Below are 54,976 nucleotides of genomic sequence, written 5' to 3' on the forward strand. Positions count from 1 at the left end.
CGCCGCGAGCGGCGGCCTGGCGCGCCGGCGCGGCGCGCTGGCGGACGCGCTTGGGCGCGGCCATGCGCAAGGCCGCGCGCTGGAGCTTGCCCAGTTTTTTCGCGGCGTTGAAAAACAGACGGGTGAAACTGCGCGCCATGGGTCGGGCCTGTGAACGCTCCGCGCCCGGATACCGGGCGCGCTCCGGATCAGAACCGGCCGGTGGGAATCGCGGCGCTGCTGGTCAGCAAGTCCAGGCAGGATACCAGGGCGATCGCGATCGTGATGATGGAAAGCACTTTGACAACCTTGCTGGTCCCTGGCCGCGTCAGTGTCGCCGTCATGCGCGTGACGATGTATGCCCCAACCATCAGGCCGATTGCCGGAATCATAGAAGCGCTCCCCTTGAGAGTCTGTGCGGGCCCGCCGGATGCGTTGCCCTTCGATAACGCGTCGCGCCGCCTCTGCGGGCAGCTGATTGAGCGAGTGAAATGTATCACACAGTAACTTGTCGCCCCGCTTTTCGGGCCCTCACTCGGCCCTCCGGTTTGCCCCAGATCAAGCGGCCCCGCCCCGCGTTCCCTCCCGGCTTGAGGCGGTGGCGCAAAACCCTTATGGTAGGAAACCTTGATTTCAATTTCCCTTCCGCAGCAATCCATGTTCCCCAACGACCGCCGTCAGACCCTGGGCGAGGAAATCGCCAACACCATCAGCCACGGTCTCGGCGCCGCCGGCGCGCTGGCCGCCGCCCCCATCCTGATCGTCGCCGCCGCGCGCCAGGGCGACGCCGCCTTCATTGCCGGCGCGGCGGTGTTCGCGGCCAGCATGTGCCTGTTGTATCTAGCCTCGACCATCTACCACGCGCTGCCCGAGAACCGCGCCAAGCGCCTGTTCAACGTGCTCGACCATTCGGCCATCTACCTGCTGATCGCCGGCACCTATACGCCGTTCGCACTGGGCGCGCTGCGCGGCCCCTGGGGCTGGACGCTGTTCGGGCTGGTGTGGGGGCTGGCGTTGCTGGGCGTGGGGCTGAAGGCCAGCAAGCGGCTGAACCGGCCGGCGATCTCCACCGGGCTGTACCTGGCGATGGGCTGGCTGGTCATCATCGCCGTCAAGCCCCTGCTGGAGCGGGTGCCCGAGGGCGGGTTGTGGTGGCTGGTGGCGGGCGGACTCGCCTACACCGGCGGCGTGGTGTTCTTCGTGTTCGACAACCGCTGGCGCTATAGCCATTTCATCTGGCATTTGTTCGTGCTCGGCGGCACCGTCTGCCATTTCTTTGCCGTGCTGTGGTACGGCGCGGGTCCCGCCTGACCTGCGCTCACGCCGCATTCGCCGCGCCACGGGCGCGCCGCCGCGCGCCCGCCTTCACGCCGACGGTTGCAGATAGCCCGTGGGCGGACGGCCCAGCACGCGCCTGAACATGGTCGAGAATGCCGCCGGGCTCTGGTAGCCGAAGTCCAGCGCGATGGCCGTCACTGGCGCGCCGGCCGCCAGCCGCGCCAGCGCCAGCACCACGCAGGCGCGCTGGCGCCAGGCGGAGAACGCCATGCCGGTCTGCTGGCGGAAGTAGCGGCTGAAGGTGCGCGGGCTCATGTGCAGGCGCGCGGCCCAGGCCTCGGGCGACTGGCGCGCGTCGGGCGCGGCGATGAAGGCGCGGCATAGCGGCGCCAGGCGCTTGTCGCGCGGCAGCGGTATGTGCAGCGGCAGCACCGGCGCGCGCGTCACCTCGTGCAGCAACAGGGCCGCCAGGGCGCCATCGCGGCCAGCGCGGTCGTAGCGCGCCGGCATGTCGACCGCGGCCAGCAGCAGCTGGCGCAGCAGCGGCGAGACCTCGACCACTTCGCAGGCAATGCTGGCGGGGCGCGCGGCGCCCGGCTCGATGTAGGCGCTGCGCGTGCTGACGTCCTGCATCCGCACCTGGTGCGACAGACCCGCTGGAATCCAGACGGCGCGTTGCGGCGGCACCACCCAGTTGCCGTCGCGCGTGACCACGTGCATGACGCCGGTGGCGCCGTACAGCAGCTGGGCGCGGCGGTGCGTATGCGCGGGCAGCAGGTGGCCGGGCGGATAGTCGTTGCCGATGGCGACCACCGCGCGGTCCAGGCGGTCGTGCAGGTCGATGTGGGTGTTGCGCATGGCGGGATTTGGCCGAAACGCGAACATTATTGACCAATCCTCGAAAGCAAGCCACCGCCGGCCGCCCTATCGTGGCGTTTTGCCTCGATAGGATGGTTTCAAGATGCTGTATGTGACCCTGGCGCTGTTTGGCGCCCTGAGCGGCGTGACCACGGTGCTGTTCGGCTTTGGCGGCGGCTTCGTGGTGGTGCCGGTGCTGTATGGCGTGTTGACCGCCACCCACGGCGGGCAGGACGCCATCGGCCAGGCGGCGATGCACATCGCGGTGGCGACCTCGACCTGCGTGATGATCGTCAATTCGGTGGCCGCGACCCGCCGGCACCAGCGCGCCGGCAACATCGTGCGGGCCTATGTGTGGCCGCTGGCCGCCTTCATCGGCGCGGGCGCCCTGCTGGGGGCCTGGGCCGCCACCCGCGCCAGCGGCGACCTGGTGCGCTATGCCTTCATCGCCTACCTGGCCGTGACCATCATCGATTGCCTGCTGCGACAGGGCTTCCTGGCGCGCCACGAGGCGCAGGCGGCGCGGCCGCTGGGCCAGGGCGTGACGGTCGGCGGCGGCGTGGTGATCGGCGTGATCGCCACTTTCCTGGGCGTGGGCGGCAGCGTGATGACGGTGCCGCTGCTGCGCCGCCGCGGCCTGCCCATGGCCAAGGCCGCGGCCATGGCCAATCCGCTGACGCTGCCGGTGGCCATCGTCGGCACGCTGGCCTACATGGCGGCGGCGCGCGCGTTGCCGGCGCCGCTGGCGCCGTGGATCATCGGTTATGTCGACCTGCTGGCGTTCGCGGCGCTGGCGCTGGGTTCGCTGGCGGGGATCCGCCTGGCGGCGCCGCTGATCCCGCGCATCCCCGACCGGCTGCACGCGCGCGTCTATGTCGCGCTGCTGGCGCTGGTGCTGTTGAGCATGGTGCTGGCCTGACGGGCGCCGACATCCCGCGCTATGGCGCGACGAACGCCGTCACCTGCGCTACCAGGGCCGGGTCGCGCAGCGCGCGGGTGTGCCCCATTTTCTCGGTGGCCACCAATTCGGCGCCCGGCCAGGCCTGCGCCAGCACCGCCGCGTCCTCGAAGGGGCTTTCGCGGTCGCCGCGATCGTGGATGATCAGCAGCGGCGTCGTCATGGCCGGCGCCAGCCGCGCCGGCTCCATCTCGGGAAAGGTGATGCCGAGCCAGTCCTGGGCGCGCTTGAGCACCAGCGGCATGACCTTGGGCGGCAGGTTCATCATGCGCCGCGAATATTCCCAGACGCTGTCGTAGCGGCTGACCGGCCCCAGGAACACCGCGCGCTCGACCGGGAAGCCGCGCGACAGGGCGAAGGTGACGGCGGCCGCGCCCAGCGAATGCGCGATCACGCCGTGGAACGGCCCGTAAACTTGCGCGGCGTGGGCCACGCAGGGCTCGAAATGGCGCACCGACGCCTGCTTGCCGGTGGAACGGCCGTGGGCCGGCATGTCGATGGCGACGACCTGATAGCCGCGCTGGCGCAGCGGTTCGACATAGGCCGTCATCTGCGCGGCGTCGCCGCCCCAGCCATGCACCAGCAGCACGCGCGGACCGCTGTCGCCCCAGACGTAGTAGTAGACCGTCTGGCCGTCGATCTCGTGCGGCTCGGCGCGCGCCCGGGCCAGCACGCTGCGCCCGGGTTCCGAGGGCTTGAGGCGCGTCGGCGTGAACAGCAGCTTCTGCACCACCTTGGCGGTGACGCCCGGCGCCACGGTGCCGGCAAAGCCGAACACGGCGCCGATGGCGCTGGCGAGGAAGGGTTTCTTGCGAGGCTTGCGCGCGGCGCCCGTATCGGCGGCGGCAACGGCGGAGAGCTTGTTTTCAGTCGTCATACGTCGTTTTATCCTGGTAGCAGAGACAAGCGAACGGCGGACCCAACAATCGATACAGAGAATACCCCGATTACCAGCGCGGCGGTGCGCTGCAATCTTTCGGGATTGATGAAGCCGATGCGCTGCCCGGCGAGCACGGCGCCGAACTTGATCCAGACGAACGCGATCGGCACCAGCAGGCCGATGAACTGCGCCATCGCCGCCAGGTAGCCCGGCAGATGCTCGAACGCGTGCGCCGGGAACAGCGTCGAGGCGAACACCAGCCCTTTGGGGTTGAGCAGGGTCGCGACGAACAGCGCGTAGGGCCCGATCGGCTCCTTGCGATTGGCCACGTCCTCGCCCGCCGCGCACCAGATCCTGACCGCGACATAGGCCAGGTAGACACTGCTGGCGATCCTCACCACGATGCCGATCCAGGGGTAGACGGCCTGGGCCGACACCAGGAACAGTCCCCACGCCGTGATGCCGGTCAGGTAGCCCGCCAGTTCGAAGCCCACCAGGGGCGCGGCCCGCCGGAAGCCGCGCGCCAGCCCCGCCGCGGCCAGCAAGGTGTTGGTGGGGCCCGGTGTCAGCAGGATGGCGGCGGTGCCGAGGAGGAAGACCCAATCGATGCCGGTCATATCGGGTTCCCCTTCAGGCGGTCACGCGATCGATGTTGTGCTGGAACATGCCCAGCAGCCCCTCTTCGAGCCCCAGCGTGTGCTGCGGGTTGGCGCCACAGCGCAGGCCGGCCTGCACGCCTTCGACGATGCCGAAGTCCTCGCGATGGAACACCGCGTCGATGTTGCCGAAACGCTGGGCCAGCGTCGCCTGTCCTTCCTCGCCCGCATAATCGGCCTCGCGGTACAGCATGTCGTGGGTCCAGATGGTCTTGTCGGGCGCGATCGGATAGAAGGAATTGAGCGACACGATGTTGGCGTGGTTGATCAGGAACGTATTGGGGAAGAGAGTGTAGAACACCGATGCGTAGTCCAGGATGCGCCAGGATTGCGGATCGGCGGCGGCCGCGTCCATCAGATTGGTCTTGGCCGCGGCGATGCGAATGTGCAGACCATGTTCGAAGTGTGCGATCACCCCTTTCTCGAACACCGGGCCGATGGTGTGCTTGTGCAGGATGGGCACGTGGTAGCGCTCCAGGTAGGTCTTGAGCAGCAGCTTCCAGTTGGCGTTCAGGGTGCTGACCTTGCGGCTGTGCAGGGAGAGATCGTCGAGCTTGAAGCCGGCGATCTCGTCGCTCATGGCGGCGCCCAGGCTGGCGTCCAGGTCGATGCTGGCGCCCGGCACGGGATGCAGCCAGACCAGCCCCGAGCGCTCGGTCACCGCCAGTTCCACCAGCTTGTGCTTGGCGCAATCCAGGTCGGGGAAGTTATGGGGCTTGGTCACGCCCTTCAATTCGCCGTCCAGGCCGTAGACCCAGCCATGGAAGGGACAGGTGAAGAACTTCAGTTCCTGTTCGTTGCCCGACACCAGGCGCGCCCCGCGATGGCGGCACACGTTCAGGAAGGCGCGCAGTTCGCCGCCCTTGTCGCGCACCACCACGAACGGCAGCCGGTCCCACGGGCTGAGCAGGTACGAGCCCGGCGCGCGCACCTGGGTCGAGGCGCCCACCACCAAGGGATAGTCCCGAAAAGCCGTGTCCAGTTCGCGCTCCAGCACGGCGTTGTCCATATAGACGCTGGCCGGCACTTGCACCACCCGGCCCAGCATGTCCTCGTCGCGGTCCACTTCGCGCAGCTTGAACATTTTCCGCAGGGTTTCTACTTGCGTCGCGTGTTTCATCTGAGATCCCGAGTCCTGTCAAAAGCGTGTTATGGAAAAAAGCGCCCCGGCCCCGCCGGCGCCGGGGCGGACCGGTCATGCCGCGGCGGCCACCGGCACCTCCCGCAGATAGGCGCCGACCCGCTTGCCCACGCCGGCCAGGCCCAGGATCTCGAAGTGGCCCGCGCCATCGACGATCTCCAGCGTGGCGCCGGGCCACGCGTCATACAGTTCCTGCGCATGCGCCGGCGGCACGAAGTCGTCGTTGGCGCCGTGGATCACCAGTCCGGGCACATCCAGCGCGCCGACGATGTGACGGGGCGCGTAGTCGGTCCACAGCGTGGCGCCGTAACGGCGCTCCAGCTCGGCGCAGAGCCGGGTCTCGACCTCGCCGTCCAGCTGGTTGAGCTGGACGAACTTCTCCACCAGAAAGCGCGTGGTGGACGGCGTCGAGATCGAGACGAAGGCATCGGCGCGAAACCCCTGGTGCATGGCCGACAGCGCCCACAGCCCGCCCAGCGAATGGCTCACCACCGCGTGGACCTCGCCCAGCCGGGCGCAGACCTTGCGGATGAAGTCGCGCACCTGCACCGGGTCGGTGCCGCTGCCGGCCGCCTCGCCATGCGCCGGCATGTCGAACAGCACCACCTCGTAACCCAGCTCCAGCAACTGCTCGGCAATCGGCACTATGCTGCCCAGGTGGCTGTGGATACCGTGCGCCAGCACCACGGTGGGGCCGGCGCCGCGCCGGTAGTACTTGTAGACGGCGCCATTGGCCTTCACCGAGAACGACTGGCAGCGCCCCAGGAACGCGCGGGTGAAGGCGTCATACGGCACCCGCGTGATGGCGAAGTACTTGTCGAGGATGGCGGCGAAGGCCGGATCTTGCGCGGTTTCCGCCATCATCAACTCCCCGCCATCGCCGCCAGGCATTGGCGCGCGCGCTCGGGCAGCACGTATTCGCCATCGCGCTCGATCCGCTCGTACAGGCGTTCGACCCGCTCGTAGTGCGCGTCCAGGTTCTGGTCGAGCAGATGATGGCGGGTCTTGTTGTAGACGCCGAACTGCAGGTCGGTCAGCAGCTCGAACGGGTTGATGTGGCCATAGGGCGTGCCGAAAATCATCTTCAGGAACTCGTCGATGTCGTGATAGCCCAGGGCGGTCAGCAGGAATTCGATGCCGGCGCGCTTGCGCTTGGTCTGGTAGGCGCGCTCCTTGGGGTCGACGATGAAGTCCAGGCCGCTGGTCATGCCGGCCGGATACTCCACCTTCGAGAAGCAGCGGAAATCGATGGTGACGCGGTCCTCGGTGGCCTGCGGCAAGGTGCTGTCGGCGTGGGCGCGGTAGTTGTCGAAGAACAGCGCCTGGCCCACCTTGGAATCGCAGAACCAGCCGGACGAGGGCTTGTCGGCGTATTTCTTTTCCCAGTACTTGGCCATCAGGAAGTCGCGCACCGTGGGCAGGTCGATCTCGGACAGCAGCCCTTCGGTGTACAGGTACAGGGCCTTGTCGATGGCGGCCCTTTCCTCGGGCTCCAGGTCCATGTCCAGCATCTTCATGTAGACGAAGTTCAGGTTGGGCGCCTCGACCTCGGCGTCCTCGAAGATGACGAACGGCTGGCGCGTGATCGGGGTGGGCGTCAAGGCGGTGTGGAAGCTCTTGTAGTGCTTGGGAAAGCCCAGCCCCTTCTTGACCAGCGACGGGATCTGCAGGGCGATGCCGCTGGCCGAGTGCGTGCCATAGGGCTTCTTTCCCGCCGGCACCACGAAGGCGTTGACCACGGTGGTGGCGGCCTGCGGGAAGTGCTCCATGACCTTGTCCTGGTTGTCGTCATAGAAGCGCTTGGCCGAGGGGATGAACAGGGCGCTGTTCTCGAACATGGTGGACAGCGGGAAATAGGTGCCCACCGAGGTGTCCGAGAACGTGCCCGCCACCTTGGCCTGCAGCCGCAGCTCGCGCCGCAGCTTGCCGGCCAGGTCGGCGTCCACGTTCATCTGGATGACCTGGGTGGGCTGGTGCTCGGGATAGAAGCAGCAGGTGTTGAGCGCGCGGTTCGGCGGCAGGCGCGAGGCCACGGCGGCCGGGTCGACGGTGTAGCGGTCCAGCACGCGCACCAGGTGGCGGGCATGCACGCCGGCCGCTTCGTTCAGGAACGTGCCGGTCTTCTGCCAGATGCCGGTGCCCTGCGACTCGGCAGCGGCGGCCTGCGGCTTTTCTTGCAATTCGAGGGTAGTCATTCACATCCTCCACGGGTCGTGGGAATCGGTCTGAGGACGTCGCCCGGCGGGCGGCGCCTGAATGGCGCCGCCCCGACGACGGGTCGAACTTGCTCAAGCCGGCTGCGATACCGGCGACAACTCCTGCGCTTGCCTGGCCGCGGGCATGGCGGCCACGATCCGCGCCACGTAGGGCTGGACATGCCTGGCGTCGAGGGGCGGGCAGGGATAGACCTCGCCGCCGAACACCTGCCGGCCCACCGGGAAGCAGTCGAACATCTGCTCCAGGTCGCTCTGCACCGCCAGGCCGTCCAGCACCGCCGCGATGCGGGCGATGGCGCTCTTGGGATTGGCCTGCGCATACGCCAGGGCGTCTTCCCGCCACTGCTCGAACGGCACGCTGCCGACCTGCGCGCCCGCGCCGCGGATGTGCTGCACCAGGCTGTTGAAGCCGGGCGCCTGCGGGTTGGCGAAGTCGTAGTCCTGGCCGATGCGGTCCTGGTCGCGGATCATGACCTGGGCGATGACCCCCGCGAGGTAGTCCACCGGCAGCACGCCGCCGATGTCCGAGCCCAGCAGCGGGAAACTGCCCATGGCGATGCAGCCCGAGATCAGGTTGTGCAGGAAGTCGCCGCGATCCAGCCGGAAATGGCCGCTGGTGGAACTGGCGCCGACGAATGGCAGGCGGTAGATCGAGGCCTTGGCCCCGCGCCAGCGCGCCGCCGCCACCATCTGCTCGGCCATGTACTTGGAGCTGAGGTAGCCATACTCGCGTTCGTCCTTGGACACCTCGTAGCCCAGGTAGCGCGGCAGCGTGGCGGCGGTCGAGACGAAGTGCACCGCCTTGCCGCGGCCGCGCGAGGCCAGCCGCAGCACCTCGTGCGTGCCGACCACGTTGGGCGCCAGGTAGTTGTCCAGCGGCAGCATCCAGTCGACCAGCGCGCCCGAATGGCAGATGGCATCCACCTGGTCCGCCAACTGGTCGAACTCGTGCTCGGACAGGCCGAACAGCGGCTGGGTCAGGTCGCCCACCACCGGGTTCAACAGGGCCGCGTACTCCGGCTTCCAGAGATCGTATTTGCGCAGGATCTCCACCTGCCGCGCCATGGCCTTCTCGGCGTCGTCGGCGCGCACCAGGCAGTAGGCGATGAGGTTGGCGCGCAGCGCCTCGTGCAGCAGGAAGGCGCCGACAAAGCCGGTGGAGCCGGTGATGAACACCGCTTCGGGCTCCGCCTCCATCGTCAGCACGTTGTCGAACTGCAGTTCCGGCTCCAGGTAGCCGCGACGCGCCACGCGGTCGTCCAGGCGGCGGCCGCCGGCCGCCTCCTTCGCCGCCGCGCCGGCCTCGGCCGGGGCTTCCTGGCTGTCCAGCCCCGCCTCGGTCAGCTTCTCCAGCAGGAACTGGCTCAGCGCCCGCAGGTTGGGATGATCGAAGGCGATCTTGGCGGGCAGCGCCAGGCCGGTCATGTCCGAAAGCTGGTTGCGCAGCAGCACAGCGGTGAGCGAGTCGATGCCGATGTCCTGCAGCGGCAGGCTGACGTCCACGTCCTCGGGCGAGGCGAACTCCAGCGCCTTGGCCACCTCGGCGCGCACCGCGTCCAGCACCGCGGCCTCGCGCTGCTCGACCGCGGTTTCCACCAGCAGCTTGCGCAGGCCGGCGCCGCCGCCCGCGCCACCGCCCGCGCCGCGCGCGCCCGCCGCCCGGCTGAACAGCTCACGGTACAGCGCCGGGGCGCTGCCGCCGTTGTTGTCCTCCAGCGTGCGCTGCAGGCGGCCGAGGTCGAGCGCGGCGGCCACGGCCATCGGCGCGTCGCTCATCACGGCGGCCTCGAACAGGTCCAGCGCCTCGGTCGGGCCCAGCGCTTCCATGCCCTGGCGGCTGAAGCGCGTCTTGTCGGCATCGCTCAGGCGCGCGGCCATGCCCTGCCCGTCCCACGCGCCCCAGGCCACCGAGGTCGCCGCCAGGCCCTTGGCGCGGCGGTGGTGCGCCAGCGCGTCCAGGAAAGTGTTGGCGGCGGCGTAGTTGCCCTGGCCCGGCGCGCCGGTCACGCCGGAGATCGACGAGAACAGCACGAAGAAGTCCAGCGGCAGGTCCTGCGTCAGGCGATGCAGGTGCCAGGCGCCGTCGACCTTGGGCGCGAACACGTTGTCGAAGCGTTCCGGCGTCTGGCCGGCCAGCATGCCGTCGTCCAGCACCCCGGCCGCGTGCACCACGCCGCGCAGCGGCCGGCCTTCGCCGAACTCGCCCATGACCCGTTGCAGGCCATCGGCGTCGGCCGCGTCGCACGCCACCACGGTGGCGCGGGCGCCCAGTTCGGCCAGTTCGGCGACAAAGGCCTCGGCGTCCGGCGAACGCATGCCGCTGCGCGAGGTCAGCACCAGATCACGCACCTGGTGGTTCTGCACCAGCCACTTCGACACATAGCGGCCCAGCCCGCCCAGGCCGCCGGTGACCAGCACCGCGCCGTCCGGATCGACCATGCCGCGGCGCTGCGTCGGCACCAGCACCACCTTGCCCACGTGGCGGGCCTGCGCGATGAAGCGCAGCGCGTCGGAGGCGCTGTCCAGCGGGAAGGTGCGCAGCGGCAGCGGCTTGAGCTTGCCCTCGGCGAACAGCGCGGCGATGGCAGTCAGCATCTCCTGGATGCGCTCGACGCCGGCCTCGGGCAGGTTGTAGACGCGGTAGGTCACGCCCGGATGGTTGGCCTCGACCCAGGCCTGGTCGCGCAGGTCGATCTTGCCCATCTCCAGGAAGCGTCCGCCCGGCTTGAGCATGGCGAAGCTGGCGTCGATGAACTCGCGCGCCAGCGAGTTGAGCACGATGTCGAAGCTGCGGCCCGGCGCCGTTTCGGCGAAGGTCTGCGCGAAGTCCAGGCTGCGCGAGGTGCCGATGTGGTCATCGGCCAGCCCCAGCTTGCGCAGCGCCGGCCACTTCGGCTCGCTGGCGGTGCCGTAGACCTCGGCGCCATGCAGCAGCGCCAGTTGCACCGCCGCCATGCCGACGCCGCCGGCCGCGGCATGCACCAGCACGCGCTCGCCCGGCTGCATGTTGCCCAGCACGTGCAGGCCGTACCATGCCGTCAGGAAGGTCATGGGGATGGTGGCCGCTTCCTCGAAGCTGAGGTTGTCCGGCTTGGCCACGACCTGGCGCGCGTCCACCACGATGGAGGAACCGAAGGCGCCGCGCGCCAGCCCCAGCACCGGGTCGCCTGGTTTGAGGTGCTTGACGGCGCTGCCGACCTCGGTCACCACGCCGGCGAACTCCAGGCCGAGGGCCGGGATTTCGACCATCCCCAGCGCATTCAGCACGTCCAGGAAGTTCACGCCGGTAGCCTTGACCGCGGCGCGGATCTCGCCCGCCGCCAGCGGCTCGTCCACCAGCGTCTTGACCGACAGCGGCTGGTCCAGGCGGCCCTTGGTGGCGATCTCCAGGCGCCAGTTGCCCTCGGCCGGCAACACCAGGCCGGCGTTGGCGGGCGCCTTCTTCAGACGCGGCGCCAGCAGCTTGCCGCCGCGCAGCGCGCACTCGGGCTCGTCGGCCAATGCCAGCGCGGACGCCAGCGTGTCCAGGTCGGCCGCGGTCTCGCCCAGGTCGACGATGCGCAGGGCCAGTTCGGGATGCTCGTTGCGCGCGGTGCGCAGCAGGCCCCACAAGGGACTTGCGCCCAGGTCGGACACGGGATCGTCGCTGCTGGTGCCGACAGCGCCGCGCGTCACCCAGATGACGGGCTTGGTAAAGCCGGCCAGCGCCAGTTCCTGCACCTGCACCAGCGCGCTGGCGGCCTGGCGGTGCGACGCCTTCTCGACCGCGCCGTCGCCGGCCCACAGCTGGATCACGCCATCGCAGGCCTCGGCCTCGTTCAACTGGGCGATGTCGACCACCTGCGCGCCGGCCTCTGCGAGGCGCGACCGCAGCGCGTCGGCCCACGGCGTGCCGCTGCCTCCCATCAGGCCCCAGGTGCCGCCGAAGACGGCTTCGGGCGCCTCGACCGGCTGCCATTCCGTGCGGAACAGGAAGCGGTCGACCCCGGCCGCCGCCAGCCGCCGCAGCGCCGCGCGGTCGATGCGGCGCGCATGCAGGCGCTGCAGCCGGCCCACGTGTTCGCCATTGGTGTCGTACAGGTCCAGCGAGGCCCAGAACTCGCCCTCGCCCAGTTCGAAGTCCGCCACCTTGACCCAGACCTCGGCCAGTCCGTCCTTCCAGACCGACAGGCGTTCGGCCTCGAACGGCACGAACACGTCGTCGCCCACCTGCGCCTTCAGGCGCTGAGTCAGCAGCAGCGAGTGCATCGAAGCGTCCAGCAGCGCGGGATGCAGGCCGTAGCGGATCGCCGACGACGCGGCCGCTTCCGGCAAGGCCACGCGCGCCCAGACGTCGCCGTCCACGTGCCAGGCGGCATTGATGCCCTGGAACGTCGGGCCGTAGCCATAGCCCAGTTCATGCAGGTCCTGGTAGAGCGCGGTCACGTCGATCGGATCGCCGTCGGGCGGCGGCAGCTCGACCGAGTCCTGGCGCGCGGCCTGGGCCGGCGCCAGCTTGCCTTCGGCGTGCAGCTGCCATTCGCCGTCCTCGTCCGATTCCGGCGCGCTGTAGACGTGCACCGTGCGGGCGCCGCCCGATTCCGCGCCCACGGTGATCTGCATGCGCAGCGACACCCCGGGCGCCAGCACCATCGGCGCCAGGATGATCACGTCGGCCAGGTCCCACTGGCCCTTGACCTGCCGCCCCGCCGCGCGCATGGCCTCGAAGAACGCCGTGCCCGGCATCAGCACCGCGTCCATCACCTGGTGCTCCCGCACCCAGGCCGGCTCGTCGGCCGCCACCACGGTCGTGAACATCGTCATGTCGGTGCCGGCGATCTGCACGCCGCCGCCCAGCAACTGGTGGTTGGCGTCGTTCAGGCCGGCGCCGACCGTGCGCGTGGGCATGGGTTCGAGCCAGTAGCGCTCGCGCTGGAAGGCGTAGGTGGGCAGCTTGACCCGCTCGCCGCCATACGGGGCGAAGAAGCCGCGCCAGTTCACCGCCGCGCCCAGCACGTGCAGCTCGGCCAGGCCCTTCTGCAAGGTCTGGGTCTCGTCCTTGGCCGGATTGAGCGAGGCCACCCAGGTCACCGGGCCGTCATCGGCCAGGCAGGCCGCGCCCATGCCGGACAGCACCGGCTGCGGGCCCAGTTCCAGGAAGGTATTGATGCCCTGCTGGTAGAGCGTGCGCATGCCGGCGTTGAAGCGCACCGCCTGGCGCGCCTGCTGCACCCAGTATTCCGGCTGGGTCATCTCGCCGCGCTTGGCCAGCTCGCCGGTCAGGCTGCTGACCAGGGCCAGCTTCGGCGCGGCGTAGTCGAGCGACTGCGCCACCTGGCGGAAGGCGCCCAGCATCGGCTCCAGCAGATGCGAGTGGAACGCGTGCGAGACCTCCAGCCGCTTGGCCTTGCGCTGTTGCTGCTTGAAATGCGCCACCACCTGCTCGATGCTGGCCAGGTCGCCGGACACCACCGTCTGCTGCGGCGCGTTCAGGCCCGCCAGCGAAACCTGCGCGGCCAGGCCGAGCGCGGCCAGGGCGGCCTCGACCTCGGCTGCGCTGGCTTCCAGCGAGGCCATGCCGCCACCGGCCGGCAAGGCCTGCATCAGGCGGCCGCGCGCGGCCACCAGGCGGCAGGCGTCGTCCAGGTCGAACACGCCGGCGGCATGGGCCGCGGCGATCTCGCCGATGCTGTGGCCCAGCAGCAGCTCGGGCTGCACGCCCCAGCTTTCCCACACCCGCCACAACGCCACTTCCAGCGCGAACAGGGCCGGCTGGGTGAAATCGGTGCGGTTGAGCAACGCGGCCTCGGCGCTGCCGGCCTCGGCGAACATCACCTCCAGCAGCGGTTTTTCCAGCGTGGTGAAGCGCTGCGCGATGTCGTCCAGCGCCTGGCGGAACACCGGATTGGACTGGTACAGGCCGTGGCCCATGCGCGGCAGCTGGCTGCCCTGGCCGGTGAACAGCAGGGCCAGGCGGCATTCGCGGTCGCGGTCATCGACCATGCTGACCGCGCCCGCCGGCACCTCGCCGGTGCGGGCGTACGAGGCCAGCGCGTCGAGCAGGTCGGACTTGCCCTTGGCGAACACCACCAGGCGCTTGCGGAAGTGGGTCCGGGTGGTGGCCAGCGAATAGGCCACGTCCAGGAAGCGGTCCTGGATGTTCATGCCCATGTGCAGGTGCAGCTTGTCGGCCTGCGCCCGCAACGCCGGCACGGTGAAGGCAGACAGCACGAACGGCAACGACTCGGGCGCGGCCGCCGGCTTGGCGGCGCGGGCCGGCGCGGCCGGCTTGGGCGGTTCCTCCACGATGACATGGGCATTGGTGCCGCCGATGCCGAATGAGCTGACGCCGGCGCGGCGCGGGCGCTCGCCCGCCGGCCACGGCTGCTCCTGCTGCACCAGCGCCATCTGCGCCGCGGCCCAGTCCACCGCCGGGGTCGGCTCGACCACGTGCAGCGTGATGGGCAGCTTGTCGTGGTGCATGGCCAGCACCGTCTTCATGACGCCCGCCAGGCCGGCCGCGGCCTGCGTGTGGCCCAGGTTGGACTTGACCGAGCCGACCCACAACGGCCGCTCGGGCGTATGGCTGCCGCCGAACACCGCGGCCAGGCCGTTGCCCTCGATCGGGTCGCCCAGCTTGGTGCCGGTGCCATGGGCCTCCAGGTAATCGATGTCGGAAGGCTGCAATCCCGACATGGCCAGCGCCTGGCGGATCACGCGCTGCTGCGCCGGGCCGCTGGGCGTGGTCAGGCTGGCGCTGTGGCCGGCGTGGTTGACCGCGGTGCCGCGCAGGACGGCCAGGATCGGATCGCCGTCGCGCTGCGCGTCCGACAGGCGCTTGAGCACCACCACGGCGGCGCCTTCGCTCCAGCCGGTGCCGTCGGTGCTGGACGAGAACGACTTGCAGCGGCCGTCCGGCGACATGCCGCGCAGGCGGCTGAATTCCACATGCAGGTCGGGCGACAGCATCAGCGTCACGCCAGCCGCCACCGCCAGGTCGCATTCGCCCTGGCGCAAGGCATTGCAGGCCAGGTGCGTGGTCACCAGCGACGACGAGCAGGCGGTGTCCACCGTCATGCTCGGTCCTTCCAGGCCCAGCACGTACGAGACCCGGCCGGACATGGTGCTGCCGGCCGAACCGGTGCCAACGTAGCCGTCCAGGTCCGCCAGGCCGCCGGCCAGCGCCAGGCCGTACTCGTGGTAGCCCTTGCCGATGCCGACGAACACGCCGGTCTGGCTGCCGCGCAGCTGGTCCATCGAATAGCCGGCCTGCTCGATCGCCTCGGAGGTGACTTCCAGCATCATGCGCTGCGCCGGATCGAGCGCGCGCGCCTCGCGCGGCGAAATGCCGAAGAATGGCGCGTCGAACAGGTCGATCGGCGTCACGAAGCCGCCGCGCATGCAGTACGACTTGCCGCGCGCGTCCGGGTCGGCGTCATAGATGGCCGCCGCGTCCCAACGTTCCCTGGGCACTTCGACGATGCCGTCGCCGCCGCGCTCCAGCAGGTTCCACAGGTCTTCGGGGCTGTTGACGTTGCCCGGCAGGCGGCAGGCCATCGAGACGATGGCGATGGGCTCGTCGGCCAGCGCATTGCGGCGCTTGGGCGTGTTCAGCACCGCCTTCTTGTTGCCGGCCAGGTGGGCGGCCAGGTCCTTGATGGTGAAGTGCTCGTACAGCGTGGAAGTGGACACGTTGCGGCCCAGCAGCTTCTGCAGCTCGGCCTGCACCCGCACCACCCGCAGCGAGTTGCCGCCGATCTTGAAGAAGCTGTCGTGAATGCCGATGCGGTCGTGGCCCAGCACCTCGGCCCACACCGCCTGCAATTGCTGTTCCAGCTCGTTGGTGGGCTGCACCGCCGGCTCCAGCATCACCTCGGTGGGTTCGGGCAGCGCCTTGCGGTCGATCTTGCCGTTCGGCGTCAACGGGAATTCATCCAGTTCGACGAAGAAGTCCGGAATCATGTAGCCCGGCAGGCGCGCCTCCAGCCAGGGCCGCAGCACGCGTTGCAGCGCGGGACGCGGCGGCGCGCCGGCGGCCGGCTGGTTGGCCAAGCGCGACAGCGCTGCGCGATCGACGGCCTGCGGCGCCTGCCAGGTCAGGTCGGGCTGCTCGCCGGCCAGCCAGAACACCGCGTCGAAGGCCCAGATGTCGCGCGAGCGGCTCGGCAGCATGGCCATGCGGTAGCCCGCCGCCTCGGCGGCCTGCGCCAGGTCGCGCGGATCGACCCACTGGCCCGGCTCGGCCGTGGCCTTGGCCTCCAGCACGTGGCCGACGCGCTGGTGCACGTCGGCCAGCCGGCCATTGGGAATATTGGCGATGGCCAGCGGCTTGCCGCCCGCCTTCAGGCTGCTGGCCAGCGCCGCCAGGTCGAGCCCGTCGCCGCGCCAGTCGAGCGCGGCCAGGCGTTGCGGCCTGGCGCGGCCGGCGGCCGGCACCCCGACATGCAGGATGACGTCGAAGCGAAAGCGCGACATCTCGTTGACGTAGGCCCCGTCGCGCAGCAGGATCTCGACGCGCGAGATCCGCGGATACAGCGCCGGCAGGTTGGCGAAGAATTCAGGCGCCAGCACCAGCTCGCGTTCCGCGCGCAGGCCGCGTTGCGTGCGCCGGCGCAGTTCGTCGGCCGACAGGCTGCACAGGCCCTGGAAGTTCGCCACGTCGGCGTGGAACGCCTCCAGCAGCGCCAGGTCGCGCACGTCGCCCACAAAGATGCGGCCTTCGGTCACGGCCTCGGTGGCCCAATCCAGCACCGACAGCAGATAGCCGGCGCTGGGGAAGTACTGCGCCACCGAGTTGATGACCACGGTGTCGAAGCTGCCCGGCGCCACCTCCGGCAGATCGTTGGCCAGGCGGTGTTCGCACGAGGCCTGCGGCAGGCCGCCCAGGTGCCGGTTGATCTGTTCGACCGCCTGGCTGGAGGCGTCGATGGCGCGGTACTGCGCGACCTTGGGCGCGACGCCGAACAGCACCAGGCCGGTGCCCGAGCCGATTTCGAAGACGCGCTCGGGGCCGGTGGCCAGGATGCGGTCGACGGTGCGTTGCTGCCAGTCGCGCATTTCGTCGGCGGCGAACGGCAGGCCGTCGTAGCTGTTGTGCCAGCCGGCGGTGTTGAAGGTGGGATCGGCCGCGCCGGGCTCGTAGGCCCGGTCCCAGACGTCGCGCCATTCGGTCACGGCGGTGGTCTCGGCGCGGCGGTCCTGCGCGGCGCTGGCCGGCGCGCTGTTGCGCAGGCAGTAGGCGACCAATTGGTCGTTGCGGCCCACCACCACGGCGCGGCCGATGTCTTCGTGGCTGGCCACGGCGGCCTCGACTTCGCCCAGTTCGATGCGGAAGCCGCGCAGCTTGATCTGGCCGTCGTTGCGGCCCAGCACCACCAGCTTGCCCGGTTCCTTGAAGCAGGCCAGGTCGCCGGTGCGGTACAGGGCGCCGGGCGCGAACGGATTGGCGCCGAACTGCGCCGCCGTCTGCGCCGGATCCTTGTGGTAGCCGCGCGCCACGCCGGCGCCGCCGATGCACAGCTCGCCGGCAAAGCCGGCCGGCACCGGCGCCAGGTTGGCGTCCAGCACGTATAGCTGGGTGTTGGCGATGGGCTGGCCGATGACGATATCCTCGCCCGGCCGCACCTGCCAGACGCTGGACCAGACGGTGGTCTCGGTCGGGCCATACATGTTCCACACCGACTCGGCGCGCGCCAGCAGCTCATCGGCCAAAGCGCGCGGCAGCGCTTCGCCGCCGCACAGCAGGCGCTTGAGCGACACGGCGCGCGGCCAGCCCGATTGCAGCAACAGCTGCCAGGTGGTGGGCGTGGCCTGCATCATGGTGACGGCATGGCGGCGCATCAGATCCAGCAGCGTCTGGCCATCCAGGCTTTCCTGCTGGCGCGCGATCACCACGCTGGCGCCGCTGATCAGCGGCAGGAACAGCTCCAGCGCCGCGATGTCGAAGGAGATCGTGGTGACGGCCAGCAGGCTGTCGCCGGCCTCGCAGCCCGGCGTGGCGCGCATCGACAGCAGGAAGTTGCCGAGGGCGCCATGGGTCACTTCGACGCCCTTGGGCTTGCCGGTGGAACCGGAGGTGAAGATGACGTAGGCCAGGTCGTCGGCCTGCGCCGCGCCCGGCACGTTGTCGCCGTCGTCGCCGGCCTGGGCCAGCGCCGCGCCCAGGTCCAGGCAGCGTTCGGCCCAGGCGCTCAGGCTGCCGTCGCGCGCCGCCGGCGGCGCGATCAGCAGCGCCGGCTGGGCGGCTTCCAGCATCTGGCGGATGCGTTCGGCCGGGAACGCCATGTCGACCGGCACATAGGCGGCGCCCGTCTTCAGCACAGCCAGCAGCGCCACCACCATGTCGATGGAGCGGTCCAGGCATACGCCCACCCGTTGGCCCCGGCCGATGCCCTTGCCGCGCAGCACGCCGGCCACGCGATTGGCGGCGGCGTTCAGTTCGCCGTACGACATGGCCTGGTCGGCGCAGCGCAGCGCCACCCTGCCCGCGTGCTGGGCGGCGGCATGCTCGAACAGTTCATGCACCACGGCGCCCAGCGTGGCGGCGTCGCCGGTGGCGTTGAACTGCTCCACCAGCGATTGCCGTTCGCCCGCCGACAGCGCCTCGACCTCGCCCAGCTTGCGGTCGGCCGACGCCGGCAGGCGGCGGCACCAGTCCGCCACCTGCGCGGCCAGCTGGGCCGCGGCGCGGCGCGTGATCTTGCGCGGGTTGAAGTGCAGTTCGAAGGATTCACTGCCAACCAGCAGCACGAATTCCAGCGCCGGACGATCCTCGTCCACCGCATGGGCGGCCGGCACCTGGCTGGACACCAGCACGTCCGGCGTCAATTCGCCGCGCGCATGGCGCGCGGCAAGCGTGGCGTCGCGGCCGATCAGGTCGCGCCGGATCAGGCCATGCTCGCGCGCCCGGCCCAGGGCCTCGGCCACGGCCTCCAGATTGCGCGACAGCGGCGCCGCCGCGTCCAGCCGCGCCAGCACCGGCGCCCAGGCGCAGAACACATCGCGGCACTCCGGCTCCACCTCGGCGCGCGGCAACGCCACCGCCAGGTGGACCTCGGCCACGCCCGACGCGCGCGCCAGGAAGGTGCACAGGCCGCCCACGGCCTGCTCCACGTATGCCTGCTCGCGCCCGGCGCCCCGCGGCGCGGCGGGCAGCTTGCCCACGATCGGCGCCGTGTTGGCGTCGGCGGTCGCCGGCCGCGCGTAGGGCAGGCGATACGGCTGCCAGGCGGCCCATTGGCCGCGCCAGTAGGCGGTCGACGCGGACGCGGCGGTGCCGGCGGCGGTGACCTGGGCGCGGGCCTGCTCGCCCACCGAGGCCAGACGCGCGCCGGCCTGCAGACTGCCGCCGCTGACCAGATCGGCAATCGCGACGTCCTCGCCTTCCAGGGTGCACAGCGCCTCCAGGCGCAGCGCGCGGTTACCCGTGGCGATGCTGGCGCCGAACGCGTCGGCCGCCACCACGTCGCCCGGCGCCGCGCCCGCGGCGCGCGCCTCGATGCTGACCTTGCGCACGGCCAGCACGCGGCCGTCGATCAGCGCCTTGGGCCACACCAGCGGGCTGCTGAAGGGTCCGTGGTCGGTGGCGCGCACCATGGCGGCGATCTGCTCGGCGTCCTGGTTCCAGTCGATCAGGCCTTCGGCCGAGAACTGCGAATGGCGCGAAAAATAGCGGCGGCGGGACAGGTCCTGCGGCGTCTCGCTTTCGCGGCCGGCGGCCAGCTCGTCGACCAGCGCGCCGAAGCTCTGGATGGCGGTCTCATCGCACTTCAGGCCCAGCGACAGGGCCGTGTCGGTCGACTCGATCGGCACGGCGACGCGCTTGAGGATGCCGCCGCCGTCGATGATCTCGCCGATGCGATGCCAGGTGATGGCGTAATCGGTGGCGCGGTCGTATACCGCCCAGGCCGGCACGTGCAGGCCCGAGTATTCCGGCAGCGGGCCATAGTGGTAGTTGATGCTCATGCGCCGCACGCGCTCGAGCAGCGCGTCCGGGATCACCGAGTAATTGCCGATACTGAAGAGAATGTCGGCCGACAACCGGGATTCCGGCTTGACCGCATCGTCCAGGGCGTACTGCGGGATGCCGGCCTTGGCGGCCCACGCGCGCACGGTCAAATCCGTGGAAATCACTGCCTGTATGCGGTGTCCCTTTGCCATCAGCAGTTCGCCGCAACGAACCAGGACACTGCCGTCTCCAACCAAAAGCGATACGAAACCCGTCATGATCTGTTCTTCCTATGAAAGACATTCTGACCCTGGCGGCAGCACGTTTTTTTCTAATGCGTTGCCTGCCGCCCGCATGCTCGCGTCGACGAATTCTTATACAGATGATTTGAAAATTCCAGACGCGTCACTGCCGCCGAACACGTACGTACACCCCCATTTTTTCGAGCAAAAGCGCGCATCGCGGCGCCTTGCGGCTGCCCGCGTCAAACGCCGTATCGAACACAGGTGAACATGTCCGCAAGCCCCTGAATATGGGCGTCTTCGTCGTATTTCGCGCGTCATGCGGCGGCCTCGGCGCGGCGCGTTCGCGGCGCGCCGGGCGCCGCGAACGCGGTACGTACGGGTCCCCGCGAGCCACGCCGCACTACGTATTCGCGTACGTGGATGCACGTATAGAGATACGTATTGGGGCAGTCCTACACTTGATTCGCACAAGCACACCACCGCCGCACATCACCGTGCATGGGGAGAGGGACATGTTCGATCATTCGGGCGTTTCGATCGTGGGCAGCGGCCATACGCCGTTCGGCAAGTTGGACGCTCTGAATCTTGAGCAACTCATCGTGATGGCGGCCAACGAGGCGATCGAAGACGCCGGCGTGGATCCGGCCGAGATCGACGCGATCTTCCTGGGGCATTTCAACGCGGGGCTGGTGCCCGATGCCTTTCCCGCCTCGCTGGTGCACCAGGCACACCCGGCGCTGCGCTTCAAGCCCGCGACCCGTTGCGAGAACGCCTGCGCCTCGGGCTCGGCCGCGATCCATGCCGGCCTGCGCGCCATCCAGTCGGGCGCGGCCGGCACCGTGCTGGTGATCGGCGTCGAGAAGATGACCTCGCGCACCACGCCGGAAGTGACCGAGGCGCTGGCCTGCGCCGGCTACAAGAACGATCCGCGCGAAAGCGCCATGAGCTTTCCGCAGCAGTTCGCGCGCCTGGCCGAGCAATACGCCGACCGCTACGACGACCCGCTGCCGGTCATGGCCGCCATTGCCGCCAAGAACCACGCCAACGCCCTGCGCAATCCGCTGGCGCAGCTGCGGCGCGAACTGGACGCCGACTTCTGCAACACCATCTCGGAACGCAATCCGATGATCGCGTCGCCGCTGCGCATGACCGACTGCTCGCCCATCAGCGACGGCGCCGCCGCCGTCATCCTGACCTGCGAGCGGCGCGCGCCGCGCTATGCGCGCCAGGTGCGCTTTCGCGCCGCCACCCAGGTCAATGACATGCTGCCGCTGGAGGGCCGCGACCTGCTGGCGTTCGAGGGTCCCCACCGCGCCATGCAACGCGCCTATTCGGATGCCGGCGTGCAGTTGCAGGACCTGGATTTCGCCGAGGTGCACGATTGCTTCACCATCGCCGAACTGCTGATCTACGAGGCCATGGGCCTGGCCGCGCCGGGCGAAGGCCATCGCGTGCTGGCCGAGGGCACGGTGCGGCGCGACGGCGACCTGCCCGTCAACCTGTCCGGCGGGCTCAAGGCCAAGGGCCATCCGGTGGGCGCCACCGGCGTCTCGATGCACGCGTTGGCCTATCGCCAGCTGACCGGACGCGCCGGCCAGATGCAACGGCCCGGCGCCGAACTCGGGCTGGTGTTCAACATGGGTGGCATGGCCGTCGCGAACTACGCGTCGGTGCTCGAAGCCGTGCGGGCCTGACGGCATGAATATCGCCAACTGGTTGCAGGCGGCCGCGCTGGAGCACGGCGCGCGGCCGGCCCTGTTCAACGGCTTGCGGCTGCACGCCACCTATCACGACTTCGCCCGCCGCGCGGCCGCCCTGGCCGCCTGGCTGCGACAGGAACACGGCCTGGCCCCGGGCGACCGCGTGGCGCTGTTCGCGCGCAACCGCGTCGAGTACCTGGAACTGCTGTACGCAGCCTGGTGGCTGGGCGCGGTGGCCGTCCCCATCAACCCCAAGCTGCATCCCAAGGAGGTCGGCTGGATCGCCGCCAACGCCGACGCCAGCGTGATCTTCACCGACCGGCGCGACGACCTGCCGGCCGACTGCCTGCCGGCGGCCTGCCGCCACCTGGAGATCGATGGCGCCGACTACGCCAGGGTCTGCGAGGCGCCCGGCCCCTGGGCCCCGCCCGCGGCGCTGGCCGCCGACGCGCTGGCCTGGCTGTTCTATACCTCCGGCACCACCGGCCGGCCCAAGGGCGTGATGCTGAGCCATCGCAACCTGGTGGCCATGGGCCTGTGCTACGCGGTGGACGTGGAAACCGTGGAGCCTGGCGACGGCATGCTGTACGCCGCGCCCATGTCGCACGGCGCCGGGCTGTACCACGTGCTGTACGTGCGCAAGGCGGCGCGCCACATCGTGCCCGAGTCGCGCGGCTTCGAGCCGGCCGAGATCCTGGCGCTGGCCGAACAGACCGGCCCGCTGTCGTTCTTCGCGGCGCCCACCATGATCAAGCGCCTGGTCGAACAGGCGCGCGCCGGCGGCCGCGACGGCCGCGGCATCAAGACCATCATCTACGGCGGCGCGCCGATGTATCTGGCGGACCTGGAGGAAGCCCTGGCGGTGCTGGGCCAGCGCTTCGTGCAGATCTATGGCCAGGGCGAAAGCCCCATGACCATCACCGCCCTGTCGCGCGACGTCATCGCCGACGCCGCCCATCCCGAGCGCGCGGCGCGGCTGGCCTCGGTCGGCACCGCGCAAAGCTGCATGGAACTGCGCGTGGTCGACGCCGCGCTGCGCGCGGTGCCCCACTGTACCGAGGGCGAAGTGCTGGTGCGCGGCAACGCCGTGATGCAGGGCTACTGGCGCAACGATCCCGCCACCGCCGAAACGCTGGTGGATGGCTGGCTGCGCACCGGCGACATCGGCCGGCTGGACCCTTGCGGCTTCCTGACGCTGACCGACCGCAGCAAGGACGTGATCATCTCGGGCGGCTCCAACATCTACCCGCGCGAGGTCGAGGAAGCGCTGGCGCGCCACCCCGGCGTGCGCGAGGTGGCGGTGGTCGGCGCCCCCAGCGCGCAATGGGGCGAGGAAGTGGTGGCGTTCGTGGTGAAGCGCCCGGGCGCCACCCTGATTCCCGAGGAACTGGACGCCTGGTGCCGCGGCGAGATCGCCTCGTTCAAGAAGCCCAAGCGCTATGTGTTCCATGAAGAGTTGCCCAAGAACAGCTACGGCAAGATTCTCAAGACCGCATTGCGCGAAGCACTGCGCGGTGCCGAATCCACCGGCTAGGGTTGTTGCCAGGCCGTGCCAATGAACCGGCGCATCAGAAGCCGGAATCCCCCAAGGAGGAGAGCATGAGAAGACGCGATTTCATCAAGGCCGCCAGCCTGCTGGCCGGCGCCTCGGCCCCGGCCATCTGGACCGGCCGCGCGGCCGCCGCGGCCAGGCCGGTCACCCTGAAGTTCGACAGCTACATCAGCGAAACCTCGGGCCCGTCGCGGCTGGACGAGTGGTACCTGAAGCAGCTCGAAACCCGCACCAACGGCGCGGTCAAGGTGCGGCGCTACTGGGCCCAATCCCTGAACAAGGTCGGCGAGCACCTGTCCGCCGTGCGCGACGGCACCTCGGAAATGTCGTTGATCTCGCCGGGCTACTACCAGTCGCAATTGCCCGTGACACGCGGGCTGGACTGGTACTACCGCATGCACCGCTCGGACGCGCTGCAATGGCTGTGCCGGGATGTCTACGCCGAATACCAGCCGCTGCGCGACGAATGGGAACGCCGCTACAACAGCAAGGTGCTGTACTGGACCAACTGGTACTACGCGCCGCTGGTGACGCGCCAGCCGATCAATTCGATCGCGGACATCCGCGGCAAGCGCATCCGCGGCTACGGCGCCGCCAACGAGGTCATCGAGCGGCTGGGCGGCACCGCCGTGCCGATGGCCGCGCCCGAGGTCTACACCGCGCTGGAACGCGGCGTGCTGGACGGCGTCTACGGTTTCGACTTCATTACCGCCGTGGCCTACAAGCTGCACGAGATCGCGCCGTACTTCACCGATATCGGCGACGGCCCGCACGGCCCGGCCGCGACCATTATCAACGCCCGCGTGTGGAACAACTTCCCCGATCCGGTCAAGCAGGTCAGCGACCAGATCGTCAGCGAAATCTACGGCGGCGAATACGCCCGCATCTACGAGGCGGCCGCGCGCCAGTACGTCAAGACCGCCAAGGCCGAGGGCACGAAGTTCTCGTCGCTGCCGCAGGCCGAGAAGGACCAGGCGCGCGGCCTGGTGCAGCCGGCCCAGACCGACGGCTGGGTGGATCGGGTGGCCAGGCCCGCCGGGCTGGACGGACTGGCGATGCAGACGCTGGTGAACAACGCCATCGCCAAGTACGACAAGCAGGGCAGCTTGAAACGCTTCGACGAACTGGCCGCCGAGGCCTGAGGGCGGTTTCCTTCCCCCGCGGCCCGGCCAGCGCGCCGGGCCGCCCACCGGCAGAACATCCATGGACTACTCCTCCCGCCTGGGCGCGGTGTTGCGCGCCCTCTCCAACCTGTTCGGCGCCATCGCCACGCTGTTCCTGCTGTTCCTGATGTTCGGCATCACGCTCGATGCCATCGTGCGGGCCCTCTACGGCCATTCCATCCCCGGACTGTTCGAGATGTCCGAACTGAGCCTGGTGGTGATCGTGTTCTTCGGCCTGGGCTGGACGCAGATGGACGATGCCCACATCCGCGTCACGCTGCTGCACAAGAAGGTGCCGCCGCGCGTGGCGCAGTGGATGGACGCGCTGGCCTGGCTGGCCGCCGCCGCGGTGCTGGCCATGCTGGCCTACCCCGCCAGCGGCGAGGCGCTGGAATCGATCGAGATCCGCGAGTTCCGCTGGGGCTACGTCGAAGTGCCGGTCTGGTGGACCAAGGCCATCGTCGCCATCGGCCTGTGGTTCGGCGCGCTGCAGATGCTGGCGCAGGCCGGCTGCAGCCTGTGCCGCGCCGAACCCGCCGCCCGCGCCACGCCGGCGCTGGCCTCGCACTGACCCTTTCCGGGATCCCCTCCATGGACGACGTCACCATAACGCTGATCGCCACCGGCCTGATCTTCGTGTTCCTGCTGCTGGGCGCGCCGGTGTTCGCCGCGCTGGCGCTGGCGGGCATCACCGGCCTGATCCTGGTCGAAGACAGCGCCTTCGTGCTGAACCGGCTCAAATCCTATTCCTACGCGCAGTCGGCCTCGTACCTGCTGACCGTCATTCCGCTGTTCATCCTGATGGGCGCCTTCGCCCATCACGCGGGGGTGGGACGCAAGCTGTTCGACGTGGCGCGCAAATGGGTCGGCCACATGCCGGGCGGGCTGGCCATCGCCAGCGTGCTGACCTGCGCCGGCTTCGCCGCCACCTCGGGCTCCAGCGTGGCCACCGCCGCGACCGTGGGCGCCGTCGCCATTCCCGAGATGAAGCGGGCCGGCTACGACCCGCGCCTGTCGGCCGGCGCGGTGGCGGCCGGCGGCGTCCTGGGGGTGCTGATCCCGCCCAGCGTGCTGCTGATCTTCTACGCGGCGTTGACCGAGGTCTCGGCCGGCAAGATGCTGGTGGCCGGCGTGCTGCCGGGCCTGCTGTCGACGCTGGTGTTCATCCTGGGCATCCGCGTCATCAGCGCCTCGCCGCAGATGGCGGCCACGGTGCTGCCCAAGAGTCCCTGGCGCGAGCGCGTGGCCTCGGTCCGCAACGGCTGGCAGGTGCTGGTGCTGTTCGTGATCGTGCTGGGCGGCATCTACCTGGGTTTCGTCACGGCGACCGAGGCCGCCGCGGTCGGCGCATGCGCCGCGTTCATCATGCTGCTGTGCGCGCGGCAGGCGCGCGGCGAGCTGGGCGCCAAGCTGGTCGAGAGCCTGCGCAACGCCGTCACCACCACCGTGATGATCCTGTTCACCATGCTGGGCGCGGGCATCTTCAGCCTGTTCCTGAGCCTGGTGCAGATCCCGCAGCAGATCGCCGAGGTGATCGTCTCCTCGGACATCCCGCCGCTGCTGGTGGTGGGGCTGATGCTGCTGGCCTACTTCCCGCTCGGCATGTTCCTGGATGCCTTCTCGATGCTGGTGATCACGCTGCCGATCATGTTCCCCACGGTGGTGTCGCTCGGCTTCGACCCGATCTGGTTCGGCATCCTGGCCGTGAAGATGTGCGAAATCGGCCTGATCACGCCGCCGGTCGGGCTGAATGTGTTCGTCATCGCGGGCATCGACCGCCAGACGCCGTTAACGCGCATCTTCCACGGCGCCTGGTGGTTCGTCATCATGGAGGTGGTCACCACGCTGATCCTGTTCTTCTTCCCGGTCATCGTCACGATCCTGCCTGAGATGATGCTCGGAAAATGAAGCGGGACGCGCGGCGCCGGTCAGGCCATGTTGTCGACCAGGATGATCTTGGATACCAGCTCGGCGGTGTTCTTGGCGTCCAGCTTGCGCATGATGCGGGCGCGATGCACCTCTACCGTGCGGTAGGAGATGTCCAGCCGCATGGCGATCTCCTTACAGCTCAGGCCGTTGGCCACGTACGCGGAGATTTCGCGCTCGCGTCGCGTCAGGTTCGCTGTGCGCAGGCAGTTTTCGGCGATGCGCTCGAAGCTCCAGATCATCAGGTCGAAAGGGTCCTCCGGGGTCAGGGTGATGCCGCGCGCGCGCGCCCAGAACACCTCGCGGCTGCGATGCTGCATGAAGCGCTCGTCTTCGTAGTAGCAATTGCTTTCCAGGTGCTTGAGGCAGCGTTGGCCGATCTGGTGAAAATCGGACAGCGAGGGATAAAGCTGCAGAATCGATTTGCCCACCAGTTCCCTGCGCGTATAGCCGAACAGATTCGCGAAGGAGTGATTGCATTCCGAGATCTTGCGCGCGCTGCAGATGACTTGCGGCGCGGGAGATTCCTTGAAGGCGAGCAATGTCAGGTGAAAGTCACTCATATTGTCTCCCCGGATAGCGTGCCGGTTTTGCCGTTGCGCGGCGGAATCCGCCGCGCTTTTATGGCGGCCCGCATCTTGTGCGTGCGGGCTTCGAGGCGCCAGTGTATAAGAAGCATTCGGCACCTGGAATGGGCTTTTTCCTGCGGTTTCAGACGGGTTTTCCCGGCAGTCCGGCCGCCCGGAAAGCCCCGTTCCCACGCGCGTTCTTCCGGTGTTTACCGGCCGGATTTGCCTCGGCGCTCCAACGACGTTTCAATCCTTGCATGCAACCCTTCGCGACTTCCGTTTTCACGCCCCGCGCGCCTGGCGGGCCGCCATGACCCGGGACGGCATCGACGTGCTGCCGGCGCTGCCGCTGACGCCACGGCTGGCGCAGCGGCTGGCATGGATCACGCCGGACGGCCTGCCGCCGGGACAACGCCGGCAGGCGGAGTTCCAGGCGGGCCGCCAACTGGCGGCGCAATTGCTGGCCGCGCTGGGCGCGCCCGCCACGCAGGTCGGCGTGGCCGCGGACCGCTCGCCTCTCTGGCCCGACGGCTACGTCGGTTCGATCAGCCACAGCCGGCGCCTAGTGGGCGTGGCAGTGGCGCGGCGGCGCGACGTGCGCGCGGTCGGGATCGACATCGAGGCGATCGCCGAGGAACCCGCGGTCGAGGCCATCGAATCGGTCTGCATGCGGCCGGAGGAACGCGAGTTCGACGCCGGCGCGCTGACGCGCGCCGAGTTCGCCACGCTGCTGTTCTCGGCCAAGGAAGCGTTCTACAAATGCATGCAGCCGCTCACCCGCGTGGCGTTCGATTTTCCCGACGTCACCCTGACCCGTATCGACCCGGCCGCGCAGTGCCTGGAACTGCGCCTGCTGCGCGCGGCCACGGCGGAATTCGGGCCGGGTCACCTGTTCCAATGCGGCTATCGCAGCGCACAAGGCCACGTCTATACTGCCTTGGAAATTGGTCATTGAAGCCTCTCCCCCTTACGTTGTCCCCCATCGACAAGGAGCGTTCACATGTCTGATCCCATCGTTATCGTGAGTGCCGTGCGCACCCCGCTGGCCGCCTTCCAGGGCGAATTTTCCACACTGTCCGCCAATGAACTGGGCGCCGTCGCCATCGGCGCCGCGCTAGAGCGCGCCGGGCTCAAGCCCGATCAGGTCGACGCGGTGCTGATGGGCAACGTGTTGCAGGCCGGCCAGGGCCAGGCGCCGGCGCGGCAGGCCTCGATCAAGGCGGGCATCCCGTCGTCGGTGGGCGCCATCACGGTGTCCAAGGTATGCGGTTCGGGCATGCAGGCCGCGATGCTGGCGCACGACGGCATCGTCGCCGACACCTACGGCGTGGTGGTGGCCGGCGGCATGGAATCCATGACCAACGCGCCCTACCTGCTGACCAAGGCGCGCGGCGGCTATCGCGCCGGCCACGCCACCATGTACGACCACATGATGCTCGACGGCCTGGAGGACGCCTACCAGGTGGGCCGCGCCATGGGCACGTTCGGCGAGGACTGCGCCGCCAAGTACGGCTTCACCCGCGAGGAGCAGGACACCTTCGCGGTGGAATCGGTGTCGCGCGCGCAGCAGGCCGCGCGTGACGGCGTGCTGAAATGGGAGACTGTGCCGGTCACCATCAAGTCCAAGAAGGGCGACACGGTGATCGAACTGGACGAACGCCCGCAAAAGCTCAACGTCGAGAAGATCCCGACCCTCAAGCCCGCCTTCGCCGCCAACGGCACCATCACCGCCGCGTCCTCGTCCGGCAACGCCGACGGCGCCGCCGCGCTGGTGCTGATGCGCGAATCCACCGCCAGGAAACTCGGCTGCAAGCCGATCGCCCGTATCGTCGGCCACGCCAGCTTCGCGCAGGAACCCGAGTGGTTCACCACCGCGCCCGTGGGCGCGATCAGGAAGCTCTATGACAAGACCGGCTGGAAGACCGCCGACGTCGACCTGTTCGAGATCAACGAGGCCTTCGCCGCGGTCACCATGGCGGCCATGAAGGAACACGACATCCCGCGCGACAAGGTCAACATCCACGGCGGCGCCTGCGCGGTCGGCCACCCCATCGGCGCCTCGGGCGCGCGCATCATGGTGTCGCTGCTGGGCGCCCTGAAGGCCACGCAGGGCAAGCGCGGCGTGGCCACGCTGTGCATCGGCGGCGGCGAAGCCACGGCGATCGCGCTGGAAATGGTCTAAAAAAGGGTCACGCCCCCGTTTTAAGACGTCACTGAATTGCGCGTAAACGTTTCCGCGGCGCCTCCGGGCGCCGCGCTGCTGTGCGCGGCCCGCCCCGTCGTGGCCTGCCGACACAGGAAAACACATTGCGAAACTTGAAGCCTCCCCGGGTGCATTGCCATCATGGTCGGACATTCATCCGGAACAAGGAGGTTTCATGCCGCATTCCAAAACCGCAATCCTGTCGGCCATCATGTTGACGGCCGCGCTGTCCGGTGCCCCCGTCCTGGCGCAGAGCGCCCCGCCCGCCAGCCAGACGCCCATGGCGCCGGCGGCGGTGCAGCCCACCGACCAGCAACTGCAGCGCTTCGCGTCCGCGTCGCAGAAGGTGTCGGGCGTGGTGGACGAATACCGTCCCAAGGTCGATGCCGCCAAGACCGACGCGGAAAAGCAGAAAGTGATCCAGGAAGCCGATGCCAAGATGGTCAAGCTGGTGCAGGCCGACGGCCTGTCCGTGCAGGAGTTCAACGGCATTGGCCAGGCCGTGCAGCAGAACCCGCAGCTCAAGGAACGGCTGATGAAGATGGGCAAGGCCGGCGCGACGGTACAGTAGGCCCCGCGCGCGGCGGCCCGCCCGGCCGGGAGGTCGCCGCGCCAGCCGCGCCGCCGTTGGAGGTATCCTAGGCACCTGTCCACAGGCCCAGGGCCTACCCCTCCAAAGGAGCGCGGCATCTTGACCCCCGATCTCACCCTGTACGACCTGGCCGGCGCCGATCCGACGCTGCGCTTCAGCCCGCATTGCTGGAAAACGCACATGGCGCTGGCCCACAAGGGCCTGGCCGCCCGCACCGTGCCGTGGCGCTTCACCGACAAGGAAGCGATCGAATTCTCGGGCCAGAAGCTGGTGCCGGTGCTGGTGCACGGCGACCACGTGATCAGCGATTCGTGGCAGATCGCCTGCTACCTGGAAGACACGTTCCCCGAACGCCCCTCGCTGTTCGGCGGCGATACCGGCCGGGCGCTCAGCCTGTTCGCCAACAGCTGGGCCGACACCACCCTGGTGCCGACGCTGGCGCGGTTGCTGCTGCCGGAGATCCACGCCCTGATCGACGCCAAGGACAAGGACTACTTCCGCCACACCCGCGAAAAGCGCTTCGGCCCGCTCGAAGACCTGCCCGCGCTGCGGGAAGAACAACTGGCGGCCCTGCGCGCCTCCCTGCTGCCATTGCGCCAGATGCTCGCACGGCAGCCGTACCTGGCCGGCCAGCAGCCGGCCTATGCGGATTACGCGGTGTTCGGATTCTTCATGTGGGCGCGCTGCACCAGCGCGCTGGAACTGCTGGCGGCCGACGATCCGGTGGCCGCGTGGCGCGAGCGGCTGCTCGATGCCCATGGCGGGCTGGCGCGCCAGGCGCCCGTGGCGGCGGCGTAGCCGGGGCGGCGCTGGCGCCCGGCGCACACGCGGGCGTCACGCGCGGGCCGCCTCCCTGCTCCGGCGGGCGGCCGACGGACAGGCTCAGGTCTTCAGGCGATAGCCGGTCTTGAAGATCCAGCGCACCACCACCAGGCAGACGGCCAGGAACACCAGCGTCATGGCGACGCTGACCGTGACGTTGACGTCGGCCACGCCATAGAACGCCCAGCGAAAGCCGCTGACCAGGTACACCACCGGGTTGAACAGCGTCACGCCCTGCCAGAACGGCGGCAGCATCTTGATGGAATAGAAGGTGCCGCCCAGGAAGGTCAGCGGCGTGATGATCATCAGCGGGATGATCTGCAGCTTCTCGAAGCCGTCGGCCCACACGCCGATGATGAAGCCGAACAGGCTGAAGGTGATGGCCGTGAGCAGCAGGAAGCCCAGCATCCAGAATGGATGCGCGATCTCGAACGGCACGAACAGGCGCGCCGTGGCCAGCATGATCAGCCCCAGGATGATGGACTTGCTGGCCGCCGCCCCGACGTAGCCGGCGACGATCTCCAGGTACGAGATGGGCGCCGAGTGGATCTCGTAGATGGTGCCCGAGAAGCGCGGCATGTAGATGCCGAACGAAGCATTGGCCACGCTCTGGGTCAAGAGCGACAGCATGATCAGGCCCGGCACGATGAAGGCGCCGTAGCTGACGCCGTCGATCTGCACCATGTGCGAACCGATGGCCGAGCCGAACACCACGAAGTACAGCGAGGTGGAGATGACCGGCGACAGCACGCTCTGCATCAGCGTGCGCCAGGCGCGGGCCATTTCGAAGCGATAGATGGCGCGGATTGCGTAGAAATTCATGATTGTCCGTGCACCAGGCTGACGAAAATCTCTTCGAGCGAGCTTTCCGAGGAGTTGAGGTCGGTGAATTCGATGTCCAGTTCGGTCAGGCGCCGCAGCAGGCTGGAGATCTGGCCGCCGCCCTGGTTGTCGTAGGTGTAGACCAGTTGGCGGCCATCGGCCGACAGTTCCAGGTGGAATGGTTCGAGCGCGGTCGGGATGCCCGGCAGCGGCGCCTTCAGCGTCAGCGTCAGGCGGCGCTTGCCCAGCTTGGTCATGAGCGCGTTCTTTTCCTCGACCAGGATGATCTCGCCCTTGCGGATCACGCCGACGCGGTCGGCCATTTCCTGGGCTTCCTCGATGTAGTGGGTGGTCAGGATGATGGTGACGCCGTTCTCGCGCAGGCGCCGCACCATGTCCCACATGCCGCGCCGCAATTCGACGTCGACACCGGCGGTGGGTTCGTCCAGGAACAGGATCTTGGGTTCGTGCGACAGCGCCTTGGCGATCATCACGCGCCGCTTCATGCCGCCGGACAGGGCCATGATGCGGCTGTCCTTCTTGTCCCACAGCGACAGATCGCGCAGCACCTTCTCGATGTATTCCGGGTTGGCCGGCTTGCCGAACAGGCCGCGGCTGAAGGTGACGGTGTTCCAGACGCTTTCGAAGGCGTCGGTGGAGATTTCCTGCGGCACCAGGCCGATGGCGCTGCGGGCGGCGCGGTAGTCCGTCAAAATATCGTGGCCGTCGGCCAGCACCCGGCCCTCGGTCGGGTTGACGATGCCGCAGATGATGCTGATGAGCGTGGTCTTGCCGGCGCCGTTGGGGCCGAGCAAGGCGAAGATCTCGCCGCGTTGGATTTCCAGGTCGACGCTTTTGAGCGCCTGGAATCCGGAGGCGTATCGCTTGGATAGGCCCTGAACTGAAATGACCGGCTGCACGCTTGCTCCCAGCTTGGTGTGGACAACCGGCAATTTTACCCTCCGCGCGCAGGCCGCTTGTTCGGGCTGGTGGAACGCTGTGTTTGGAAAACGCAATAAATGTTCCGGGCTGCCGTACACTGCCCGGGCAGGCAAAAACAGGGCGGCGCACGCCCAACACAGGGGAACCGGGCCGTCCAGGCCGGTCAATGGCATGTTCGCGGATCTGAAACACCTGTCACACCACGCGGCCTGGCGCCGCCAGCTGGAAATGCTGCTGGAATCGGCTGGCGAGGGCATCTACGGCATCGACCTGCGCGGCCGCTGCATCTTCATCAACGGCGCCGGCGCGGCCATGCTGGGCTACACCCCCGACGAGGTGGTGGGCCGCAACATGCATTATCTGATCCACCACTCGCACGCCGACCGCAGCCTGATGCCGGTGCACGATTGCCGCATCTTCAAGGCCTTCCGCGACGGCCGCGGCGAACGGGTCGACGACGAGGTGCTGTGGCGCCGCGACGGCTCCTGCTTCGACGCCCAGTACGCCTCGTACCCGATCCGCAACGACCAGGAGGTGGTGGGCGCGGTGGTGACGTTTTCGGACATCAGCGCGCGCAAGCGCATCGAGCGCGAGCTGCAAGGCACCCGGGCGCAGCTGGAAGCGCGGGTGCAGGTGCGCACCGCCGAACTCAGCGCCGCCCATGAATCGCTGCGGCGGCTGGCCTCGCACCTGAGCACGCTGCGCGAGCAGGAACGCGCCCACATCGCCCGCAATATCCACGACGACCTGGGCGCCTCGTTCACCGCGCTGCAGCTGGACCTGAACTGGCTGCGCCGGCAACTGGCGGGCGAGCCGCCCCTGCAGGCCCACCTGGACCGCATGCTGGAGGTGACGCAGACGGCCATGGACGCCACCCGCCGCATCCTCAACGACCTGCGGCCGGTGGTGCTGGACCACCTGGGCCTGTGGGCGGCGCTGGAAACGCTGCTGCAGGACCTGCAGGCGCGCAGCGGGCTGCGCTGCCGCTACCTGTGCCCGCCCGACACAGAAAGCCGCCGCCTGGCGCCCGAGGCGGAAATCGCCGTCTACCGCATCGTGCAGGAACTGCTGACCAACGTGCAGCGCCACGCGCGGGCCCGCAGCGTCAGCGTCAGCGCGGTCTGGGGCGAGGATGGCCTGCTGCTGGAAGTGGAAGACGACGGCGTGGGCATGCGGTTGCCCGAGACGCGCCAGACCTTCGGCATCCTGGGCATGCGCGAACGGGCCCGCGCCATCGGCGGCGACCTGGAGCTGGACAGCGCGCCCGGCGCCGGCCTGTGCGCCCGCCTGCGCCTGAACCCGCAAGCGGCCTGAGGAGACGACGCCATGCCCCTGAACCTGCTGATCGTCGACGACCACCTCATCATCCGCCGCGGCCTGGCCCGCATCCTGCAGGAAGACCCGCGCGTGGGCCTGGTGCGGGAGGCCGCCGACGCCCCCGCCGCCCTGCGCGCGCTGCGCCAGGAGCCCTTCGACGCGATGGTGCTGGACGTGGCGCTGGGCGAGCGCGACGGCCTGGACGTGCTCAAGACCGTGCGCGCCGACCATCCGGCGCTGGGCGTGGTGATGCTGTCGGTCTATCCGGAATCGCAGTTCGCGGTGCGGGCCCTGCGCGCCGGCGCCCATGCCTACCTGAACAAGGGCTGCGATCCGGACGAGCTGCTGGCGGCGCTGGTCAACGCCGCCGCCGGCCGGATGTACGTCACGCCGGCCGTTGCCGAACTGCTGGCGCACACCGTGCGCCAGGACAGTACCCGGCCGCCGCACGAGCTGCTGTCCAACCGCGAATTCCAGGTGCTGCAGCTGCTGGCGGCCGGCAAATCGGTGTCGGCCATCGGCGAGCAGCTGGCGCTGTCGGTGAACACCATTTCCACTTACCGCGCCCGCATCTTCGAAAAGCTGGGCGTGCGCACGCTGGTCGAGCTGGTGGACTACGCCCGCGCGCACCAGCTGGGTGCGCGCTGAGCGCCACGCGCACCGGCCCGGCGCGCCCGCGCACCGTGTAGTGCGCCCCCTACACGGATATCGTCGAACCGGCGATACCGGGCGCCGGCGGCGCGCCCCAAGATGGAGGCATTCCGAACCCTGGAGGCCTCCATGTCCCTGTTCAGCAATCCGTTCGATCCCGCCAGCCGCCTGGCCTGCGCCTGCGGCCGCCATGCCTCCCAGGCCGAGCACGCGCGCGCGGCGGCGGACGGCCAGGACGCCCGCGCTGGCGCGGCGTCCGGCGACGCCGCCTTTGACCGCGCCGTGGAAAGCGCCGTCATGCGCGCCCTGTTCCCGCAGGACGCCCTGCGCCGCCGCTTCCTGCGCGCGGTCGGCGGCGGCACGGCCATGGCCGCCGTCGCCGCGCTGTTCCCGCTGGCGGCCGCCAAGGAGGCCTTTGCCCAATCCGCCGGCCCGCTGGAGAAGCGGAAGCTGAAGGTCGGCTTCATCCCCATCACCTGCGCCACGCCCATCATCATGGCGCACCCGATGGGGTTCTATGGCAAGCAGGGACTGGACGTGGAAGTGGTCAAGACCGCCGGCTGGGCGCTGATCCGCGACAAGGCCATGTCCGGCGAGTACGACGCCGCCCACATGCTGTCGCCCATGCCGCTGGCCATCACGCTGGGCGTGGGCGCCAGCCGCGCGGTGCCGTGGACCATGCCCGCCGTGGAGAACATCAACGGCCAGGCCATCACCCTGTCGATGAAGCACAAGGACCGGCGCGATCCGAAGGACTGGAAGGGCTTCAAGTTCGCGGTGCCGTTCGATTATTCCATGCACAACTACCTGTTGCGCTACTACCTGGCCGAACATGGCCTGGATCCGGATACCGACGTGCAGATCCGTTCGGTGCCGCCGCCCGAAATGGTGGCCAACCTGCGCGCCGACAACATCGACGGCTTCCTGGCGCCGGATCCGGTCAACCAGCGCGCGGTCTATGACGGCGTGGGTTTCATCCACACCTTGTCCAAGGCCATCTGGGACGGCCATCCGTGCTGCGCGTTCTCGGCCAGCCGCGAATTCGTCACCTCCCAGCCCAATACCTACCAGGCCCTGCTCAAGGCCATCATCGAGGCCACCGCCTACGCCCGCGACCCGGCCCACCGCAAGGAGATCGCCACCGCCATCGCCACGCCCAACTACCTGAACCAGCCGGTCACGGTGGTGGAACAGGTGCTGACGGGCACCTACGCCGACGGCCTGGGCAACGTCCTGAAAGATCCGAACCGCATCGACTTCGACCCGATGCCGTGGGGCTCGTTCGCGGTGTGGATCCTGACGCAGATGAAGCGCTGGGGCCAGGTCAAGGGCGATGTGGACTACCAGAAGATCGCCAACGAGGTGTTCCTGGCGACCGACGCGGTGCGCCTGATGCGCGAGGCCGGCCTGCCCCCGCCCGCCGACACCGCCAAGACCTTCAGCGTGATGGGCAAGCCCTTCGACCCCGCCCAGCCCGAGGCCTACCTGGCCAGCTTCAAGATCCGGAGGAGCTGATGCGGGCCGTGCAACCCTGGCGGGCGACCTTCCTGTCCGTCATCCTGTTTCTGCTGTTCCTGCTGCTGTGGCACGTCGCCACCCGCCCCGCCGCGGGCGCGGCGACGGTCGATCCGGCCTATGCGGCGCTGGTCGGCAACGCGGCGGCCGGCGGCTCGCAGACGCCCTTTCCCGGCCCGGCCGAGGTCGGCGCCCGGCTGTGGCAGCACCTGCGCGATCCGTTCTATGACCGCGGCCCGAACGACAAGGGCATCGGCGTGCAGCTGGCGTATTCGGTGGCGCGGGTGCTGACCGGCTTCCTGCTGGCGGCGCTGGTGGCGATCCCGCTTGGATTCCTGATCGGCATGTCCAGGACCGTCTACCGCGCCTTCGACCCGTTCATCCAGGTGCTCAAGCCGATCTCGCCGCTGGCCTGGATGCCGCTGGCGCTCTACACCATCAAGGACGCCGACACCTCCGCCATCTTCGTGATCTTCATCTGCTCGCTCTGGCCGATGCTGGTGAACACGGCGTTCGGCGTGGGCGCCGTGCGGCAGGACTGGCTGAACGTGGCGCGCACGCTGGAAGTGTCGCGGCTGCGCACCGCCCTGCTGGTGATCCTGCCGGCGGCCGCGCCCACCATCATGACCGGCATGCGCATCTCGGTCGGCATCGCCTGGCTGGTGATCGTGGCGGCCGAGATGCTGATCGGCGGCACCGGCATCGGCTACTTCGTGTGGAACGAGTGGAACAACCTGTCCATCGCCAACATCATCTGCGCCATCCTCTTCATCGGGTTGGTCGGCATGCTGCTGGACACCGTGCTGGCGCGCGCCGCGCGGCTGGTCAGCTACCGGGAGTGAACGCCATGAGCCAACCCTTTCTGCAAGTGCAGGCGCTGGCCAAGCGCTATCCGGGGCGCAACGGCCAGCCAGCGGCCCCGGTGTTCGAGAACATCGCCTTCGGCATCGAACAAGGCCAGTTCGTCTGCGTGATCGGCCATTCGGGCTGCGGCAAGACCACCATCCTGAACATCCTGGCCGGCATCGACGAGGCCAGCGAAGGCGTCGTCATCATGGACGGCCGCGAGGTCGCCGGCCCGTCGCTGGCGCGCGGCGTGGTGTTCCAGGCGCACGCCCTGCTGCCCTGGCTGAGCGCGCTGCAGAACGTCGAATTCGGCGTGCGCTCGCGCTGGCCGGCCTATTCCCGCGCCCAGGTGCGCGAGCACAGCCTGCGCTACCTGGACATGGTCGGCCTGGCCCGCGCCGCCGACAAGAAGCCGTGCGAGCTGTCGGGCGGCATGAAGCAGCGCGTGGGCATCGCCCGCGCCTTCGCCATCCAGCCGCGCATGCTGCTGCTGGACGAGCCCTTCGGCGCGCTCGACGCGCTGACGCGCGGCACCATCCAGGACGAACTGCGCGCCATCGTGCAGGAAACCCGCCAGACCGTCTTCATGATCACGCACGACGTGGACGAGGCCATCCTGCTGTCGGACCGCATCCTGCTGATGAGCGCGGGCCCCCATGCCCGCATCGCCGAGTCGGTCGAGGTGGACCTGCCGCGCGGCCGCACCCGCGCCAGCCTGCACCACGAGCCGCGCTACTACGAAATCCGCAACCATCTCGTCGACTTCCTGGTCGACAAGGCTTCCCACAAGGAGTGAACCCCCATGATGTCCCGCGCCGAAGTCACCGAACTGATCGTCACCCGCCGCCTGGAAAAGAAGCTGTCCTGGGCCGCCATCGCCGAGGCCGTCGGCCAGAGCAAGGAATGGACCACCGCGGCGCTGCTGGGCCAGATGACCCTGACCGAGCAACAGGCCCAGGCCGCCGCCCGCCTGCTGGACCTGCCCGCCGACGCGGTGGTGCAGCTGCAGGTGGTGCCCTACAAGGGCTCGCTGCCCACCACGGTGCCCACCGACCCGCTGATCTACCGCTTCTATGAGCTGATCAACGTCTACGGCACCACCTTCAAGGCGCTCATCAACGAAGAGTTCGGCGACGGCATCATGAGCGCCATCGACTTCAAGATGGACCTGACGCGCGAGGCCGATCCCAAGGGCGATCGCGTGCAGATCGTGATGAGCGGCAAGTTCCTGCCCTACAAGACGTATTGAGCAGGACACGGCGGGCGCGGCCGCCCGCCCGCGTCAGCCTTCCACCGCCAGTTCTTCCCAGCCGAGATCGCGGGTGCGCGCCAGCGCTCCGGTCACGGCGGCGGCCGCGTCGCGCGCCGCGTTTTCCAGGGAATCACCGGCCAGCAGCCGCGCGGTGATGGCCGCCATGAACACGTCGCCGGTGCCATGCACCGAGGGCGGGATGGCGATCTCGGGGTGGCCCAGCACCACGCAGTCGGCGGCCGTCACCACCGCCAGCCGCAGGGTGCCGGGCGCCGCCGTCTGCGGCGCGGCGCTGGTGACCACGATCCATTCCGGCCCCTCGGCGATCAGTTCGCGCGCGGCCGCCGCCACTTCGTCGATCGAGGCCAGCGGCCGGCCCACCATCTGCTCCAGCTCGAAATGGTTGGGCGTCATGCCGTGGGCATGCGGCACCAGCCTGCGGCGGTATTGCGCCACCAGCCCGGCATCCACGTACAGGCCGTCGTTGCGGTCGCCCATGACCGGGTCGATATGCACCCGCACCTCGGGCCGCGCCGCCCGCAGCCCGCGCAGCCAGTCCGCCAGCAGGTCGGCCTGCCCGGGCTGACCCAGGTAGCCGCAGACCACGGCGCGCGCCACCGCGGTCACGCCGCGCTCGTCCAACCCGCGCAGCAGGCCCTCGAACCAGTCCAGCGGCACCGCGCCGCCGTGCAGCGTCGGATAGTGCGGGGTATTGCTCAGGATGACGGTGGGCAGCGCGATGGCGCGCAGCCCGGCCTGGCGGAACACCGGCATGGCGGCATTGTTGCCGACGCAGCCATAGACGACCTGCGATTGGATGGAAACGACGTCGACCCGCGCGGTCACGGCGGGCAGCGCTGCGCCGGGCGTCGGGGCAGCGGAAATGGCGGTCATACGGAGGGCTCCTGCGGACAGAGACGAAATCCGCCTTATTCTATGCCCACCCGGCGGCCCCCCCGGTCCGCCGCCCCCGCCGGCGGCGTGGCCAACACGGCCCTCAGTCGCGCGCGGCGGCCAGCCAGCCGGCCCCGTCCAGCACCGCGTCGTCGATCCCCGCCAGGTGCGGCGCGAACGGATAGGCCAGCGACGACACGATCTGGCACTGCGCCAATTGGGGGTGATCGGCGTTCAGCAGATACTGGCAGCCGCCGGCGGCCGAGGGTACCCGCAACAGCAGGCTATCGCCGCGCGCCAGCCAGGCGTTGCCGAAGGCGCGCGAGGCCTGCAGGTCGGTCTGCCAGCCGGCCGGCGGGCGCGGATCGGCCACCGCCGCGAGCGGCACCACCACTTCCAGCAGGAAGTAATTGCGCGGCAAGGCGCGCGGGTGCGCCACCTCGGCCTGCGCCAAGCGCGCGAACACCGCGGCGGCGGGGGTCGCGTCCAGCACCACCACCGCCGCGCCCGCGGCATGCCAGCGGCCGGCCGGGCGGGCGCGCGGCATCAGGTCCTGGCTGTTGCTCAAGCGCCAGAGCGTGGTCATGGGCCGTTTCCTTCGTCGATGTTGATCAGCCACTGCTCGATCAGCGCGGCGTAGCGTCCGTGCTGGCACAACAGCAAGGGCACCCGGTCGTGCAGGCGGCGCTTGGGGCTACAGAGCCAGCGCCGCGCGCCCTCGGCGCCACCGAACACCAGCTCGGCCAGCCACGCCACCCGCAGCGCCCGGTACAGCACCCGCAGGTCGGCCAGGTCGAGGCTGTAATCACGCAACGAATCGCGCGGGCGGCCGGGTTCCAGTTGCGGCACCAGCGCCAGCCACTGCGACAGATCGCCGGCGAAGGTGCCGCGCAGCGACTGCAACAGGGCCGCCGCGCACTGCAGGCTGACGGGCGGTCCGGCCTGGCCCAGCGCCAGGTCCAGCCGCGCCTGCAGCGCCGCGGCGATACCGCCGCCCTCAGGGCGCGCGGGCGGCGACGGCGGGCTGGACCGCCGCGGCGGCCGCGCTCTGGTCGAAAGCGGCATTGAGGGCCGCGCCATCGATGCTGACGGTTCCTGCATTCAGCAACCCCTCCAGGTAAGCCCTCGCCGCCAGTTCCTGGCGTTGGGTCCGCAACGCGGCACGCAACTCATCCTTGACCTGCTCGTAGGGCGCCACGCTGGCCGCGCGCAGGTCCACCAGCTTGAGGATGTGGAAACCGGCGGCCGACTGCACCGGCGCCGACACCTCGCCCGCCTTGAGCTGTTCGATGGCCGGGCGCATCTCCGGCGTCAGCTGCGCCAGCGGCACGTAGCCGATGTCGCCGCCCTGGGCGCGGGTGGTGGCGTCCTGCGAATAGCTCTTGGCCAGCGCCGCGAAATCCGCCTTGGGCGCCTGGGCACGCTTGGCCAGGTCCTGCGCCTGCTTGCGCGCGGCGGCCACGGCCTCGCCGTCGCCCAGCGCCGCCGGCAGGAAGATCTGGCTGACGCGGTACAGCGCCGGCTGCGCCAGTTGCGGCCTGGCGCGCTCGTAGGCGGCGCGCAGGTCGGCCTCGGCCGGATAGTCGTCAGGCGCGCGGCTGACCGAATCCAGGTAGGTCTGCAGCACGATGCGCTCCTGCGCCGCCTGGAAGGCGCGCTTGAGCTCGGGTCGCTCCTGCCAGCCCTGGGCGCGGGCCTGCTCGACCAGCGCCTTTTCGGCCAGGCGCGCGCGCAGCCACTGGTCCAGTCCGGCGCGATTGCCCTTGAGCTGGGCCCGGGCCTCGGGCGGCAGCGATTCGAGCTGGCGCGCCAGTTCGTCGCGGTCCACCTGCACCGCGCCCAGGGTGGCCACGGCTGGCGCCTTTGCCGGGGCCGGCTGGGCGGCGGCGGCAGCGGCCGGCGCCGCGCCCTTTTCCGGCGCGGCCGCCGCCTTGGCGGGCACGGAACTGGATTCGCTGCTCTGCGCCGGGCTGCCGCGCATCAGCGCCACCGCGCCGGCCAGCGCCGCGATCAGCAGCACCGCGGCGGTCACGCGCAGCCGCGCGGGCTGATTGGAAAACATGTTCATGGTCGGAACCTCGCTTGCTTGGATGCGCCATTCGCCGCCACGGCGGCCTGGGGGGTTGGGGACGTTGCCGTCCCGAACGCCAGGCGCCGGGCCTGGCGGATGGATCAGTTCAGCGCCTCGGTGGCGGCGTCCTGCCGCGGTTCAACGGCGTCGGTATCGGCGCCAGCTTCGGCGGAGGCGTTGGCGCGCAGGAACAGCAGGAACTCCTGCAACAGACGGTCCCACAACTCGACGGTGGCGCGCAGGTAGTTCTCGGACACGCCGCCGGCCAGGATCACGTCCAGTTCCAGCACCAGGAACACCCCCTGCAGCGTCAGGCGGGCGAAGCGTTTTTCAACGTTCCAGCGCTCGGCCAGTCCGGGCGGCAGTTCGCCCTGCACGCGCAGCGCGCAGCTCAGCGTGTAGTCCAGGTAGCGGCCGGGTTCAACGGCGGGGTTGCCCATGCGCGCGGCGAAGCCCACGCCCTGGCTGGCGCTCAGCAATTGCACCATGCCGTTCTGCTCGGACACGGTGACGCGATAGCCGGCGGATTGCAGCAGTTCCTGCAGGCGTTCGACATTCACGTCGAGAATCAGGCTGGAGTCGGTCATTGCAGTCATTCCTAGGTAAAAGAGATCAATTCAGAGAGATCGGTCCGCAGGCAAAGCCGTTCATTACAGTCTCCCTGCATGAAAGAGATAAGACAGCGCCCTGGCGCTCAGGGTTGGGCCGCCGGCGCCGCCGGCGCGGCGGCGCCAACCTGCGCGTCGTACAGCCTGTCGCCATATGCCTGCGCCTGCTCCTCGAACTTGACGCGCGCGCTGCCGGCGAAGGGCTGCTTCATGGCCAGGATGCCGCCGGCGCCGATGCGCTCGTAGGCATTGAGGATCTCCTTGCCCGCTTCGTACATCTCGCGGTTCTTGGCGATGCAGGCCTTGGCCTCGGTGTCGCGCTGCGCCAGGGTGCGCGCCAGGGTCTGGCGTTCGGCCTCCTTGGCGCGCGACAGCGTCAGCAGTTCGTCATAGGCGCCCTTGAACTTGCCCAACTGCGCGTGGCTGGCGGCCACCTGCGCCTGGGCGCTTTCCATGACGGCGCCCTGCTGCTCGGCCAGCTTCTCGGCCTGGCCCTTGGCCTTGGCCAATTGGCCGCGCAGCGCCTCCAGCTCTTTCTGGGCGGCGTCGCGCTGGGCCTCGGCGGCGGCCTTGGCCGCGTTGACCTGGGCCTGCTCGCTCTGCAGCTGCTGCAGTTGCTGGGTGGTGCTGCGCAATTGGGCGCGCAGGCGCTCTTCCATGGTTTCGGCGTGCGCCGGCAGCGCCACGCTCAGGCCGGCGGCGCACAGGGCCGCGGCGGCGGCCAGCCGCCGGCCGCGCCCCAATGCCCGGGGCGGGCTCGATTCATCCCATAAGCTATGCATGTCCATGGCCTCAGAACCTGGCGTTGATCTCGAACTGCATGGTGTCGATGGACAGCGGCGCGCCGTAGATCTCGCGCGTGCTCATCCAGCGCAGGACGCCGTACACGTTCTTGTCGAAGGCATAGCCGCCGCCGATGTAGTAGCCGCGCGCGTTGGTGCCGCCCTGGTGGAACGACGAATCGTTGAAGGCATCGGGCAGCGCGTCCGGCTGGATGTACTTGTAGCCGACAAAGGCCAGCCAGTCGCCCTTCTCCTTCAGGTCGTACGAACGGCCCAGCGTGGCCTGCAGCATCCAGGCGTTGGGGCCGCTTTCGATGTCGCCGTTCTCGCCGACGTTGTTGACGAGCTGGCCTTGCGAACGGCTCGCCATCTTGCTCTTGCTGTAGGCCAGATTGCGCAGGTAATTGGCGTTCAGGCGCAGGCCCAGGCCGTCGAACACGCGCGTATCCCAGCGCAGGTTCAGGTCCAGCAGGTCGAACTTGGACGCCAGGCCGACGTATTGCGGCTGCGGCGTGTTGGCCGGGTCGAGCGGGTTGGACGTGATGTTGCGCAGCAGGAACAGGGTGTTGCCCTTCTGCATGAAGGCCGGACGCGACCAGTCGGTGTCGCAGTTCTCCTGGCCGGCCCAGGGCGAGCAGGCGCTGGAGCGCTTGCCGGCGATGTTGTCGAAATGGTAGTAGGCCAGCGCGCCGCGCAGGCTGTTGCGGTTGTCGATCTTCCAATCGGCGCCGGCCTGGGCGGCCAGCAGCCACTTGTCCTCGCTCTTGCCCTCGGAGAACGACGACGAGTTCCAGCCGTTCGAGCCGTACTCGGTCGAGAAGGCGCCCAGGGTGCCGAACAGCGTCACATCGCGGCCTTCCAGCGGCTGCTTGAAGATCGCGGCAATGCCGTCGAAGTTCAGGTCATTCGAGAACAGCATGTCGGTCGACTCGAACGGGTTGGCGATGCGGCCGCCCGTGACCGTGGCCCACTTGGCGGGGCGATAGGTCAGGTAGGCCTGGTCCAGCCAGATATCCTTCTTGCCCATGCCGCCGCCCAACGTCTGCGAGGTCGACACCGGGCTGTCGTCGCTGCCGGTGGCCAGGCGGATGCCCGCGGTCCACGATTCCGAGATGTCGGCGCGCACGCCCAGGCGGGCGCGGATGCGCAGCTGGTTGCGGCGGTCCTCGCGCGTGTTCAGCATCGGCGGGTAGTTGCCGTTGGTGTTGCGGTTCAGGTCGTACGGCCCCTTGGCATTGAGCTTGGCGAAGTCGACGATTTCGTTGCTGTTGCTGCCCGAGTACAGGCGCGACTCGTCGCGCACGCGCACGTCGCCGTCGATGGTGATGCGCGACACCCAGTCGGGGAAGGTATTCGGCTGGGCCCAGTTTTCCGCCTTGGCCTGCCCCATCACTTCCGCCTTGACCTCGTCGCGGATCTGATCGCGCACGGTCTGCGGGATATAGGGCACGCGCACGTCACCCGCCTGGGCCACGGCGGCGCCGCGGTCCTGCGGCGCGGCGCGGGCGGCCTTGGCCTCGGCTTCGGCCTGGGCCACCAGGGCCTCGGCCTGCTCCGGCTTGAGCACGCCCTGCTGCACCAGCAGGCGGATCAGGTTGATGGTGGCGTTCTCGGACGGGGCGGGCGCGGCGTTGCCCGTGGCCGGCAACGCTACGGCGGCGCCCGCCGCGGCCAGGGCCAGCGATGCCGCCAACCGGTTCAATTGGAACTTCATTCTCTTGGCACTCCAGGATCGGTTCAATTCAGCACTTCAGGAGGGGCGGCGGCCGGTCAGCGATGCCCGGATCGGCATGCTGGCCGAGGCCGGCGGACGTTCATCCAGGCCCGGCACCGCGCGCAGCGCCGCCACCACGCGGGCGTCGACGTCGGCATCGCCGCTGGAACGGGTCAGTTCGACACGCGTGATCTGTCCGCTGGCCGTGAGCCAGATGTTGGCTTGCAGGCGGAAGGTCAGATTGCGCGTGCGCTCGTCTTCGCGCAGGATCTTCTGCAGCGCGTAGGCGAGGTACTGGCTGTAGGTGGCGTTGCCGGCGCGGCCGCCGCCGCCGCCGGCCATGCCCTTGCCCTGGCCGGCGCCGATGTTGAAGGCGTCGCTGCCCGCCTGGGCATCGCCGTCGATCTGCATCGGGTTGGCCAGGTCGTCGGCCGGACGCGGCGGCGCCTCGTCCTGCGGCTTGGGCGGTTCGGGCGTGGGCTGCGGCTCGGGTTCGGGCGTGGCCACCGGCTCTTCCTTGGGCGGCTCGGGCTCCGGCGGCTTTTCCGGCTCGGGCGGCGGCGGAGGAGGCGGCGGCAGCGGGATGATCGCGGTGACCTTGGGCGCGTCGCGGCGCACCCCGGCCATGTCGTTGGCCCAGCGCCAGAGCGCGTAGGCGGCCGCGATCAACGCCACCGCCACCGCCGCCAGCTTGAGCCAGCGGCGCGCGGGATGGGGGGTGCGCGGGGAATCGGATGCGTGGTGCGGCATGACGGTTGCCTCGGCCCCTTATTTCGGCTTGCCGGTGACCAGCCCGACCTGGGCCAGTTCCAGCCGGCGCAGCAGGTCCAGCACTTCCACCACCTTCTGGTACTGCACGGCGGCGTCGCCGCGCACGATCACCGGAAAGTCGGGATTCAGCGCCTTCTCCGTGCGCAGCCGGTCTTCCAGCTCGGGCAGGGTCACCGGGTAGGCGTCCAGGAACACCTGGCCCGCGTCGTTGACGGAAATCGCCTTCGTCTTGGGCTGCGACAGGGCGATGGACGAGCTGGCCTTGGGCAGGTTGACCTTGATGCCGGCGATCTGCGCCGTGGCGGTCAGGATGAACATGACCAGCACGACCATCAGCACGTCGACCAGCGGCGTGATGTTGATACCGTCCACGGGCGCGTCGTCGTCATCGTCCTGGGAAGCGGATACGGAAGCCATGGGGTCGTCTCCTTATGCTTCGGCGGCGGCCGGCTGCGCATCGCGCACGGCCGGACGGCTGGCGACGGGCGCGCGCGCGCCGCCGTGGTGGGCGGCTTCCTGGGCCTGGCTTTCGCCATGCACTTCGGCCAGGCGCGTCACGAACTCGTCGACGAACACGCGCATGTCGGCGCCGACTTCCTTGTTGCGCGAGACCAGGCGGTTGTAGCCAAACAGCGCCGGGATGGCGACGAACAGGCCCATGGCGGTGGCCAGCAGCGCGGCGGCCATGCCCGGGGCGATGGCGTTGATGTTCACGTCGCCGGCCATGGCGGTGCCCAGGAACACCACCATGATCCCCAGCACCGTGCCCAGCAGGCCGATGTACGGGCCGCCGGCAATGGCGTTCGAGAGCGAGCCGAGCCTGGCGCCCAGCAGCTGGTTTTCCTTGGTGCGGACGGCGTCCATCGAGGCGCGGATGGCCTCGATGGTGGCGGCCGAGATCGAGCTGGTGTCGGCGCCCTGCTCGCGGCGGGTGCGGATTTCATTGACCGCCACGCGATACAGGCGCCACAGCGAGGCGTGCTCCAGGCGCTGGGCCAGGGCCTTGTCGTCGGCCAGCAGTTCCAGGCGCTGGCCGACCTTGGCGAAGGACTCGCGGAAGACCTCGTTGGCGCGCGCCACGCGGGCCACGTTGCGGCTCTTCTTGATCATGATGATCCACGACTGCACCATCATCAGCGCCAGGATGGCGATGATGACCCAGGCGTCGATCGGCACCGCCTTGAGCAAAAAGCCCAGGCCGCCGAAGCCGAAGCCCGACTGTTCCTCGTCGTTGCCGTAGGCCACCAGGCGCGATTCGGCGCCCTGCGAGATCGCGTCGGCCAGGATCAGCGCGGCGGGACGGGCAACGCGCGACAGGCGCACTTCGTCGATGGCGCCGACGAACGGCGCGTACACATGCGGCGCCGGCGCGGCGGCGGCCTCGGCCGGCGCGGCGTCGCCATTGGCGGGCGCGGTGGCCGCCGCCGGCGCGGGCACGTCACCGCCCAGGGCGGCGGGCGTGTTCAGCGGCGGCAGGCTGACGGCCAGCGAGGACGTGGCGCGACCGTTCACATACAGCGTGACCTGGCTGCCATCGGCGGTCACCGCCAGGTGCTGCCAGGCCGCGGGCGTGAGCGACTGGCCGGGCTGGCTGCGCTGGCCGTTCACTTCGACGAAGGGCACGCCCTGGTTGATGCCGATCAGCAGCGCATTGCCGCCGTCGCGGCGCGCGTACACCAGTTGCTCGCCGGCCGGCTGGTCGGCGCGCACCCAGGCGCTGAAGGTGAAGGCGCCCGCGGCGGGCACGGCCAGCGAGGGGCTGGCGGGCAGCATCAGCGGCGCGCCGCCAGCGAACTGGGCGGCGCGGCCGATCACGCCGTCGACCGCGGCGGCCATGGGCGTCTGCGCGTTGTTGCTGTTGCCGGTGGTGTCGCGCGGCGGCGCGCCGGCCGCGCCGTCGAAGTGGTAGACCAGCGTGTAGTTCGGGTCGAAGGTCAACTGGCCGTTGGCGGAAGCCGGCGCCTTCTGATTGCCGTAATACATCCAGATGTCCTGGCGCTGGCCGTCGGCCAGCGCCGGCAGGTCGACCCAGATCAGCGCCATGCCCAGCAGCGGATCGAACGCTTCCAGCTGGTGGTTCAGCACGGTCTGGTCATCGCCGGCCACGAAGCGGATGTCCACGCCCTTCTCGTTGATGCCGTCGAAGGTGAAGTTGCCGGTGTGCAGGCGCACCAGCAGCGGCGCGCGGCCGGCGGCGGCGCCCAGCGGCGCGCCCTGCGGCGTGCTGTCGACGGTGATCTGCTTGCGGTACTGCCAGTCGGGTTGCCACCAGGCGTTGGCGGCGGACGGCAGCACGCCGGCCAGCACGGTCAGTAGGAGCATCAATAAGCGTTGCATGGTCAGGACTCCGGGATAAATACGGTTTCGCGCGCGCTCAGAAACTGGCGCGGACGCTGAAGTTCAGTCGGGGATCGTGTTTCTTGGTGTTGGGGCCGTCCTTGAGCGGATAGCCCCAGTCCAGCGAGCCGGACAGCCAGTCCAGCACCTGCAGGCGCGTGCCCAGGCCGACGCTGGCCAGCGAGTAGCTGGCATCCTGTTCGGGCAGCGGATCGCGCAGGCGCAGCGTGGCCGCATCGGCGAAGGCATAGAAGCGCCACTCGTTGACGTTGCTGCCGAGCCAGCGCGCCAGCGACGGCGTGCGCCACTCGACCGACCCCAGGAAGCCATCGTCGCCGGTGCGCTCGGCGGCCAGGTAGCCGCGCACGCTGGTGCTGCCGCCGGCGGAGAATTGCTCGTTCGAGACCAGCGCGCCCGAGGCCAGCTGGAAGCCGGCGCGCAGGCCCAGTTGCCAGTCGCCGAACAGGTTCTGCGTATGGGTGCCGTCGCCGCGCAGCAGCGCGAAGCTGGGGCTGGCGCGATAGCGCTTGTCGTCGAATTCCTTCCAGTCGCTGCCCAGGCCGAAGAACGAACGGCTGGCGCCGACGATCGACAGGCCGACGCTGCTCTGCGACGACTCGGAATAGCGGTAGCCGTTGTACGAGAAGGTGAACGGCACGTACTTGAGCGGGATCAGGTCTTCATTGCCGCCAAAGCGCGTGGTCTCGTCGAACTTCTTGTAGTCCAGGCCGACCGACAGCGAGTTGTACCAATCGCCCTGCGGCGCCAGGGTGTAGATGGCGCTCATGCCGAATGAATAGCCCTTGCCCAGCACATTGGTGCCGCCGATGGTGGCCACGTTGCTGTCGCTCTTGTAGCCGGTGAACTGCAGGCTCCATTGCTTGTCCAGCGGCATCGAGTAGGAGCCGGACCAGACCTTGGCGTTGTCGGTTTCCTGCGGCGCGGTGAAGAACGTCAGGCTGACCGAATGGCCCAGCTGCCACAGGTTGTCGTAGCCCAGCGACGCCGTGCTGCGCAGGCGCGTGGTGTCGGCGCTGTAGTCGTTGTTCAGGCCCAGGCTGGCGTGCCACGGGTTCTTGTCCTCGACCTTGAGGTCGACGTCCATGGTGCCGGGGATGCGGCCTTCCTTGACCAGCGGCACCACCTGGCGGCTGGCGCCCTTGTTCAGGCCGGTCAGCTCGGCCTGCGCCTGGTTGAAGTTGGGCACCTCGCCCTCCTTCAGCGCCGGCACCTCGTCGCGGATGGCCAGCGGCGAATAGTGTTTCGCGCCCACCACGCGCACGCGGCCGACCTTGGTCTCGGCGACCTGCAGGAACACGATGCCGTCGGCCACCTGCTGCTCGGGCAGGTCGACGTACACGGACTGGTAGCCGCGTTCCTGGTAGACGGCCTGCAAGGCTTCGCGCGCGGCCTCGATGTCGGCCAGCGTGCGGTCCGGCCCCAGGTAGGGATAGACGGCCTTCTCGATGTCGCGCGCCTCCAGCACGGTGTTGCCGCGCACGATGTATTCGTTGATGTTGACGCGGCGCGCCTCCTGCGCGGCCGGCGCCGGCTGCGCCCCGGCCACGCTCGCGGCCAGCGCCAGCGCCGCCGCCACCGGCGCGCCGCGCATCATGGCGCGCAGCGCGCCGCCCCTGCTCTCGAAATCATGCATAGCGATGCACTCAGTTCCTTGTGTGATAGCCGGTCTGGCACCGGCCGCTACCGTGCAGCGCGCTTGCGACAATCCCGTTACGGTTTTCTGCCCGCATACCCGCGTCTACAGCTTCTGCTTGTTACTAGACGTTCCCGGGCGGCGCGGACTGCGCGTTGTAAGAAAAATTTCATGAAACAGCGCGGACCCGGGGAGAAGCCGCGCGGAAAAGCATCAGGGCCCGGTTTTCGCCGGGCCCTGAGCCGCTTTTCACGCGCCATGTTCATGACGATGGCATGACAGGCGGCCGGCTTTTTGCCGACCGCCTGCAACTCCGGCGTCAACCGCCGCTATCCACGCCCTGCACCTGCACCACGCCGTCGGGACGGTAGGACGGCGTGGCCGCGCGCGGTTGCGGCACGGCGCCGGCGCCGGCCAGCGGTTCCTCGCCATAGCCCAGGATCTGCACGCTGATGACGGACGGCTGGTTCTGCCGCGCCTGCTGGCGCGCGCGCTGCGCCGAATCCTCGGCCGCGCCGGACGCGGCCGAGGAGGCCGCGCTGGCCGAGGCCAGCGCGCCGGTGTTGACCACCGCCGTCACCGGGATGCCCTTGCTGTCGCCCTGCACCTGGATGTTGGCCGCGTTGACCACATGCAGCGCCGCGACGTTGACGTTGCCCGACACCCGGATGCCGGCCTCGCCCGCGTCGATGGTGCCCAGCGGCGCGATCAGGTCGACGTCGCCCGCCGGCACTTCGGCGATCGGCGCCAGCGTGGCGATGCCGGCGCCGGTGGACGGCGCCGTCGGCGCCAGCGTGACGTTGCCCAGGGCATCGTAGACGCGCTTGGGCGCCGTGTAGACCACCGTGGTCTTGGCGCCGCGGCCGGCGTTGATGTCGCCCTCGGCCGACCAGGCCTGGATGTGGCCGCCGAAGGTGGTCATGATGCGGCTCTGGCCCAGCAGCACGCTGCCCAGCGCGTACAGCTGGATGTCGCCCTGGCCCTGCGTCACCACGCCCGCCGTCGCCGGCGGCGCCGCGCCTTCGATGCCCAGCACCTGCTGGCCGCCCGGCGTCAGCACCTGGATGTTGCCGCCGAACTGCGTGCGCAGGCCGGCGCCGCCATACATGGTGAAGTCGCCCTGGTACAGGCGCTGCGCGCCTTCGGCGTCGGTCTGCGGGAACAGCGCCGCGATGGCGCGGCGGCCGCGCAGATAGCTGCCGGTGCGCGGGCCGCCCTGCTCGTTGTACTCGCGGCCGCCCTTGCGCAATTCGGCGAAGTACAGCTGGCGCGCGTAGAGGCCCTGCTGCGCGGGCGCCAGCGCGTCCAGCGCGGCGCGCGCGCCGTCCTCGCCGCCGTCGTAGCCATGATGCAGGCGCAGCCAGTTGACCAGGTGCAGCTCGCTTTCCTGGCGATAGTCCTGCATCAGGTCGCGGCGCTTGCGCGCCGGATCGGCCGCCGCCTCGGCATCCAGCATGCCCTGGCGGCGCGCCAGTTCGGCCGCCGCGCCCGACTCGTCGCCCTGGTAGCCGTACGCCTGGCGCAGCCAGCCGGCCAGCGACAGCTCGCCGGCATAGGATTGCGCCACGCGATCGGGATTGGCGCCCAGGGTCTGGCCCGCGGCCAGCGCGCGCGCCGGGTCCAGGTAGCGCGCCAGCAGGCCGGCGTAGTCCGGGCCCTGCGGCCCGACGCCCGCCAGCACCGCGATGCTGGCGCCGGGGCGCGCGTCGCCGCGCACGATGGCGCCCAGGCTGACCACGCTGGCCACATCGTCCTGGCGGATGTTGCGGCCGGCCTGCACCAACAGCGTGCCGGGGCCGGCCACCTTCAGGTCGGCCTGCACGATGTCGCGCCCGGCGATCACCTGCGACAGGTCGTTGGCATTGCTGTGCAGGCCCAGCGCGCTCATCCCGAGGATGTCGCGCCCCGCCCGCACCGAGACCGGCAGCGCGGCCTCGTACCAGGTCAGCACGGTACGCGGCCGCCCCTGCAAGGTATCCGTCATGATCCGCGTCTCGGCGCCGGCGCGCAGGCCGGCGATATCGCCATTCACGGCATGGAAACGCGCCACTCCCGTTCCGCCTTCGCGCGGCGACGCATCCAATGGCGTATTGGGACCGAACGTGAAGAGCGGCTTGGGCGAGTTCGGCCATACCTTGTTGCCCTCGACCGAGACATTGAAGATGGTCTGGTCGTTGTTCTCGCCCGCATTGCTGGCCATGAAGCCGGGACGCCACGGCGTCGGCAGCGGCGTGTCCGCCCCCGACATCGACACCGCATGCGCGCCCGCGGCGAAGATCGAGCCGCCGGCCAGCATCGACAAGGCACCGCTGGGCGATGGCGCCAGCAACAGCACGTGATTGACGTTTTCCGCCTCGCGCGTGGTGGCGGCCAGGATGATATTGCCGCCGGCCGCCGTCACGCCCAGCTTGGACGGGTAGAGGTAGCTCATCTGCCGCTGCGCGCCGGCCCGGGTCGTGTCATCGGTCTGCAGGTCCGTGCCCGGCTTGAAGGTATTGTTGGTGGTCAGCGGCGTCAGGTTGCCGCCCGCCGAGAACAGGTCGATGGCCGTGGCCGGCGTCCACAACGTGAACCAGCTTTCGGCGCCGCCGCCCTTGGACAGGCTGCCCTGGGTGTAAGGGCTGGTATTGATCTGGCGCACGCGGCCGGGATCCGGCGCGTCGGCCAGCACCAGGTCGCCGCGCGTATCCAGCGAGGCCACCGCATCGCCCAGCAGCAGGCGCGGCCCGCCCATGGGCTTGCCGCCGCCCACCGCGGACATATCGGGCGCGCGTAGCTGAGCGCCGTCGCCATAGAACAGCGAGATGCCGCCGACGCGGCCCGCCGTCAGGGTCAGTTGCCCGCGCAGATTGACCAGCAGCCCGTTCAGATCGACATCCTCGAAGTTGCCGGCATAGCCGGTGCCCGTGCCAGCGCTGCCGTCGGTCTGCTGCATCGCGCGCAGATTGGGGTTGTAGGCGCCGCCGATGCGCAGATCCATGTCGCCGCCGCCCGTCAACACCAGGTCGCCATCGACTACCCGGCCGGTGCCGGCCACCACCGCCACCAGGGCCTGCGAACGGCCGGATGCCAGATTGTTGTTGAGCAGCGCGTCGCCGCGCGCATCGCGCACGCCCGCATCGCGTCCGGCGCTGATGCTGAGATTGCCGCCGCCCAGGGTGCCGAAGCCGGTGAAACCCACGACCCGGGGCTGCTGGCTGTTGGTCGAGGCATTGGCCGCGTAAGTGCCGAAATTGATCCACCAGCTCGACGCGATGTCGTTCACGCCCGGCATGCCCACGCTGCCCTGGCGCCACAGCCAGTTGCTGAGCGCGGCGCTGGGGTATTTGGTGTATTCGACATCCTGAGTGCCATAGCGCTGGGCGTTCATGGAATTCGCGCTCCATGCATCGCCGTAGATGTCACGCCCCGCCGCCACGGTCAGGTTGCCGCCCTGGTCCGGGTACCAGGCGCGATAGGCGGCCAGCGCCGCGTCGTACTTGCCGTCGTGCTGGATGGTGCCCAGCACGGCGTCATCGTCGGTCGTGCCGCGCGGCAGGTTGAAGCGGCCGTCCAGCGGCGCCCCCAGCGACGACGGCGCGCCGGCCGTGTACACGCCGTACACCGACGCCATGCCGACGTCGCGACCGGCCAGCAGCGACAGGTCGCCGGTGCCGGTGCGCAGCACGCTGAACAGCGGCGCGCGGTCGCCGTAGCGGTAATCGCGCTTCACGGTGGTCTCGGTGTGGCCGCCGCCTGCGCAATAGCTGACGTCGAAGCACACCTCGTTCTCATCCATGAACCATTCCTGCGCCAGCTTCCTGACCGAATAGCCGACGTAGGCCGGGTCGCCGAAGTACAGCAGCGCCCCCTCCAGCGTCAGCGTGCGCGAAGCCGCCTCGCAGTATCCCGTGCCGTTGCAGAAGTCGTCCTCGCTCATGTAGAAGCTTTCGGCAATGGGCTTGGGCGAGGTTCCCAGCAGGGACTGGTCCAGTCCCAACTCGTCGATGGCGGTCTGCGTCAGCCCGCGGTCGCCGATGAATACGCTGGTGATGGTCTTGGTGCCAAAGCCCAGCCGGCCGTAATGCGTGTCGGCCAGGATGATGTCGCCCTGCCCGTCCGGCCGGCGCGCCGCCATGTCGGCCGCCGTCAGGTCCGCGCCCGCCACCGCCATCAGGCTCCAGGCGCTGGCGCCTTCGCCCAGCATCGGCGCCAGCGCCCAGTTGCGGCCCTGCCGGCCATCCGGCCCGACCGGCCGCAGGTTGATGGGTTGATGGCCCGGCAGTTCGATGAAAGTCTGCGACGGGATCAAAGAACCGCGCGCCAGGTCCAGGCGCGCGCTGGCCTTGAGCGCCGCCGGCAGCGGCACGCCCTTGGGCCAGGTGAAGGCCTGCAGCGCCGCCTCGTTGCGCAGCGTGAAGCCCACGCCCAGGCGGGCGCCCGCGCCCAGCGTCAGCGCCTCCTGCAGCACCGTGCCGGCGCGCAGCACGCGGCCGTCGGCCAGCGTCAGGTCGCCGGTCAGCACCAGGCCGGCGGGCAGCGCCAGCGGGCCGTTCAGCGTCGCCGCCATCGGCAGCACGGTGCCGGCCGGCAGCGTGGCGGCCTGCGCCGGCAGATCGTAATTGAGCGCCCGGCCGGCCGGGAAGATGGTGCCCGTTTCCAGTTGGACGCCATCGATGGGCACCACCAGGTCTTCGCCGAACGGCGTCTGGCCATTGTCCAGGAAACGCCCTTCGACCAGCTTCCAGCCGCTGTCGTCGAGGGTCTCGGGCGGCGGCGCGAAACCGTCGTTGATGCTGCCGTGGATGGCCAGGTCGCCGCCGGCGCGCAGCACCAGCTTGCCGGGCTCGCCGTAGCCGCGCAGCGCGGCCACCGCGCGGTTGGCGTTGGGGCCGTAGCGGTAATTCGACAGGTCGATGTCGCCCGATACCGTCAGATTGCCATCGGGCGTGGCGCTGACGATCTCGACGCCGGGCCGCAGGTGATACGGGCCCAGCGCCGCCAGCCGGGCGGTCAGCTCGCCATTGCCGAGCGCGGCGTTCATGAAGGCCACGCTCTCGGCGTCGATGCCGTCCAGGTAGGCCTGCGTGATCAGCTGCGGCGTCTTGCCGCTGACGTCGGGTTTGGGCGCCAGCGGCGCATCGTCATAGCGGCGGAAGGCGTTCACCGCGACCGTCTTGGCGCCCAGGATCTGCGGCGTGCCCGTGACGCGGATGGCCACGTCGTTGGCGCCGTCGCCGGAGCCGGCAATGGCGCCGCGCTCGCCGCCGCCGCCCAGGCGGCGCGCATTCAGGTCGAGCGTGCCGAGCTGGCGGCCGGCCAGGCGGCTCGGGTCGTCGGTGCCGGCGCGCAGGTCGAAGCGCGCGCCGGCGTCCAGCGCCAGCGTGCCGTCGCGCGAGGTCAGTTCGATGATGGCGCGGTTGGCGGCGTCGATCACCTTGCCATAGCTGTCCAGGCGCAGGCGCGCGCCATGCGTGTCCAGCAGGCCGTTGATGCGCAGGTCGTCGCGCGCCGCCAGACGGATCGCGCCCACCTGCCGGCCGCTGGCGTCGATACGGCCATTGACCGTCAGGCTGCCGCCATCGACGCTGATCTCGACCACGCGCGCGCGCACCTCGTCGCCCACCACCAGGTCGCCCTGCTTGAGCTGGAAGCGGCGGGCGCCGGTGACGCCGCCCTGGTTCAGCCGTTGATTCAGGCCCGCGAAATCCGCCAGCGTCTGCGCGCGCAGCGTGACCTCGGCGCCGTCATAGGGCACGCGCGTGCCGCCGGCATCGTGCTCGCCGCTGGCCTCGCCGAGAATGACGCCGTCCAGCGCCACGCGGCCGCCGGCCGCGCCCAACGCCACGGCCTGCATGCGGCCGCCGCGCTGGTTGCGCGCCGACAGGTCGATGACCGACCCGGCGGCCTGGACGATGTTGCCGGCCACGCTGCTCAGTTCGAGATCGCCGCCCCAGCTGTAGCGGACCGCGTCGTAAGCCGTGAAGGCGCGGCCCGACAGGTCGATGCGCGCGCCGCCCGCCAGGGTGATGTCCTCGTCGGCCTTGACGCTCAGCTTGCCCGACGGCAGCGCCACCGTCGAATCCAGCGTGACGCGCCGCGCCTTCAGATCGAGCGTGGCGCCCAGCGCGTCACGCGCCGGCGCCGCGGCGCCGGT

At 69.5% G+C, this 54,976-nt stretch carries 41 protein-coding genes; 18 read left to right on the forward strand and 23 right to left on the reverse strand.

The window, feature by feature from the left end:
• Nucleotides 1-188: 188 nt before the first annotated feature.
• Nucleotides 189-371, reverse strand: coding sequence for a hypothetical protein (locus HV742_RS27465; RefSeq protein WP_054417433.1), 183 nt, complete (start codon nt 369-371; stop codon nt 189-191).
• Between the two features lie 265 nt (nt 372-636).
• Here HV742_RS27465 and trhA point away from each other — a divergent pair, with 265 nt between their 5' ends.
• On the forward strand, nt 637-1,290 hold the full coding sequence (gene trhA, locus HV742_RS27470; protein ID WP_054417432.1) for a PAQR family membrane homeostasis protein TrhA: 654 nt from the start codon (nt 637-639) through the stop codon (nt 1,288-1,290).
• A gap of 54 nt (nt 1,291-1,344) precedes the next feature.
• Here the strand turns inward: trhA and HV742_RS27475 are convergent, their stop codons facing one another.
• Nucleotides 1,345-2,115 carry an AraC family transcriptional regulator gene (locus HV742_RS27475; protein WP_054417441.1) on the reverse strand — a complete coding sequence of 257 codons (771 nt, stop codon included), beginning with the start codon at nt 2,113-2,115 and terminating at the stop codon, nt 1,345-1,347.
• Between the two features lie 103 nt (nt 2,116-2,218).
• Between HV742_RS27475 and HV742_RS27480 the strand changes: the two genes are divergently transcribed.
• Nucleotides 2,219-3,034 (forward strand): sulfite exporter TauE/SafE family protein, encoded by an 816-nt coding sequence (locus tag HV742_RS27480; protein ID WP_175146882.1) that lies wholly within the window; start codon nt 2,219-2,221, stop codon nt 3,032-3,034.
• A 19-nt stretch (nt 3,035-3,053) separates the two neighbouring features.
• Here HV742_RS27480 and HV742_RS27485 read toward each other — a convergent pair whose 3' ends face one another.
• From HV742_RS27485 to HV742_RS27510, 6 genes are all read right to left on the reverse strand, one after another.
• The gene (locus HV742_RS27485; RefSeq protein ID WP_175146883.1) at nt 3,054-3,950 is read right to left on the reverse strand and encodes an alpha/beta fold hydrolase; all 897 of its coding nucleotides are present in this window, start codon (nt 3,948-3,950) and stop codon (nt 3,054-3,056) included.
• Nucleotides 3,951-3,958: 8 nt separating this feature from the next.
• On the reverse strand, nt 3,959-4,570 hold the full coding sequence (locus HV742_RS27490) for a LysE family translocator (protein WP_054417429.1): 612 nt from the start codon (nt 4,568-4,570) through the stop codon (nt 3,959-3,961).
• 13 nt (nt 4,571-4,583) lie between these two features.
• Nucleotides 4,584-5,729 carry an aromatic ring-hydroxylating oxygenase subunit alpha gene (locus HV742_RS27495; RefSeq protein ID WP_175146884.1) on the reverse strand — a complete coding sequence of 382 codons (1,146 nt, stop codon included), beginning with the start codon at nt 5,727-5,729 and terminating at the stop codon, nt 4,584-4,586.
• 75 nt (nt 5,730-5,804) lie between these two features.
• Entirely contained in the window at nt 5,805-6,614 is an 810-nt protein-coding gene (locus HV742_RS27500) for an alpha/beta fold hydrolase (RefSeq protein ID WP_254601276.1), read from the reverse strand.
• Complete coding sequence (locus tag HV742_RS27505; RefSeq protein ID WP_059271650.1) at nt 6,614-7,945, reverse strand: hypothetical protein; 1,332 nt, start codon at nt 7,943-7,945, stop codon at nt 6,614-6,616. The genes HV742_RS27500 and HV742_RS27505 overlap by 1 nt, the downstream gene beginning before the upstream one ends.
• A 93-nt stretch (nt 7,946-8,038) precedes the next feature.
• Complete coding sequence (locus tag HV742_RS27510) at nt 8,039-20,077, reverse strand: polyketide synthase (RefSeq protein ID WP_254601277.1); 12,039 nt, start codon at nt 20,075-20,077, stop codon at nt 8,039-8,041.
• 91 nt (nt 20,078-20,168) lie between these two features.
• On the opposite strand from HV742_RS27510, the gene HV742_RS27515 reads away from it, so the two are divergent.
• The 6 genes from HV742_RS27515 (at nt 20,169) to HV742_RS27540 (ending at nt 26,460) form a co-directional block, all read left to right on the forward strand.
• On the forward strand, nt 20,169-20,402 hold the full coding sequence (locus HV742_RS27515; RefSeq protein ID WP_139122201.1) for a hypothetical protein: 234 nt from the start codon (nt 20,169-20,171) through the stop codon (nt 20,400-20,402).
• 247 nt (nt 20,403-20,649) lie between these two features.
• A complete protein-coding gene (locus HV742_RS27520) occupies nt 20,650-21,831 on the forward strand; it encodes an acetyl-CoA acetyltransferase (protein WP_054417426.1) in 1,182 nt (393 codons plus the stop codon).
• Nucleotides 21,832-21,835: 4 nt separating this feature from the next.
• Nucleotides 21,836-23,371, forward strand: coding sequence for a class I adenylate-forming enzyme family protein (locus HV742_RS27525; RefSeq protein WP_059271653.1), 1,536 nt, complete (start codon nt 21,836-21,838; stop codon nt 23,369-23,371).
• Nucleotides 23,372-23,436: 65 nt separating this feature from the next.
• Nucleotides 23,437-24,531 carry a TRAP transporter substrate-binding protein gene (locus tag HV742_RS27530; RefSeq protein WP_054417424.1) on the forward strand — a complete coding sequence of 365 codons (1,095 nt, stop codon included), beginning with the start codon at nt 23,437-23,439 and terminating at the stop codon, nt 24,529-24,531.
• A 61-nt stretch (nt 24,532-24,592) separates the two neighbouring features.
• Nucleotides 24,593-25,123 carry a TRAP transporter small permease subunit gene (locus HV742_RS27535; RefSeq protein WP_175146886.1) on the forward strand — a complete coding sequence of 177 codons (531 nt, stop codon included), beginning with the start codon at nt 24,593-24,595 and terminating at the stop codon, nt 25,121-25,123.
• A 20-nt stretch (nt 25,124-25,143) separates the two neighbouring features.
• On the forward strand, nt 25,144-26,460 hold the full coding sequence (locus HV742_RS27540; protein ID WP_054417422.1) for a TRAP transporter large permease: 1,317 nt from the start codon (nt 25,144-25,146) through the stop codon (nt 26,458-26,460).
• A 20-nt stretch (nt 26,461-26,480) separates the two neighbouring features.
• On the opposite strand, the gene HV742_RS27545 is transcribed toward HV742_RS27540, so the two are convergent.
• Complete coding sequence (locus HV742_RS27545) at nt 26,481-27,041, reverse strand: LuxR family transcriptional regulator (RefSeq protein WP_006386116.1); 561 nt, start codon at nt 27,039-27,041, stop codon at nt 26,481-26,483.
• Nucleotides 27,042-27,357: 316 nt separating this feature from the next.
• Between HV742_RS27545 and HV742_RS27550 the strand changes: the two genes are divergently transcribed.
• The 4 genes from HV742_RS27550 (at nt 27,358) to HV742_RS27565 (ending at nt 30,640) form a co-directional block, all read left to right on the forward strand.
• Nucleotides 27,358-28,002 (forward strand): 4'-phosphopantetheinyl transferase family protein, encoded by a 645-nt coding sequence (locus tag HV742_RS27550; protein ID WP_175146887.1) that lies wholly within the window; start codon nt 27,358-27,360, stop codon nt 28,000-28,002.
• 45 nt (nt 28,003-28,047) lie between these two features.
• Complete coding sequence (locus tag HV742_RS27555) at nt 28,048-29,229, forward strand: acetyl-CoA C-acyltransferase (RefSeq protein WP_054417420.1); 1,182 nt, start codon at nt 28,048-28,050, stop codon at nt 29,227-29,229.
• A gap of 196 nt (nt 29,230-29,425) precedes the next feature.
• Nucleotides 29,426-29,821, forward strand: a complete 396-nt coding sequence (locus HV742_RS27560; RefSeq protein ID WP_175146888.1) for a DUF4168 domain-containing protein — start codon at nt 29,426-29,428, stop codon at nt 29,819-29,821.
• A 120-nt stretch (nt 29,822-29,941) separates the two neighbouring features.
• On the forward strand, nt 29,942-30,640 hold the full coding sequence (locus HV742_RS27565; RefSeq protein WP_169536421.1) for a glutathione S-transferase family protein: 699 nt from the start codon (nt 29,942-29,944) through the stop codon (nt 30,638-30,640).
• A gap of 84 nt (nt 30,641-30,724) precedes the next feature.
• Here HV742_RS27565 and HV742_RS27570 read toward each other — a convergent pair whose 3' ends face one another.
• Nucleotides 30,725-31,486, reverse strand: a complete 762-nt coding sequence (locus tag HV742_RS27570) for an ABC transporter permease (protein WP_063570272.1) — start codon at nt 31,484-31,486, stop codon at nt 30,725-30,727.
• Nucleotides 31,483-32,406: an ABC transporter ATP-binding protein gene (locus HV742_RS27575; protein ID WP_068980294.1), complete on the reverse strand. Its 924-nt coding sequence runs from the start codon at nt 32,404-32,406 to the stop codon at nt 31,483-31,485. Before HV742_RS27575 ends, HV742_RS27570 begins: the two co-directional genes overlap by 4 nt.
• A 193-nt stretch (nt 32,407-32,599) precedes the next feature.
• Between HV742_RS27575 and HV742_RS27580 the strand changes: the two genes are divergently transcribed.
• From HV742_RS27580 to cynS, 6 genes are all read left to right on the forward strand, one after another.
• A complete protein-coding gene (locus HV742_RS27580) occupies nt 32,600-33,742 on the forward strand; it encodes a sensor histidine kinase (RefSeq protein ID WP_054502926.1) in 1,143 nt (380 codons plus the stop codon).
• A gap of 12 nt (nt 33,743-33,754) precedes the next feature.
• Nucleotides 33,755-34,393 (forward strand): response regulator, encoded by a 639-nt coding sequence (locus HV742_RS27585; protein WP_054417414.1) that lies wholly within the window; start codon nt 33,755-33,757, stop codon nt 34,391-34,393.
• Between the two features lie 132 nt (nt 34,394-34,525).
• Entirely contained in the window at nt 34,526-35,911 is a 1,386-nt protein-coding gene (locus HV742_RS27590) for a CmpA/NrtA family ABC transporter substrate-binding protein (protein ID WP_175146889.1), read from the forward strand.
• Nucleotides 35,911-36,753 carry a nitrate ABC transporter permease gene (ntrB, locus tag HV742_RS27595; RefSeq protein WP_063570269.1) on the forward strand — a complete coding sequence of 281 codons (843 nt, stop codon included), beginning with the start codon at nt 35,911-35,913 and terminating at the stop codon, nt 36,751-36,753. The genes HV742_RS27590 and ntrB overlap by 1 nt, the downstream gene beginning before the upstream one ends.
• 5 nt (nt 36,754-36,758) lie before the next feature.
• Nucleotides 36,759-37,553, forward strand: a complete 795-nt coding sequence (locus tag HV742_RS27600) for an ABC transporter ATP-binding protein (protein ID WP_175146890.1) — start codon at nt 36,759-36,761, stop codon at nt 37,551-37,553.
• 9 nt (nt 37,554-37,562) lie between these two features.
• Nucleotides 37,563-38,006 carry a cyanase gene (gene cynS / locus HV742_RS27605; RefSeq protein WP_045953619.1) on the forward strand — a complete coding sequence of 148 codons (444 nt, stop codon included), beginning with the start codon at nt 37,563-37,565 and terminating at the stop codon, nt 38,004-38,006.
• Nucleotides 38,007-38,039: 33 nt separating this feature from the next.
• Here cynS and pdxK read toward each other — a convergent pair whose 3' ends face one another.
• From pdxK to HV742_RS32400, 12 genes are all read right to left on the reverse strand, one after another.
• A complete protein-coding gene (gene pdxK, locus HV742_RS27610) occupies nt 38,040-38,903 on the reverse strand; it encodes a pyridoxine/pyridoxal/pyridoxamine kinase (protein ID WP_054417410.1) in 864 nt (287 codons plus the stop codon).
• A 103-nt stretch (nt 38,904-39,006) separates the two neighbouring features.
• Nucleotides 39,007-39,489 (reverse strand): RES family NAD+ phosphorylase, encoded by a 483-nt coding sequence (locus HV742_RS27615; protein ID WP_054417409.1) that lies wholly within the window; start codon nt 39,487-39,489, stop codon nt 39,007-39,009.
• Nucleotides 39,486-39,968: an MbcA/ParS/Xre antitoxin family protein gene (locus HV742_RS27620; protein WP_175146891.1), complete on the reverse strand. Its 483-nt coding sequence runs from the start codon at nt 39,966-39,968 to the stop codon at nt 39,486-39,488. Before HV742_RS27620 ends, HV742_RS27615 begins: the two co-directional genes overlap by 4 nt.
• Entirely contained in the window at nt 39,901-40,971 is a 1,071-nt protein-coding gene (locus tag HV742_RS27625; RefSeq protein WP_175146892.1) for a peptidylprolyl isomerase, read from the reverse strand. Before HV742_RS27625 ends, HV742_RS27620 begins: the two co-directional genes overlap by 68 nt.
• 104 nt (nt 40,972-41,075) lie before the next feature.
• Nucleotides 41,076-41,561, reverse strand: coding sequence for a YbjN domain-containing protein (locus tag HV742_RS27630; RefSeq protein ID WP_175146893.1), 486 nt, complete (start codon nt 41,559-41,561; stop codon nt 41,076-41,078).
• A gap of 107 nt (nt 41,562-41,668) precedes the next feature.
• A complete protein-coding gene (locus HV742_RS27635) occupies nt 41,669-42,364 on the reverse strand; it encodes a DNA repair protein (protein WP_331712093.1) in 696 nt (231 codons plus the stop codon).
• 10 nt (nt 42,365-42,374) lie between these two features.
• Nucleotides 42,375-44,078 (reverse strand): putative porin, encoded by a 1,704-nt coding sequence (locus tag HV742_RS27640; protein ID WP_068979961.1) that lies wholly within the window; start codon nt 44,076-44,078, stop codon nt 42,375-42,377.
• Between the two features lie 36 nt (nt 44,079-44,114).
• Nucleotides 44,115-44,828, reverse strand: coding sequence for a TonB C-terminal domain-containing protein (locus HV742_RS27645; protein WP_063585482.1), 714 nt, complete (start codon nt 44,826-44,828; stop codon nt 44,115-44,117).
• 18 nt (nt 44,829-44,846) lie between these two features.
• On the reverse strand, nt 44,847-45,266 hold the full coding sequence (locus tag HV742_RS27650; protein ID WP_054417402.1) for an ExbD/TolR family protein: 420 nt from the start codon (nt 45,264-45,266) through the stop codon (nt 44,847-44,849).
• A 12-nt stretch (nt 45,267-45,278) separates the two neighbouring features.
• Nucleotides 45,279-47,186, reverse strand: coding sequence for a DUF2341 domain-containing protein (locus HV742_RS27655; RefSeq protein ID WP_175146894.1), 1,908 nt, complete (start codon nt 47,184-47,186; stop codon nt 45,279-45,281).
• A 37-nt stretch (nt 47,187-47,223) separates the two neighbouring features.
• On the reverse strand, nt 47,224-48,840 hold the full coding sequence (locus HV742_RS27660) for a ShlB/FhaC/HecB family hemolysin secretion/activation protein (RefSeq protein ID WP_063570260.1): 1,617 nt from the start codon (nt 48,838-48,840) through the stop codon (nt 47,224-47,226).
• A gap of 319 nt (nt 48,841-49,159) precedes the next feature.
• On the reverse strand, nt 49,160-54,976 hold a 5,817-nt coding region (locus HV742_RS32400), incomplete at its 5' end, for a filamentous hemagglutinin family protein (RefSeq protein WP_254601278.1).

Origin of the sequence: Achromobacter ruhlandii (assembly GCF_902859695.1) — a bacterium.
GTDB classification, from domain to species: Bacteria; Pseudomonadota; Gammaproteobacteria; order Burkholderiales; family Burkholderiaceae_B; genus Achromobacter; species Achromobacter ruhlandii.

Excerpts from the sequence above, each read along its gene's own strand:
- HV742_RS27465 (WP_054417433.1), bottom strand. The coding sequence starts at position 371 with ATGATTCCGGCAATCGGCCTGATGGTTGGGGCATACATCGTCACGCGC.
- trhA (WP_054417432.1), top strand. The coding sequence starts at position 637 with ATGTTCCCCAACGACCGCCGTCAGACCCTGGGCGAGGAAATCGCCAAC.
- HV742_RS27475 (WP_054417441.1), bottom strand. The coding sequence starts at position 2,115 with ATGCGCAACACCCACATCGACCTGCACGACCGCCTGGACCGCGCGGTG.
- HV742_RS27480 (WP_175146882.1), top strand. The coding sequence starts at position 2,219 with ATGCTGTATGTGACCCTGGCGCTGTTTGGCGCCCTGAGCGGCGTGACC.
- HV742_RS27485 (WP_175146883.1), bottom strand. The coding sequence starts at position 3,950 with ATGACGACTGAAAACAAGCTCTCCGCCGTTGCCGCCGCCGATACGGGC.
- HV742_RS27490 (WP_054417429.1), bottom strand. The coding sequence starts at position 4,570 with ATGACCGGCATCGATTGGGTCTTCCTCCTCGGCACCGCCGCCATCCTG.
- HV742_RS27495 (WP_175146884.1), bottom strand. The coding sequence starts at position 5,729 with ATGAAACACGCGACGCAAGTAGAAACCCTGCGGAAAATGTTCAAGCTG.
- HV742_RS27500 (WP_254601276.1), bottom strand. The coding sequence starts at position 6,614 with ATGATGGCGGAAACCGCGCAAGATCCGGCCTTCGCCGCCATCCTCGAC.
- HV742_RS27505 (WP_059271650.1), bottom strand. The coding sequence starts at position 7,945 with ATGACTACCCTCGAATTGCAAGAAAAGCCGCAGGCCGCCGCTGCCGAG.
- HV742_RS27515 (WP_139122201.1), top strand. The coding sequence starts at position 20,169 with ATGATCTGTTCTTCCTATGAAAGACATTCTGACCCTGGCGGCAGCACG.
- HV742_RS27520 (WP_054417426.1), top strand. The coding sequence starts at position 20,650 with ATGTTCGATCATTCGGGCGTTTCGATCGTGGGCAGCGGCCATACGCCG.
- HV742_RS27525 (WP_059271653.1), top strand. The coding sequence starts at position 21,836 with ATGAATATCGCCAACTGGTTGCAGGCGGCCGCGCTGGAGCACGGCGCG.
- HV742_RS27530 (WP_054417424.1), top strand. The coding sequence starts at position 23,437 with ATGAGAAGACGCGATTTCATCAAGGCCGCCAGCCTGCTGGCCGGCGCC.
- HV742_RS27535 (WP_175146886.1), top strand. The coding sequence starts at position 24,593 with ATGGACTACTCCTCCCGCCTGGGCGCGGTGTTGCGCGCCCTCTCCAAC.
- HV742_RS27540 (WP_054417422.1), top strand. The coding sequence starts at position 25,144 with ATGGACGACGTCACCATAACGCTGATCGCCACCGGCCTGATCTTCGTG.
- HV742_RS27545 (WP_006386116.1), bottom strand. The coding sequence starts at position 27,041 with ATGAGTGACTTTCACCTGACATTGCTCGCCTTCAAGGAATCTCCCGCG.
- HV742_RS27550 (WP_175146887.1), top strand. The coding sequence starts at position 27,358 with ATGACCCGGGACGGCATCGACGTGCTGCCGGCGCTGCCGCTGACGCCA.
- HV742_RS27555 (WP_054417420.1), top strand. The coding sequence starts at position 28,048 with ATGTCTGATCCCATCGTTATCGTGAGTGCCGTGCGCACCCCGCTGGCC.
- HV742_RS27560 (WP_175146888.1), top strand. The coding sequence starts at position 29,426 with ATGCCGCATTCCAAAACCGCAATCCTGTCGGCCATCATGTTGACGGCC.
- HV742_RS27570 (WP_063570272.1), bottom strand. The coding sequence starts at position 31,486 with ATGAATTTCTACGCAATCCGCGCCATCTATCGCTTCGAAATGGCCCGC.
- HV742_RS27580 (WP_054502926.1), top strand. The coding sequence starts at position 32,600 with ATGTTCGCGGATCTGAAACACCTGTCACACCACGCGGCCTGGCGCCGC.
- HV742_RS27585 (WP_054417414.1), top strand. The coding sequence starts at position 33,755 with ATGCCCCTGAACCTGCTGATCGTCGACGACCACCTCATCATCCGCCGC.
- HV742_RS27590 (WP_175146889.1), top strand. The coding sequence starts at position 34,526 with ATGTCCCTGTTCAGCAATCCGTTCGATCCCGCCAGCCGCCTGGCCTGC.
- ntrB (WP_063570269.1), top strand. The coding sequence starts at position 35,911 with ATGCGGGCCGTGCAACCCTGGCGGGCGACCTTCCTGTCCGTCATCCTG.
- HV742_RS27600 (WP_175146890.1), top strand. The coding sequence starts at position 36,759 with ATGAGCCAACCCTTTCTGCAAGTGCAGGCGCTGGCCAAGCGCTATCCG.
- cynS (WP_045953619.1), top strand. The coding sequence starts at position 37,563 with ATGTCCCGCGCCGAAGTCACCGAACTGATCGTCACCCGCCGCCTGGAA.
- pdxK (WP_054417410.1), bottom strand. The coding sequence starts at position 38,903 with ATGACCGCCATTTCCGCTGCCCCGACGCCCGGCGCAGCGCTGCCCGCC.
- HV742_RS27615 (WP_054417409.1), bottom strand. The coding sequence starts at position 39,489 with ATGACCACGCTCTGGCGCTTGAGCAACAGCCAGGACCTGATGCCGCGC.
- HV742_RS27620 (WP_175146891.1), bottom strand. The coding sequence starts at position 39,968 with ATGCCGCTTTCGACCAGAGCGCGGCCGCCGCGGCGGTCCAGCCCGCCG.
- HV742_RS27625 (WP_175146892.1), bottom strand. The coding sequence starts at position 40,971 with ATGAACATGTTTTCCAATCAGCCCGCGCGGCTGCGCGTGACCGCCGCG.
- HV742_RS27630 (WP_175146893.1), bottom strand. The coding sequence starts at position 41,561 with ATGACCGACTCCAGCCTGATTCTCGACGTGAATGTCGAACGCCTGCAG.
- HV742_RS27635 (WP_331712093.1), bottom strand. The coding sequence starts at position 42,364 with ATGCATAGCTTATGGGATGAATCGAGCCCGCCCCGGGCATTGGGGCGC.
- HV742_RS27640 (WP_068979961.1), bottom strand. The coding sequence starts at position 44,078 with ATGAAGTTCCAATTGAACCGGTTGGCGGCATCGCTGGCCCTGGCCGCG.
- HV742_RS27645 (WP_063585482.1), bottom strand. The coding sequence starts at position 44,828 with ATGCCGCACCACGCATCCGATTCCCCGCGCACCCCCCATCCCGCGCGC.
- HV742_RS27650 (WP_054417402.1), bottom strand. The coding sequence starts at position 45,266 with ATGGCTTCCGTATCCGCTTCCCAGGACGATGACGACGACGCGCCCGTG.
- HV742_RS27655 (WP_175146894.1), bottom strand. The coding sequence starts at position 47,186 with ATGCAACGCTTATTGATGCTCCTACTGACCGTGCTGGCCGGCGTGCTG.
- HV742_RS27660 (WP_063570260.1), bottom strand. The coding sequence starts at position 48,840 with ATGCATGATTTCGAGAGCAGGGGCGGCGCGCTGCGCGCCATGATGCGC.